The following is a 49519-nucleotide window of genomic DNA, read 5'->3' on the forward strand; positions in this document are numbered from 1 at the left end:
GCCGGCCACGTATTGCGAGGCCAGCGCGTCGGCGAGGTCGGGGCGGCTGTAGTCCATCGCGTGATCAGGCCGCGCCCGCCATCGTCGTCTCGTCGCGCTGCGCGGCGCGTTCGAGGCAGGTCTTCAGCGACATCAGCGCACGCCGCACCCAGCTCTTCACCGTGCCCAGCGGCTCGCGCAGCTGCTCGGCCACTTCGGCATGCGACAGGCCGTCGAAGAAGGCCAGCGCCACGCTCTGCCGCTGCTGCGCCGACAGGCCCTGCATGCAGTGCGAGAGCTGGCGCGCATCGCTGGCGCGCTCCAGCAGCTCGGCCGGGCCGGGGCCTTCATCGGCCATGCGCTGGTCGAGGTCGGGGCGCTCGTCGTCCTCGTCGGCGGCATGCACGCTCTCCAGCCGCGGCTGCGCCTGGGCACGGCGCAGGCTGTCGATGGCCTTGTTGCGGGCGATGTGCGTCAGCCAGGTCAGCGGCTGGGCCTGGTGCGCGTCGAAGTTGCCGGCGGCCTTCCAGGCGCTGACGTACACCTCCTGCAGCAGGTCTTCGGCGATCGCACGGTCGCGCTGGATGCGCAGCAGCACCGCGAACAGGTGGCCGCTGGTCAGCTCGTACAGCTGCTTGAAGGCCTGGCGGTCGCCCAGGGCGCTGCGCGACAGCAGCTGCGCCAGGTCGCGGCTGCGCTGGCTCCAGTCTTCGGGCACGGTCTTCATCGGGCGCTCATTCTCGGTCGATACCGGCTCCAGGGGCCGTCCCTACAATCACCGGCTTATGCCGCGCGAACAAGAATTCATCCTCACGCTGTCCTGCCGCGACCAGACCGGCATCGTCTACGCCGTCTCGGGCCTGCTGTACCAGGCCGGCTGCAACATCATCGATTCGCAGCAGTTCGGCGATGTCGACGGCGAGCATGCCACCGGGCTGTTCTTCATGCGGGTGCATTTCGCGGCGCCGCCCAACCTGGCCGAGGTGGCGATGCTGGAGAACCTGTTCGCCCATGTGCGCGGCCAGTTCCGGATGGAAGCGCACATCCACGCGCTGGCGCAGCGGCCGCGGCTGCTGATGATGGTCAGCCAGCATGGCCACTGCCTGAACGACCTGCTGTTCCGCGTCAAGAGCGGCCAGCTCGACGTCGACGTGCGCGCTATCGTCTCGAACCACGCCACCTACGCGTCGCTGGCGCAGAGCTACGGCATCGACTTCCATCACCTGCCGCTGCCCGCCGGCAGCGACGCGGCGACCAAGCGCGCGCAGGAGCAGCAGGTCGAGGCGCTGGTCGAGCGCGAGCGCATCGACCTGGTGGTGCTGGCGCGCTACATGCAGATCCTGAGCCCCGAGTTCTGCGCCGCGCTGAAGGGCCGCGCGATCAACATCCACCACAGCTTCCTGCCCAGCTTCAAGGGTGCGAAGCCCTACTACCAGGCCCACGCACGCGGCGTGAAGCTGATCGGCGCGACCGCCCACTACGTCACCGCCGACCTCGACGAAGGGCCGATCATCGAGCAGGACGTCGAGCGGGTGGACCACTCGCTGTCGGCCGAGGCGATGACCGCAGTGGGCCGCGATGTCGAATGCGTGGTGCTGGCGCGCGCGGTGCGCTGGCATGTCGAGCACCGTGTGCTGATGAACGGCCACAAGACCGTGGTGTTCCGCTAGGCCCGACCGATGCCGCGCAGCAAGCCGCCGCCCGCCCACCTGCTGGCCTCGCCCGACGATGTCGAGGCCCAGTTCTACGACGCGCTGCGCGAGGGCGACATCGACAAGCTGATGGCGCTGTGGTCCGACGAGGACGACATCGTCTGCGTGCACCCGGGTGGTCCGCGCATCGTCGGGCCGCGGGCGGTGCGCGCGGCCTTCGAGGCGTTGTTCGCGGCCGGCCGCATCCATGCCCAGCCGCAGCACGTGAAGCGCGTGCAACTGATCGACGCGGCGATGCACAACGTGCTGGAACGCATCGACGTCAGCACCACCGAAGGACCGCGTACCGCGTACGTCGTCGCAACCAACGTCTATCACAAGACCGCGCTCGGCTGGCGCCTGGTGGCGCACCATGCCAGCCCCGGCACCAGCGGCAACGAGCTGCCCGAAGTGGCCGAGGCGCCCGGCACCCTGCACTGATGGACCGCTTCTCGGCGCCGTGGTGGCTGCCCGGCGGCAACACGCAGACGATCTGGCCGGCGCTGTTCTCACGGCGCTTCCCCACCGCGCCCGCGCCCTTGCGCCGCGAGCGCTGGACCACGCCGGACGGCGACTTCGTCGATGTCGACTTCGGTGCCGAGGCGCGGCCCGGCGCGCCGCTGCTGGTGCTGTTCCATGGGCTCGAAGGCTCGTCGGCCAGCCACTATTCGCAGGCCTTCGCGCATCTCGCGCGCGAGCAGGGCTGGGGCTTCGCGCTGCCGCATTTCCGCGGCTGCTCGGGCGAGCTGAACCGCGCGCCGCGGGCCTACCACTCGGGTGATTTCGAAGAGATCGGCTGGGTGCTGGGCCGCCTGCGCGAGCGCAGCCCGCAGGCGCTGCGCGCGGCCGGTGTCTCGCTGGGCGGCAACGCGCTGCTGCGCTGGGCCGAGGAGGCCGGCGCCTCGGCCGCCGCCACGGCCGCTGCGGTGGCCGCGGTGTGCTCGCCGGTCGACCTGGCCGCCGGCGGCGCGGCGATCGACAGCGGCTTCAACCGCCTGGTCTATGCCCGCATGTTCCTGCGCACGATGAAGCCCAAGGCGATGGCCAAGCTGGCGCAGCACCCGGGCCTGTTCGACCGCGACAAGGTGCTGGCCGCGCGCACGATCCGCGCGTTCGACGATGCCTTCACCGCGCCGCTGCATGGCTTTCGCGGTGTCGACGACTACTGGTCGCGCGCCTCGGCCAAGCCGGCGCTGGCCGACATCCGCATCCCAGCGCTGGTGCTCAATGCCCGCAACGACCCCTTCGTGCCGGCGGCCAGTCTGCCGCGCGAGGGCAGCGTCGGCCGGCATGTCACGTTGTGGCAGCCGCCGCATGGCGGGCATGTCGGCTTTCCGGCCGGGCGCTTTCCCGGCCAGGTGCTGGCGATGCCCGAGGCCGTGCTGGGCTGGATGCGCGCAGTGGCTTGAGCCCGTCGCGGCGGCCGATGCGCTAAGGTGCCCGGCATGGACGACATCGTGCTGGCGGCGCTGAAGAAATGGCCGAACGTGCCGCATTGCCATGGCTGGCTGGCACTCGATGCCCGCGGCGACTGGTACCTGCGCGACGAATCGACGCAGCGGGCCGGTGCGTTCCCGCGCATCAAGGGCAGCCGCATCGAACACCGCGGGCTGATCGACTTCATCGGCCGCAACTACGCGGCCGATGCCGCCGGCGCCTGGTTCTTCCAGAACGGGCCGCAGCGGGTGTATGTGCAGCTCGAAGTGGCACCGTGGATCTGGCGCGTGCGGCAGCGGGCCGGCGGCACCGAGCCGCAGGTGCACAGCCACACCGGCGTCGAGACCGAGGTGTGCGATTGCTGGCTCGACGAGACCGGGCGGCTGTACCTCGGCACCGCGCTGGGTTTTGGCCTGGTCCACACGCAGGATGTCGGCGAGGCCGCCGAGGCCATCGAGGCCGGGTTCTGGTCGCCGGCCGCGCTGGCACTGGCGCTGGCGCCCGAACGCTTCGGCTATCAGTTGAATCCGCAACCCGGCTCCTAGACGGGGCAGCGGGCCCCTGTCTTCGTCTACGCGCCGCGGCGGACTTCGGATGCAGGCATGAAAAAGCCGGCCTCGCGGGCCGGCTGGATGCGGGAGCGGACGGCTCCGCGGCGGCTCAGTTCGCCGCGCTGGCGGCGCTGGCGGCCGCGGCGGGGGCCTTCGGCTCTTCGAGCTTGCCGCCGCCCTTGTTGGCCATGTACACCACGGCGCGGCCGATCTCCAGGTCGCTGAAGTCGCCGCCGCCCTGCGGGCTCATGTTGCCCTTGCCCTTCAGGGCCGAGGTCAGCAAGGCCTCGTAGCCGGTCTTGATGCGGGGGGCCCAGGCGGCTTCGTCACCCAGCTTGGGCGCGCCCACGGCACCGGAGGTGTGGCAGGCCGTGCACTGGGCCTGGAACACCTGCTCGCCGGTCTTCAGCGAGGAGGCATCGCTGGCGTCCTTGATCTCGATCGAGCCGATCGGCTGGATGCGGCGGGCCACGGCTTCGGCGCTCATGCCGTCGCTGCCGGCACCGGCCTTCTGGCCGAAGTCGACGAAATTGGTGAGCATGATGATCACCACCACCGGCACGACGAACGCCGCCACCACCGCGGTGATCAGTTGCTTGGGGGTCTTGATCGGACCTTCGTGGACTTCGTGTTCGGTGTGCTGAGCGTCGCTCATGGATTCCTCTTATGCACCTCGTGCGGTCTGGTCGAAGCCCGGGGTGACCCCAAGCAAAACCTGTCGATTATAGCGATCGACCCGCGGGGCCTCGCAGCCACGGCCGGCGCGACGGGCGCTTGGACTAGAATGCCGCTCAGCCTGCGCCAGGCGACCGTGGTGAAGTGGATATCATTGGGCCCTCCGAAGGCCTAGTCGCAAGTTCGATTCTTGCCGGTCGCGCCAACACCCCTGCTGCGTTTGCTGCGTTCGGCCGCGGGCCTTGCGGCCTTGCTCGCGCTGTTGTCGGCCTGCGGCACCCGCCCGCCGGCACCCACCCCCCAGACTTCGCGCCCGGGCGCCCTTGCGCCGGCAGTGCCCGGCGACCGCGATGGCCCCGAGGCCAATCCGCCCCCTGAGCTGCTGCGCGTGCCCGACGCCGAGCCGCGCGTGGAGCCCGTGCGTAGCGGCGGGCCGAACAAGCCCTACGAGGTGCTGGGCCAGGCCTACGTACCGGTGCTGGGCGATCCGCCGATCGTCGAGCGCGGACTGGCCTCCTGGTACGGCCGCAAGTTCCACGGTCGCGCTACCGCCAGCGGCGAGACCTACAACATGTATGCGATGACGGCCGCGCACCGCACCATGCCGATTCCGAGTTATGCCCGGGTGCGCAATCCGGCCAACGGCCGCGAGGTGGTGGTCCGCATCAACGACCGCGGCCCGTTCCATTCCGATCGCGTCATCGACCTGAGCTACACCGCGGCGCTGAAGCTGGGCCTGCTGGGCGGCGTCGCGCCGGTCGAGCTCGAACGCATCACCTACGAGGCCATCCGCACCGGCAGCTGGCGCCGGCCGGCCGAGGACACGCGGCTGGCGGCCGCGCCGCTGCCGGGCGAGGGCGGCGAGGCCGACCCGGTGGGCGAGATCGCGCGCCGGGTTGCCGGCGAACCGCCGCTGCTGCCACCCCCCGCGGCGAGCCCGCCGCCCGCCGAGCGCGGGGCCGTGGCCGCGGCGCCGGTGTCGCCGCAGCGCGGCTTCTGGCTGCAACTGGGCGCCTTCCGCCAGCGCGAGGGCGCCACCGACCTGCAGCGCCGCCTGCAGCGCGAGGCCGACTGGCTGGGCCCGCTGCTGGCCATCTTCCACGAACGCAGCGTGCACCGCCTGCAGGCCGGGCCCTACGCCAGCCGCGACGATGCCGGTGCCGCGGCCGAGCGCCTGCGTGCGCTGCTGTCGGCGGCGCCGATGGTCGTCGAGCGCCGCTGAAGTGCGTGCCGGACTGTAAGGAAGCTGCCGCTTCACGCGACTCAGCGTCTCAGGTGCCCCTGCGCGCCTGAAGGGTCGCGCGGCCTCGTGCTTGCGCATGTCACGGCTTGCATGCATGCTGGGCTGCCACGGGAGGGGTGTTCGAGGATGCGGTCCACGGCCAACGACGATCTGAACCGGCAGGCGGTGCGCCAAGGCTTCGAGGCCGTGCGGGCACGCTCGGAAGCGCTGGTCGAGGGCCTGAGCGCCGAGGACATGGCGCTGCAGTCGATGCCCGATGCCAGCCCGGCCAAGTGGCACCTGGCGCACACCAGCTGGTTCTTCGAGGCGCTGGTGCTGCGTGCGCACGAGCCCGGCTACGAGGCTTTCGACGAGCGCTTCTTCTACCTCTTCAACTCGTACTACGAGGCGCTCGGCCCACGCCATCCGCGGCCGCAGCGCGGGCTGCTCAGCCGCCCGGGCGTGGACGAGGTGCGGCGCTACCGCCACCATGTGGACGGTGCGGTGCAGCGCTTCATCGCCGGTGCCGGCAGCGCGGCCTGGGCCGCCGCGGCGCCGCTGCTGCGCCTGGGCCTGCACCACGAGCAGCAGCACCAGGAACTGCTGCTCACCGACATCAAGCACGCGTTCTCGCTGAACCCGCTGCAGCCGGCCTGGCGTGCGGCTGGAGACCGGTGCCGCAGCGAGCGCCTGCCCTTGCAGTGGCGCGGCCACGCAGGCGGGCTGGTCGAGATCGGTCATGCCGGCGAGGCCTTCGCGTTCGACAACGAGACGCCACGCCATCGCGTGTTCCTCTCGCCCTACGAGCTCGCCTCGCGACCGGTCAGCTGCGGCGAGTACCTCGACTTCATCCGCGACGGCGGCTACCGCCAGCCGATGCTCTGGTTGAGCGACGGCTGGGCCGCGGTGCAATCGCAGGGCTGGCTCGCGCCGGCCTACTGGGCGCTGGCGGCCGATGGCACGCCCACCGGCGAGCTGTTCACCTTGCATGGCCCGCAGCCGCTGGACCCGGCCGCGCCGGCGTGCCACCTGTCGGCCTACGAGGCTGCGGCTTTCGCGGCCTGGGCCGGTGCGCGGCTGCCCACCGAGTTCGAGCTCGAACATGCTGCGGCTGCCGAGCCCACGGCCGCCGTGCGCGACGACTTCGGCTGGATGCAGCCGCTGCAGGCCGCAGGCACGGCAGTTGCCCCCGAGGTGTGGCAGTGGACCAGTTCGTCCTATGCCCCGTACCCCGGCTTCCGGCCGCTGGCAGGTCCCGCGGCCGAATACAACGGCAAGTTCATGATCAACCAGCTGGTGCTGCGCGGCGGCAGCTGCGCCACGCCGCCGGGCCACTGGCGCAGCAGCTATCGCAACTTCTTCCCGCCGGCCGCGCGCTGGCAATTCACCGGCCTGCGACTCGCAAGGGATGCCCGATGATCGAATACGCCTGGGCCCACCGGCTCGCCAACCCGCTGGCCGTGGCCCTGCTCGAAGGCCTGCGCCACAAGCCCCGCGCGATTGCGCCGAAGTTCTTCTACGACGCCCGCGGCTCGGCGCTGTTCGACCAGATCTGCGATCTGCCCGAGTACTACCCGACGCGCACCGAGCTGGGCCTGCTGCAGCGCCATGCGCGCGAGATGGCCGAGTGCATCGGCCCGGCCGCCGACGTGGTCGAGTTCGGTGCCGGCTCGCAGCGCAAGATCCGCCTGCTGCTGCAGGCCTTGCAGCGGCCGGCGCGTTATGTGCCGGTGGACATCTCGACCGAGCACCTGCGCGAGCATGCGCGCGCGCTGCAGGCCGAACAGCCCGGCCTGCCGGTGCAGGCGCTGGCCGCCGACTTCAGTGCCGACATCGTGCTGCCGCCGCTGCCGGCCGAGGCGCGCCGCCGCGTCGGCTTCTTCCCGGGGTCGTCGATCGGCAATTTCACGCCGGCCGAGGCGCTGCAGTTCCTGCGCCGCAGCGCGGCGTGGCTGCGCGGCGGCGGGCTGCTGATCGGCGTCGACCTGGTGAAGGACCCGGCCGTGCTGCATGCGGCCTACAACGACGCGGCCGGCGTCACCGCGGCCTTCAACAAGAACCTGCTGCTGCGCGCGAACCGCGAGCTGGGCACCGACTTCGATGCCGAGGCCTTCCACCACCACGCGTTCTACGACCCGCGGGCGCAGCGCATCGAGATGCACCTGATCAGCGCGCGGCGGCAGACGGTCCGCGTGTTCGGCGAGCGCTTCCTGTTCGACGAAGGCGAATCGCTGCACACCGAGAACTCCTGCAAGTACACGGTGGAGGGCTTCCAGCACCTGGCGCGCGAAGCGGGCTATGCGCCGCAGGCGGTGTGGTGCGACGCGCAGCGCTTGTTCAGCGTGCACTGGCTGGCCGCGCCGGCCGACTGAGCGTCCAACCGAGCGCCCGACCGGGCCGCAGCCCCCGGGGACGGGCGGGCACAATCCGCCACGCCGTTCACAAGGCGTTTACCCGCCGTGCGCATGCTGCCGCGGCCATGACGACCATGCCCCTCCTGCCTGCCCGGCCATTGCTGCTGCTGGGACTGTCCTGCTGTGTGCCGGCGTCACGGGCCGCCGATGCGCCACCGCCTCCTGCCGCCGCCTCGGCGCCGGTACGTGCTGCCTCCGCCGCGGCCCCGGCGCGCCCCGCCTCCGCGCCAGCGGCCAGGCCGCAGCAGGTGGAGATCATCGGCAACACCCAGCCCGAGAGCAATGCCGAGCGCCGGCGCTCGACCGCCTCGCGCATCATCGTCGGCCGCGAAGAGCTGGACCGCATGGGCGACGGCACCCTGGGCGAAGTGCTCAAGCGCCTGCCCGGCGTCACGATGGGCGGACCGCCTGGCCGCGGCAGCGCGCCGCGCATGCGCGGCCTCGGTGGCGGCTACACGCAGATCCTGATCGACGGCCAGCGCATGCCCTTCGGCTTCTCGCTCGACTCGATCGCGCCGGAGCAGATCGAGCGCATCGAGATCATGCGCGCGCCGGTGGCCGAGCACGGGGCGCGCGCGATTGCCGGCACCATCAACGTGATCATGCGCGAGGACTTCAAGCGCATGGCCAACGAGTTCAAGTTCGGCGGCGGTCTCGAACAGTCGCGCCGGCCGCAGGCGGGCCTGAACTGGATCTACAGCGGCCAGACCGAGCGCCTGGGCTACAACCTCACCGCCACCGTGTTCCGCCAGGACCTGGGCAACGAGGTGTCCACGCATGTGCATGGCGCCGACGCGCAGGGCAACACCACGCTCGAGCAGTTCACGCGCAGCCGCGGCGACGACCGGCGCGAGAGCCTGTTCCTCAGCTCGCGCCTGCAATTCCGCCTCGGGCCCGGCCACACGCTGGACCTGCAGCCCTTCCTCAGCAGCACCCGCGTGCGCGGCCTGCGTGACAGCACGCTCGACCAGCCGATCAACCTCGGCCGCGATGGCGATGCACCCTACGACCACGCGCACAGCCGCAGCGAAACGCAGACGCGGATGGCGCGCTTGAACGGCACCTGGATCGTGCCCACCGGCAGCGGTGGCCGCTTCCAGCTGCGCTTCGGCAGCATGCTGGCCTTCAACGACAGCGTGACGCGCCGGCTCGAATTCAACCAGGCCGACGAGGTGATCCGCACGCGGCACGACGATGGCTCGCAGCGTGACCTGTCCATCGACACCAGCGGCAAGTTCTCGCAGCTGCTGGGGGAATCGCACAGCGTCTCGGCTGGCTGGGAGCTGCAGCGCGGCCAGCGCAACGACCAGCGCCGCAGCCTGACAAACGGCGTGCCCATCCTCACCGACTTCGGCGACAACCTCGAAGCCACCACCCTGCGCGTGGCCGCCTATGCGCAGGACGAGTGGGAGTGGAGCAAGCGCTTCTCGTTCTATGCCGGCCTGCGCTGGGAAGGCATCCAGACCCGCAGCGACTCGATGGACGAGCCGGTGCGCAACAAGAGCAGCGTACTCACGCCGCTGCTGCACGCGGTGTGGCGCCTGCCCGATGCGCCGCGCGACCAGCTGCGCTTCAGCCTGACGCGCAGCTACCGCGCACCCAACACCTCGCAGCTGATCGCGCGGCCTTCGATCTCGACGCTGTACCCCGACCTGGCCAAGGGCAACCAGCCCACCAGCCCCGACCGCGCCGGCAATCCCGACCTGAAGCCCGAGCTGGCCTGGGGCACCGACCTGGCGTTCGAGCACTACCTCGAAGCCGGTGGCCTGCTCAGCGCCAACCTGTTCGCACGGCGCATCGACAACCTGATCCGCACCGTGCGCGCGCTGGAGACGGTGGGCTATGCCACGGCGCCGCGCTGGGTGGCACGGCCGCAGAACATCGGCGGCGCCACCGCGGCCGGCCTGGAGCTGGAGGCCAAGCTGCGCGCGGCCGACCTCTGGACCACCGACTTGCCGCTCACTTTGCGTACCAATGCCAGCCTGCTGTGGTCCCGCGTGGACGGCGTGCCAGGCCCGAACAACCGGCTCGACCAGCAGCCGCGCTACACGCTGAACCTGGGTGCGGACTGGCCCGTCCGGGGCACGCCGCTGACGATCGGCGGCAACCTCAATTTCACCCCCTCGTTCGTGATCCAGCAGATCGATTCGCAGGTCTACCGCCAGGGCGTCAAGCGCCAGCTCGATGCCTATGCCTTGTGGCGCTTCGGCACCATGGCCAGCCTGCGGCTGTCGATCACCAACCTCTCGGCGCGCGACTTCGACTCGGCCAGCACCACCTTCCTGGCCGACGGCAGCAGCCAGACGCAGGACACGCTGACGCGCAGCTACACCGTGGCCAACCTGCGCTGCGAGCTGAGGTTCTGAACCCCGGCGGCGGCCAGGCTGCCGGCCACCACCTCGGCCAGTGGTGTCTGCGGCGGCGGCCCGATCAGCGCGCGAAGACGGCTATCGTCCAAACGGTGCGGCCGCTGCCACAGGTAGCGCATGCCCAGCACCGCGCGCACGATCGGCATGACCGGCGCCACCAGCTGCCACTGCCACCAGGCGAAGGGCCGGCGTTGCAGCCGGCGGCCGACCGCGGCGTCGATCGCGTCCATCAGCTCGGTGCCGGTCAGCGTGAGCCCGGCGTAGTGCAGCGACGCGTGCGGTGGCAGCTGCGCGCGCTGCGCGGCCACGCGCACGAACACCTCCGCCAGGTCCGGCAGCCAGGCCCAGGCGTGCGGCAGGTCCACCGGGCCCGGATAGCTGACGCGGCCGCGCGGCACCGACCTGGCGATCGCCAGGTCCATCCACGTGCCGCGCTCGCCGAGGAAATCGCCGGCGCGGATCACGATGCTGCGCACGCCGCTGCCGGCCAGCGCTTCTTCGAGCGCGATGCGCTGCGCGGCTTTCTCGGTGTTGGCGACGAAAGGGGTCGACTCCGTCAGCACCGGCGGCAACGCTCGGCCGAAGTTGTAGACGTTGCCCGGCAGCATCACCGTGGCCCCGGTGGCGCGGGCGATGGCGATCACGGAATCGGTGATCGGCGGCAGCAGCGTGGCCCAGCGCGCGTAGTGCGGGTTCACGGCGTGCACGATCAGCGCGGCGCGCGGCACGGCGCGCACGATGGCCGCGTGGTCCAGCACGTCGGCCTGCAGCCACTGCACGCCGGCCGGCAGGGGTTCGCGCGCTGGCTGGCGCGCCTGCGCCACCACCTGCCAGCCGGCGCGGGCGAAGGCCTGCACCGCGGCCGCGCCCAGGCGGCCGTTGGCGCCGAGCACCAGCACGGTGGCGGGCGTGTTGTTCGGGGAGTCGGGGGTGATGGTCATGGCGGTACGCGTGGCTCAGGGGTGACCCATCGTGCCCGGCCCTTGCCATCATGAGAAGGTGCATGCGAGCATGGTTGACATTCAAATATGAATGACCATGGCCGCCGCCTTCGACCCCCACACCATTGACTGGAACCTGCTGCGCGCGCTGGTCGCGGTGCTCGAGCACGGCTCGCTGACGCGCGCGGCCGAGCGGCTGGGCACCAGCCAGCCCACGCTGAGCCGGCAGATCGCCGCGCTGGAGCAGCAGGTTGGCGCGCCGCTGTTCGAGCGCGCCGCGCGCCGGCTCAAGCCCACGCCGCAGGCCCAGGCGCTGGCCGAGCCGGCGCAGCGCATGCTGGCCGCCGCGCAGGCCATGTCGCATGCCGCGCAGCAGGCCTCGGGCCAGCTCGCCGGCAGCGTGCGGCTCACCGCCAGCGAGGTGGTCTCGGCCTACGTGCTGCCGCCGATGCTGGCGCGCCTGGCCACGCGCCACCCCGAGATCCAGGTGGAACTGGTGGCCAGCAACCGGCTGGACAACCTGCTGGAGCGCGAGGCCGACATCGCGGTGCGCATGCTGCGGCCGACGCAGGGCACGCTGATCGCGCGGCACATCGCCGACTGGCCGCTGGGCGTCTTCGCGCACCGGCGCCTGCTGCCGCGCAAGCGCCTGCCGTCACTGGCGCAGGCGATGCAGATGCGCTGGCTGGGCTATGACCAGTCGATGCAGATGATCGAGGGCTTTCGCGCCGCGGGCTTCGACATCGACCGCCGCTTCTTCGCCTTCCGCTGCGACAACCAGATCGTGCACTTCGAGTCGTTGCGCGCCGGGCTGGGCACCGGCATCGCGATCGTCGCGCTGGCCGAACAGCAGCCCGACCTGCAGCGCCTGGTGCCCGAGCTGCCGTTGCCGCTGTTGCCGGTGTGGCTCACCGCGCACCGCGAGCTGCGCGCGAGCCGCCGGCTGCGCCTGGTGTTCGACTTCCTGGCCGACGAGCTGACGGCCTGGGGCAGCGCTTGATCAGCGACCCCCACTGACGTCCAGGATCGCGCCGGTGGTGTAGCTGGCGTCGTCGGACAGCAGCCACGCGATGGCGGCCGCGACTTCCTCTGCCCGGCCGGGTCGCTGCATCGGGATCACGCCGGCCGACTGGCGGGCGCGATCGGGCTCGCCGCTGTCGGCATGGATGTCGGTCTCGATGATGCCGGGCCGCACCGCGTTCACGCGCACGCCTTCGGCCGCCAGCTCGCGCGCCAGGCCGATCGTGAACGAATCGATCGCGCCCTTGCTGGCCGCGTAGTCGACGTACATGCCGGGCGAGCCCAGCGTGGCGGCCACGCTGGAGAGGTTGACGATGGCGCCGCCGCGGCCGCCATGGCGCGTGCTCATGCGCCGCAGCGCCAGCTGCGAACACAACAGCGTGCCGATGACATTGGTGTCGAGCACGCGGCGCCAGCGCGCCACGTCCATCTCGTCCAGCCGCGCCTTCATCGCGACGATGCCGGCGTTGTTGACCAGGCCCGCCAGCGGCCCGAGCTCGGCGTCGACGCGGTCGAACATCGCGCGCACGGCGGCCTCGTCGGCCACGTCGGCGGCGATCGTCACCGCGCGGCGGCCCAGGGCGCGCACGCGCGCGGCCAGCGCCTCGGCCGCCGCTGCGTCGCGCCGGTAGTTCAGCGCCAGGTCGTGGCCGCGCCCGGCCAGCAGCAGCGCGGTGGCGGCGCCGATGCCACGGCTGGCGCCAGTGATCAGCACGGTGGATTTGCTCATGCGGGCATTCTGCCGCTTGGGTACAGTCTGCGCTCCCTGTCCGCCTGAGCTGCACCACCATGAGCCTTCGCCGCCGCACCTTCATCGCCACCGCCTCGTCGCTGCTCGCGGCGCCCACGTTCGCGCAGGCGCCTGCGCTCGAGAAGCCCAAGCTCACGCTGGCGGTCGGCGGCAAGAACCTGCTGTACTACCTGCCACTGACGATTGCCGAGCAGCTGGGCTACTTCAAGGCCGAAGGGCTCGATCTCTCGATCGTCGACTTCGCCGGCGGCTCGCAGGCGCTGCGCGCGCTGGTCGGCGGCAGTGCCGACGTGGTGTCCGGCGCCTTCGAGCACACCGTCAACATGCAGGTCAAGGGGCAGCGCCTGCGCGCCGTCGTGCTGATGGGCCGCGCGCCGCAGATCGTGCTGGGCGTCAACCCGAAGACGATGCCCAATTTCAAGTCGGTGGCCGACCTGAAGGGCAAGAAGATCGGCGTTACCGCGCCGGGCAGCTCGACCAACGTGATGACGAACTTCGTGCTCGCGAAGGCGGGCCTGAAGCCCAGCGACGTCAGCATCATCGGCGTGGGCGCCGGCAATGGCGCGGTGGCGGCGATGCGGGCCGGGCAGATCGACGCGATCTCGAACCTGGACCCGGTGATCTCGCTGCTGCTGCGCTCGAACGACCTGAAGATCGTGTCGGACACGCGCGTCGTCGCCGAAGCCGACAAGGTGTTCGGCGGCCCCATGCCGGCCGCCTGCCTGTACCTGCCGCAGGCCTTCATCGACAAGCATCCGAAGACGGTGCAGGCGCTGGTCAATGCGATCGTGCGGGCCGACAAGTGGATCCAGGCGGCCGGCCCGGGCGACATCATCAAGACAGTGCCGGAGAGCTACCTGCTCGGCGACCGCGCCGTGTACATCGATGCCTTCCTGGCCGCCAAGGGCGCGCTGTCGCCCGACGGCATGTTCCCCGAGGCCGGCGCCGAGACCGCGCGCCGCGCACTGGCCAGCATCGATGCCGAGATCGCCAAGGCGTCGATCGACCTCAAGGCCGTCTACACCAACGACTTCGTCAAGGTCGCCAACGCCAAGTACGCGAAACCCTGAGCGCTACAGCCCTTTCGGGCAGGGTTGCCCGGCGGTCGTGCTGGCGCAGGTGTGGAAATCGGCCAGCATCACCAGCCCGGCGCTGTTGCGCCCGGTCAGCGACATCAGCTTGAAGTCGGCCGGCACCACCGGGTCGCGGCGGTTCTTCAGCGTCAGGGTGGTGACGCTGGCATTGCGCGCTAGCGCGCGTTCGCCGATGCGACCGTTGTCACCCTCGGCGCAATGCGCGTCGTCCACGCACAGCATCGCCGATTCGGGGCGGAAGCCGGCGGCGGTGCCGGTCCAGGCGCTCTTCAGCGTCGCGCTGGCCAGGCTGTTCAGGCCCAGGCGGCGCAGGTCGAGTGCGGCCGCGCCGGTCAGCTGGGGCCAGGGTTGCGCGGCCAGCGTGGCGGTGAGCGGCGGCAGGCCGTCGACCGTGACATCGAACTCGTTGCTCGTCGCGCCGCCGGCCGCGCCGGCCCAGGGCGTGCTGCAGCCCGCATCGGCGAACAGCGCGACACGCACGCTGCCGCTGTCGCGCACCAGGTTGTTGACGATGGCGTCGCCGGCGCTGCCGTCGGGCAGCGCGAGGTAGACATCGTCGACGATGCGCAGGTCGCCGTTCGATGCAGTCATCGAACGCGGCGCGTCGGCGCTGGCGCTGGTGCGCCACAGCGACAGGCGCTGCACGCCCAGGCCGTCGTAGGGCTTGAAGATCGCCAGCGTGCTGCGCTGGCCGGCGGCATCGGTCTGCGTCACGCGGGCGCAGGCCAGACCCCTGGCCGCGGGAATCGCCAGCACCAGGCCGCGCTGGTAGCGGTCGACGGTGATGCCGCTGTCGAGCCGGCGCTCGCGCTGCGCGCTGGCAAAGGCATTGATGTTCAGGGGGTCGACGTGGCCCAGCAGCTTCCAGCCGCTGCTCTCACGCGTGACCGCGAGCTGGCGGCCCAGGCGGCGCGTCGTGCCGTCGCTGGCCAGCAGGTCGACGTTGACGCGGCAGCTGGCCACGCCTTCGCGCTGGCTGCAGCGGGTGGGCGTCGCGGGGTTCAGCGTCACTCCCCAGAGCCTGTCGTCGGCGGCCCAGGCGCACAACGCGGCGGCCACCGGGGCGGCGCCGTTGAAGCTGGTGCTCGGCGTGTCGAGGTGGGCTTGGGTGGCCATGGCAGCGGCCATGCCGCCGGGGCCGGCGCACGCGGCGGCGCTCGCGAAGGCGCTGCTGATCTGCTTGAACAGGGTGTCGATGCCGCTGGTGTCGATGGTGCTCGTCGTCGCGGCAGCGGCCTGGATCGTCATGCGAGGGGCTGCGGCGCTGACGGACAGGACCGGGGCCGGGCTGAGCGTGGTACTGGCCGGCGCCGGCTCATCGGTGCTGCCGCCACCGCAGGCGGCCAGCATCAGGCTGGCGGCAAGGCTGAGGGCCAGGGCCGGCAGCGCGCGGCGGGGCGCGGGGCAGTTCGGGGAACGAAAACAGCGGGCGGGCATGCGAGGGTCTTCTCGGGCGCGGGCGGCGCCTGCTGTGTGTTCAACTCGGCGCCCCCGGGGCAGACTTGAGCCGGCCTGCCGGCACCCGCGCCCCCGCTGGCACACTGTGTGCAATGCATCACGATTCCGCTGCTGCCCCTTCCGCTGCTGCCCCTTCCGCGCTGGCGCTCGACGACGTCAGCTGCACCTTCGCCGCGCGCGACCAGCCGGGCCGCCGCTACACCGCGGTGGCCGACGTCAGCCTGCGCGTGGCGGCGGGCGAATTCGTCTCGGTGGTCGGTCCCACCGGCTGTGGCAAGAGCACCTTGCTGAACGTCGGCGCCGGGCTGCTGGCGCCCAGCACCGGTACGGTCACGGTGTTCGGCGAGCCGCTGGCGGGCATCAACCGCCGCGCCGGCTACATGTTCCAGGCCGAGAGCCTGATGCCCTGGCGCAGCGCGTTGGCCAACGTGATGGCCGGGCTGGAGTTCCGCGGCGTGCCGGCCGCGCAGGCCCGTGCCCAGGCCGAAGACTGGCTGCGCCGCGTGGGCCTGGGCGCCTTCGGCGACCGCTACCCGCACCAGATGTCCGGCGGCATGCGCAAGCGCGCCAGCCTGGCCCAGGTGCTGGTGCTGGACCCCGACATCATCCTGATGGACGAACCGTTCTCGGCGCTGGACATCCAGACCCGGCAGCTGATGGAGAACGAGGTGCTGGCCTTGTGGCAGTCGAAGAAGAAGGCAGTGTTGTTCATCACCCACGACCTCGACGAGGCCATCGCGATGAGCGACCGCGTGGTGGTGATGAGCGCAGGCCCCGCGTCGCGGCCGATCGGCGAATTCACGATCGACCTCGAGCGCCCGCGCGACGTGGCCGAGGTGCGCACCACGCCGCGCTTCATCGAGCTGCACAACGCCATCTGGCAGGTGCTGCGCGACGAGGTGCTCAAGGGCTACCAGCAGCAGCTGCAGGTGAAGGCGGGCTGATGGCGATGCTGGACAAGCTCAAGCCCAACGCCCGCAATCTGCGCGTCTGGCAGCTGGTGCTGCTGCTCGGCGTGTTCGGCCTGTGGTACCTGCTGACCGAGCCGGGCCTGCTGCCGCCGATCTTCTTCGCCGACGACCGCCAGGCGGCCTTCTTCTTCGGCGAGCCGCTGAAGGTGCTGGCGCGCATCTGGCGCTGGTTCGTGGCCGATGCGGACATCTACCAGCACCTGGGCGTGACCTTGATCGAGACGGTGCTGGCCTTTGCCTTTGGCGCGCTCAGCGGCCTGGGCGCCGGGCTCTGGCTGGCTCTGCAGCCGATGGCCTCGGCGCTGCTGGAGCCCTACATCAAGGCGCTGAACGCGATGCCACGCATCATCCTCGCGCCCATCTTCTCGGTGTGGTTCGGGCTGGGCATCGGCAGCAAGGTGGCGCTGGGCGTCACGCTGGTGTTCTTCATCGTGTTCTTCAACGTCTACCAAGGCGTGCGCGAGGTCAGCCCGGTGGTGCTGGCCAATGCGCGCATGCTGGGCGCCAGCCAGCGCCAGCTGCTGCGCCGGGTGTACCTGCCCTCGGCCACCAGCTGGGTCTTCAGCTCGCTGCACACCAGCGTGGGCCTGGCCTTCGTCGGCGCGGTGGTGGGCGAATACCTGGGCTCGGCCAGCGGCGTGGGCTACCTGATCCACCAGGCCGAAGGCGTGTTCGACATCAACACCGTGATGGCCGGTATCGTCGTGCTCACCGCCTTCGCGCTGGCCCTCGATGCCGCGGTCGGCTTCATCGAACGGCGTCTGCTGACCTGGCAGCCGAAGGCGGGAGAGACCGAGAAGCTGTAGCCGGCTGGGGCCCGGCGAACAGGCTGGGCCAGCGCCGGTTGCGCCAGGCCATGAACGGCGCCTCCACCAGGCGCTGCAGCAGCGCGCTCAGCGCGATGCTGGCCAGCGCGATCAGCGCGAACTGCGCCCAGGCCGGCGGCGCCAGCGGCGCGAGCTGGGCCTTCAGCACCACGCCCAGCGGCTTGTGCGACAGGTAGATCGCATACGACCAGAGCGCCAATTGATAAGCGCCCGGCACGCGCAGCCGGTGCAGCCAGCTCTGCGGACTGAGCGCCGCGGCCACCAGCAGGCCGAAGGCCATCGCCATCAGCGAATAGCCGAAGGCGCTCATCGCGAAGCCATAGCCGTAGCCGTCGATGTAGTAGCGCTCGTGCAGGCCCCAGAACATCAGCCCGGTGGCGACGAGGCCGGCCAGCAGCAGCGCCTGGCCATGCCGCATCAGCCTCGCCCAGGCCGCGGGGTGGGCGTTCTTCAGCACGGCCAGCGCCACGCCGGGCAAAAATTCGTCGAAGCGGGTCGGCGTGCCGTAGTAGACCCAGGCGTAGTAGCGATCGAGCTGGTCGTCGGCCTCGCGGCCGAAGCGCAGCCACAGCCAGCAGCGCGTGGCGATGCCCAGCAGCAGCAACGCGGCCATCAGCGCCCAGCCGGCGCGCGCGCCCAGGCGCCAGCGCTGGCCGGCCACCAGCAGCAGCGGGAGCACCAGGTAGAACTGCTCCTCGATGCACAGCGACCAGGCATGCGAGAACGCGGTGCCCGGCTGCAGCCCGATGTTCTGCGTGAAGCTGAGGAAGCGCCACAGCGGCGGCGGCGTGCGCCCGCCCATCTCGCCGGGCCAGCAGAAGTAGGCCGCCAGCACCACCCAGTACACCGGCAGCGTGCGCAGCGCCCGTCGGGCAAAGAACGATCGCAGCGAGAGCGTTCGGCCGCGCACCAGGCCGGTCAGCAGCTGGTTGGCGATCAGGTAGCCGCTGAGCACGAAGAACAGGTCCACGCCGGTCCAGCCGATCACCGCCAGCCAGCCCAGGTCGGGCGCGCGGCTGACGAAGATGCGGTAGTGGTAGACGAACACCAGCACGATGGCGAGCGCGCGCAGCGTGTCGAGGCCGTCGGTGCGCGTGCGCTGCGCAACGGCCGGGTCGGAAAGGGTCATGGGAAGGGGTCGGGCGGGCAGGGCGGCAGGGACGAGGACATTGTGCGGCAGTGCCGGGCGCCGCGAAGCGCGACAAACCCGGGTCCCTGGCCGATGGCAGATCGGGCGAATCGCATTACGATCTCCGACGTGACCCACACGCGTTGCCGTCGGATGCTGGTGCTGGCCGGCGTCGCCGGCGTTGTGCTGCTGGGCGGCGTGGCCGGCCAGCGCTGGTGGGTGCAGCGCGGTGATGGTTCGCTCGAACGCGTGCGTGCGGCCGGTCGGCTGCGGATCGGCTACGCGGTCGAAGCGCCCTACGCGATGCTCGATGCCCGTGGCCAGGTCACCGGCGAATCGCCCGAGACCGCGCGTCGGATCGCGGCGCGGCTGGCGCTGCCGCCGATCGAGTGGGTGCAGGTGCCGTTCGCCGAGCTGATCCCCAGCCTGCTGGAGCGGCGCTTCGACCTTGTCGCGGCCGGCCTGTTCGTCACCGGCCCGCGTGCCCGGCAGGTGCGGTTTTCCGATCCCACCGTGCGCGTGCTGCCCGGGCTGCTGGTGCGCCGCGGCAACCCGAAGCACCTGGGCGGCTACCGCGCGCTGGCCGGCCGCGCCGATGCACGGGTGGCGGTGCTCGAGGGCTCGGTCGAGCAGCAGCGCCTGCGCGGTTTCGGCGTGGCGCCCGAGGCCTTGCTGGCGGTGCCCGACCTGCAGGCCGGCCGGGCGGCCGTGGCCACCGGTGCCGCCGATGCGCTGGCGCTGTCGCTGCCGACGGTGCGCGGCGTGGCCGGCGCGGCGCCCGAGCGCTTCGAGGCGCTGGCCGACGAGGTGGCGCCGGGTGCGTCGCGCGAGCTCGACTTCGTCGCCTTCGCCTTCCACCGCGACGACGCGCAGCTGCAGCAGGCCTGGAACGCGGCGCAGGTCGGCTGGATCGGCAGTGCCGAGCACGCCCGCACGGTGGCGCCGTTCGGCTTTGGCCCGGCTGAGCTGGCGGCCGGCGTGCGGCTCGAGGACGTGCTGGCGCCGTGAGCCCTTCGCCCACCTGGTTCGCGCCCGCCCGCCGGCAGCGCTGGCGGTGGGTGACGCTGGGCTCGGCGCTGCTGGTCTGCGCGTGGGTCGCGGGCCTGAGCCTCTACCAGCAGCAACGCTTCAACGAGGCCACTGCGCTGGCGCGCGAGCTGGGCCGCGCCGGCGACGACCTGTCCAGCGGCTTCCTGCACCTGACCCTGGGCCAGCAGCCGGACTCGGCCTGGCAACGCGAGCAGGGCCTGGCGCTGCTGCAGCAGGCGTTGCAAAGCTATCGCCGCAGCGCCGAAGCCCTGGGTCCGGCAGGCCTGGAGACGCCGGACCTGCGCCAGCAGCTCGACAGCTTCCATGTGCTGCTGGGCCAGTCGATCGCCGCGGGGCCGGCGCCTGCGCCCGGGCAGGCCCTGGCCCTGCGGCTGGCGATGCGCCGCCTGACCGACAGCGCCGTGCAGATGGACCGCGCCCTGCGCGACGAGATGGAGCGCCTGCAGCAGCGCCAGGGCCGCGCTTTTGCCTGGGGCGTGGGCCTGGCGCTGCTGCTGCTGCTGGCCGTGGCCGGTGGCGTCTACCAGGCCGACCGCCAGCGCGCCGCGGCCGATGCGCAGATGCGCAGCACGCTCGACGCCCTGGGCGAAGGCGTGCTGCTGTTCGACGCCGAGGGCTGGCTGCAGGGCGGCAACCGTGCCGCCGAGCGCATCCTGGGCGTGGACCTGGCGCAGCTCGGCCGCGTGCGCGACGCTGTGATCGGCGAGCGGCTGAAGGCCGACGGCAGCCCCTTCAGCGCCGACGAGCGGCCGCTGCAGCGCACACTCAGCACCGGCCAGGCACAGCGGGGGGTGGTGATGGGCCTGCGCCAGCGCGACGGCCGTATCGTCTGGCTGCTGCTGAACGTCGACCCCGTGCCCGCGCCGCAGGGCCGCGGGCTGGCCGGCGCGGTGATCTCGTTCACCGACATCACCGAACGCAAGCGCCTGGACGAGGAACTGGCCAGTTATCGCGATCGGCTGGAAGACCTGGTGGCGCAGCGCACCCAGGCGCTGCAGCAGGCCGAGCTGCTGCAGCGCACGATCGCCGACATCGTGCCCGGCCGCCTCTCGTACTGGGATGCCGGCCAGCACTGCCGCTTCGCCAACAAGGCCTTCTTCGAGTGGTTCGACCAGCAGCCCGAGCAGGTGATCGGCCGCCGGCACGCGGACCTGCTGGGGCCCGATGCCGACGCGGCGCTCGCGGCCCAGGTGGCGGCGGCGCTGGCCGGCGAGGCCACCCGCACCGAACGCGAAGGCCTGCGGCCGCACAGCCAGGAACCCGTGGCCACGCGCATCGACTGCGTGCCCGACCTGCAGGACGGCCACGTGCGCGGCTACCTGCTGCTGGCCACCGACATCACCGAGGTGCGCCGCGCCGGCCGGCGCCTGCAGCGGCTGAACGAAGAGCTGACGCAGGCGCGCGACCGTGCCGAGCAGGCCAGCCGCGCCAAGAGCGCCTTCGTCGCCAACATGAGCCACGAGATCCGCACGCCGATGAACGCGATCATCGGGCTCACGCACCTTCTGCAGCGCGAGCAGCCGCGGCCCGACCAGCAGGAGCGGCTGCACAAGGTGTCCGATGCCGCGCGGCACCTGCTGGCGCTGATCAACGACGTGCTCGACCTGTCGAAGATCGAGGCCGGCAAGCTAGAACTCGAAGCGGTGAGCTTCGAGCCGCAGGCGATGATCGCGCGCAGCGTCGCGCTGGTGGCCGATCGGGCGCGCGACAAGGGGCTTCGCCTGCAGGTGCAGGCCGAAGCGCTGCCCGGTCGCTTGCGCGGCGACCCCACGCGGCTGCAGCAGGCGCTGGTGAACCTGCTGTCGAACGCGGTGAAGTTCACCGAGCAGGGCGAGGTCCGGCTGCTGGCCCACTGGCTGGCGCCGGGCCCCGGCGAGGCGCTGCAACGCCTGCGCCTGGAGGTGCAGGACAGCGGCATCGGCATCGCGCCCGAACGCATCGGCAGCCTGTTCGGTGCCTTCGAGCAGGCCGACAGCACGACCACGCGGCGCTACGGCGGCACCGGGCTCGGTCTGGCCATCACGCGGCGGCTGGTGCAGCTGATGGGCGGCGAGGTCGGCGTCGAGAGCCGGCCGGGCCTCGGCAGCCGCTTCTGGTTCACGGTGCCGTCGGTGCTGGCCGAAGGGCCGGAACCCGGCGTGGCCACGGTGCCTGCGGGCGTGCCCCAGGGGCGGGCCGAGCAGCTGCTGCGCCAGCGCCATGCCGGCCGGCGGGTGCTGCTGGCCGAGGACAACCCGGTGAACCAGGAGGTTGCCCGCGCGCTGCTGTGCGAAGCCGGCCTCGCGGTGGACGTGGCCGCCGATGGGCGCGAGGCGCTGGCCATGGCCAGCCGCACGGACTACGCGCTGGTGCTGATGGACATGCAGATGCCGCAGCTGGACGGACTGGCCGCCACCCGGGCGATCCGCGCGCTGCCGCAGCGGGCCGAGCTGCCGATCATCGCGATGACCGCCAACGCCTTCGGCGAGGACCGCGCCGCCTGCCTGCGCGCCGGCATGAACGACCACCTGGCCAAGCCGGTGGATCCCGATGCGCTCTACGACTGCCTGCTGCGCTGGCTCGATGGCCGTTCAGGTTAGGCGATAGACGTCCAGCTTCACCAGCGCCGCCTCGCGCTCGCCGACGGCCAGCGCCAGCACCTTGTTCAGGTGCAGCCAGTGGGCCGCGCCGGTGGTGAAGCGCATCACGGTGCGGAAGAAATACAGCTCGCGCGGCACCGGCTCGCCGCGCGCCAGCCGCGCCATCACCTCGGGCGGGCCGTGCCGCAGGCCGTCGCTGCGCACCTCGATCAGCCCGCCGTCGTCGGCGCGGATCACGTAGTGCGCGGCAATCTCCAGCACGCCATCGGCACGCTGCAGCTGCCAGTCGATGCCGCCCTCGACCAGCGTGCCGCTGAGCTCCGGCCCGCTCACGGTGCCTCCGCCCAGCGGCACATAGCGCCGCTCGCCCTGCGGCGCCGGGCCCAGGCTTACCAGCGGGGCCACCGTGCAGCGGATCTGCATCATCGGCAGCAGGGACGGGGGCGGGGGGTGCATCGGGCGGCGGGCAAGGGGCTGGGGTCAGTCGGGATGGACGGCGGTGGCGCGCATCGACATCATGCCGGCGCAGACCCCGCATCGGCTGCGCCGTGCTGTCATCCCAGAAGACGACAGCGCAGCGCGCCGGCCTCGCCGTCGATGAAACACTGGCCGCTCACTTCAGACACCAGCCCCTGCGGACCAGCCGCCGGCGGCCTGCTGCCGGCCATCGGGGCGATCGGCGCGGCCGGCTTTGCCGACGCCGCCCTGCGCGGGCTCAACGCGGGCGGGCTGCGGGCCGCCTCGTGGTCGGTCTACCAGCTGCGACCGGGCTGCGCGCCCGTGCTGCACCTCTCGGCCAGCCTTGGCGTGGCCGATCGCACCGGCGAGTGCTTCCGCGCCTACCACCAGGGCCTGTACCGGCGCGACTGCAGCTTCGACGCCATCACGCCCGGCCGCTGCGGCCTGCTGCGCATGCATGCCGACGAGGCGCCGAACGCTGCCCACCGCGAGGCCATCTACCGACGCCACCAGGTGCTGGAGCGGCTGTCGGTCGCGCAGCGCACCGAAGACGACGGGCTGTTCGCGGTGAACCTCTATCACCACGAGCACCAGGGCCCGTTCGGCGATGCCGAGGTGGCCGGCTTTGCCGCGCTGGCGCCGCTGCTGCTGGCGGCGGTGCAGCGGCATGTCGCGCTGCAGGCGCCGGCCGCGCCGGCCGACCTGCGCGGGGCCCTGCAGGCCCGCTGCCCGGCGCTCACCGCGCGGGAGCTCGACGTGTGCGAGCGGCTGCTGCGCGGCTGGAGCTACGACGGCATCGCCGCCGACATGGGCCTGTCGGTCGCGACGGTCAAGACCTACCGTGCGCGGGCCTTCGAGCGCCTGGGCCTGCATTTCAAGAGCGAGCTGTTCGCTGCCTTCATGCCGGCGGCCGCCGCGCACTGAAGCGCCGCTGTCCACCTCTGGGATGACAGGCGCCGCAGCGTGGGCGCCCCACACTGCAGGCCCCGCGTCTGCCCGCTGCCTGCCATGCGCTCACGTCGTCCCGTCGTTCTTGCCCTTGCCACCGCGCTGCTGGCGCTGGCACCGCTCGCGGCCCAAGCCCAGGCCTGGCCCGACAAGCCGGTGAAGCTGGTGGTCGGCTTCCCGCCCGGCAGCGGGCCGGACGTGGTGGCGCGCACGCTGGGGCAGAAGCTCGGCGAGCTGGCCGGCCAGCCGCTGGTCGTCGACAACAAGGCCGGGGCCGGCGGGCAGATTGCCGCACAGTCGGTGGCCAAGGGCGCGGCCGATGGCACGACGCTGCTGCTGGCCGAGGTCGGCTCGATCAGCATCGCGCCGGCCGCCTACCGCAAGCTGCCCTACGACCCGGCCAAGGAATTTGCCGGCGTCAGCGAAGTCGTGCGCTCGGACTTCGTGCTGGTGGTGCCGCTCACTTCGCCGCACAGGACGGTGGCCGAATTCGTCGCCCATGCGCGTGCGCAGAAGGACAAGCTGAACTTCGTGACCTTCGGCGCCGGCACGCCGGGGCACTTCGGCGCCGAGGTGTTCGGCGAACTCGCCGGCTTCAAGGTCGAGCCGCTGCACTACCGCTCCACCGGCGATGCGGTGACGGCCATCATCGCCGGCGATGCGCAGGGGGCCTTCGTCAGCACCGCGCTGGCGATGGCGCAGGTCAAGGGCGGGAAGCTGCGCGCGCTGGCCATCACCGCGCCACAGCGTTCGCCGCTGCTGCCCGAGGTGCCGACCTTCACCGAGGCCGGCTACCCCAAGGCCGACTTCTCGGCCTGGTTCGCGGTGCTGGTGCCCGCGGCCACGCCACCGGCGATGCTGGAGGCGATGAACCTGAAGGTGGTTGCCGCGGTGAAGTCGCCCGAGGTGAAGCAGAAGCTGCAGGAAGCCGGCTTCAGCGTGCTCGGCACCAGCCGCGCCGACACCGAGCGCATGCTGAAGGCCGAGCAGGCTCGCTGGGCACAGGTCGTCAAGAGCTCCGGCTTCACCGGAGACTGAAGCCGCTTACTTCGAGGTGGGGAAACCGAACTCGGCGCCCTTCGCAATGCTCTCGGGCCAGCGCTGCATCACGCTCTTCTGCTTGGTGTAGAAGCGCACGCCTTCCTCGCCGTAGGCATGCATGTCGCCGAACAGGCTGCGCTTCCAGCCGCCGAAGCCGTGCCAGGCCATCGGCACCGGGATCGGCACGTTGATGCCGACCATGCCCACCTGCACGCGGCGCGCGAACTCGCGCGCGATGCCGCCGTCGCTGGTGAAGCAGGCCACGCCGTTGCCGTACTCGTGGTCGTTCACCAGCTGCACGGCCTCGGCGAAGTCCTTCGCGCGCACGCAGCTGAGCACCGGGCCGAAGATCTCTTCCTTGTAGATGCGCATCGTCGGCTTGACGTGGTCGAACAGCGTGCCGCCGGTGAAGAAGCCGCCCTCGAGGCCGGCCACCGTGTGGCCGCGGCCATCGACCACCAGCTGCGCGCCTTCCTCGACGCCGACACCGATGTAGCCCTCGATGCGCTCCTTGGCCTCCCGGGTGACGATCGGGCCCATCTCGGCGGCCAGGTCCATCGGGTTCAGGATCTTCAGCGCACGGGCGCGCTCGGCCAGCTTCGGCACGATCTTGTCGCCGATGTCGCCCACCAGCACCGCCACCGAGATGGCCATGCAGCGCTCGCCGGCTGAGCCGTAGGCCGCGCCGATCAGCGCGTCGACCGCCTGCTCGATGTCGGCATCGGGCATCACCACCATGTGGTTCTTCGCGCCGCCCAGCGCCTGCACCCGCTTGCCATGGCGCGCGCCGGTTTCGTAGATGTACTGCGCGATCGGCGTCGAGCCGACGAAGCTGAGCGCCTTCACGTCCGGATGCGTCAGCAGCGCGTCGACCGCCACCTTGTCGCCCTGCACGACGTTGAACACGCCGTCCGGCAGGCCGGCCTGCTTCAGCAGCTCGGCCATGAAGAGCGACGGCGAGGGATCGCGCTCGCTGGGCTTGAGCACGAAGGCATTGCCGCAGGCCAGTGCCACCGGGAACATCCACAGCGGCACCATGCACGGGAAGTTGAACGGCGTGATGCCGGCCACCACGCCCAGCGGCTGGCGCAGGGTCCAGTTGTCGATGGCGGTGGAGACCTGCTCGGTGTAGTCGCCCTTCAGCAGCTGCGGCGCGCCGCAGGCGAACTCGACGATGTCGATGCCGCGCGTGACCTCGCCCTGGGCGTCGGTGAACACCTTGCCGTGCTCGGCGCTGATCATCGCGGCCAGCGTGTCGCGGTGCTGGTTCAGCAGCTGCAGGAAGTTGTTCAGCACGCGGGCGCGGCGGATCGGCGGCGTCTCGGCCCAGGCCGGGAAGGCAGCCTTGGCGCTGGCCACCGCGGCCGCCACTTCGTCCACCGAGGCCAGCGCCAGCTGGCGCGCGACGCGGCCGGTGCTGGGGTTGTACACGGCCTGCTGGCGACCGCTGGTGCCGGCAACGACACGGCCGCCGATGAAGTGGCCCACGTCCTGCGTGGCGGTGAAGGCTTCGGGTGCGCCCATGGCGGTCTCCTGGCAAGTCGAGGGAGGAATGACGGGGGAAGGAACGAGAGGGGCAGTCTAGGACCGCGATCCCGCCGCGCCTAGCCACCCGCCGGTGGATTCATTGTTCGGTTTGGCGAACAATCCCGCAACGAATCACGGAACAGCGCCCATGGACAGCCGCCGCGTCGAAACCCTCTGGGCCCATGTGCACTGGCTCACCGTGCTGGGCCAGCTCGGCAGCTTCACCGCGGCGGCGCAGCGCTTGTCGGTCAGCAAGGCGGCGATGAGTGCGCGCATTGCCGAACTCGAGCGTGCGGCTGGCGTGCCGCTGGTGCACCGTACCACCCGCAGCGTGCGGCTCACCGAGGCCGGCCAGCAGCTGGCCGATGCCACCGGCGGCGCGTTCGAGGCCATCGCCACGGCCTTTGCCGGCATCAAGGACCTGGCCGCGGCGCCGCGCGGGCTGCTGCGCATCACCGCGCCGGTGGCGCTGGCGCGGCAGCAGCTGGTGCCGCGGCTGCCCGCGTTCCTGCGCGCGCACCCGGAGGTGCGCATCGAGCTCGACCTGTCGGACCGGCTGGTGCCGCTGGCGCAGGAAGGCTTCGACCTGGCGATCCGCCACACGCCGGCGCCGCCCGAGACGCATGTGGCCTGGACCCTGTGCGCCACCGAATCGGTGCTGGTGGCCAGCCGCAGCTACCTGCGCCGGCGCGGCACGCCGCACACCCCGGCCGAACTGGCGGAGCACGAGTGCCTGCACTACCTGCGGCCGGGCGACACGCCCACCTGGCAGCTGCTGCCCCGCAGCGGGCCGGCAGCGAAGGTCACCGTGCCGGTGGCCGGCTGCTTCGTCGCCAACAACAGCGAGGCGCTGCGCGAGGCGGCATTGGGCGGCCTGGGCATCGCGCTGCTGCCCGACTTCAGCGCCCAGGCCGCGCTCGCCGCGGGCAAGCTGCAGCGCGTGCTGCCGGCGTGGCGGCCGGTGGGCAGCTTCGGCGAGCACCTCTATGCCATCCGGCCCTACACGCCGTATGTGCCGCGCGCGGTCCAGGCCTTCATCGGCTTCGTGCGCGAGGCGTTCAAGCCCGGTTTCGGGGTGGCTCGGGTCCGGGTCAAAAAAAAGCCCACCGATTGCTCGGCGGGCTCTGGAAGTCCTCAATGAAAGGACGTCGTTGGGACTGCTGCAGCGCCGTGGGAGCCAGGCTCACCGGGGGCGGTGCCTGCCGAGGGCAACAGCCCGAACAGGGCCGCGTCTCGACAACCGGGCAGACTGTGCCGAAGCGTCCCGGCAGCGGCCATCCCTAGAAAGAAGTCCACAAAGCCTCAGGCTTGTGCTTCAACTGCGACGCAGCGCGCGGCCGCCAGGTCCCACAGCGCCGAGCCGCAGCTCTTGAACAGCACCGGCCCGCCATCCTGCCGGGCCGGGCGCTCGGCCAGTGTCTGCACCGCGGAAAGATCGATGCCGGCGGCCAACAGGTCGCCGCCTTCGTGGCGGGCGGCGCTGCTGTCGATCACCACCTGGCCGCGCTGCGCCATGTCACGCGTGAGGGCCGGGTCGAGCTCCACCATCTGCGCGGTGAACGCACCGATCGCGGCCACGAAGGCGTCGTCGCGCACCGTGCCCTGCAGGCAGACGGCCTGCGCCGGCGTGGCGGTGACGATCAAGGGGCAGCGCTGCAGGGCTTCGTTCAAGTCAGTGGCCACTTCGGCGTAGATGCCGCGCTGGTGAAGGGTCTGCGCGAAGGCCAGGCCGGAGGCCGCGGTCCGTCCGCGGACCCAGACCTCGTCGATGCCCAGCGCCTCGGTGAAGGCGGTCACGTGGGTCAGGGCCTGCACGCCGGTGCCGATCACCAGCAGCGGGCCCACCGGGCGCGGCGCCAGCTGGCGCGCCGCATGCAGCGTGACGGCGGCGGTGCGGCGGGCGGTGACCGTGGGGCCATCCAGCAGCGCCAGGCGTTCCCCGGTGCTGGCGCGCAGCACCAGCACGTCGCCCAGGATCGCGGGCAGACCGCGTTCGGGGTTGTCGGCGGCGTAGGTGATGAGCTTCATCGCAGCCAGGTCGCCTGCGGCCGCACTCAGCCAGGCTGGCATCACGAACCAGTGGGTCGCCGGCGCCAGCGGCAGCACCCAGCGCTCGGGCAGCTGCACGCGGCCGGCCGCCAGATCGGTCAGGGTCTGGTCGATGGCCCGCACCAACGGGCCCCAGGGCAGCGCCTCGGCGGTGGCGGTGGCGTCGTAGATCTTCATCGAGGTCTCGGGCCGATCGGGGCCGCAATGCGAGCGATGGGCCGATGATAGGCAGGCGACAATGCCCCGATGACCCCTCCCGTGCCGCCCGGCCCTGTTTCACGGCCCCTGAGCGAAGCCGAGCTCGACGAGCTGCAGGGCCTGCTGGACAGCCTGCCGCCCGGCCACGAGGCGCTGGACGTGGTGATGCTCGATGGTTACCTGTGCGGCGTGCTGCTGCAGCCCCGGCCGGTGCCGGAAGCGCAATGGCTGGCGCATGTGTGCGACGTGGACGGCAAGGCGCCGCCGGCGGGTTTCCCGATCGAGCGCGTGCGCGCGCTGGCACGGCGCCGGCATGCCGAGCTGAACCGTGCCATCGAGCGACGCGACTGGTTCGATCCCTGGGTCTACCAGCTCGACGACGCGGCCAGCCCGTCGGAGACCGTGCTGCCCTGGGTGGCCGGTTTCGCGACCGCGATGGACGTGTTCACGCTGCTGATGGACCGCCACGAGGCCGCGATCCTCGAGCCCCTGGCCACGCTGTACCGCCATTTCGATCCCGACGACCTGGAAGACGCCGACGCGCTGCTGGCCGAGATCGAGACGCTGGAATTGCCGGCCGATCTGCCCGAGGCGGTGGAGGACCTGGTGCGCAGCGTGCTGCTGATCGCCGACGTATCGCGGCCGCGTGCCGCCGGGGCGGCGGGCGCTCGGCCCGCAGCCCGGGGGCCGCGGCGGCCCCCGCCCCGGCGTTGAGCGTTCGCTGATCAGGCCCCGCCGAAGACCCGCGCCGCGTGCACGCCCAGGCCTTGCGCGACGCTGGCGAAGCGGTCGCCGCGCATCGGCCGGGCCGCCGGAAAGCGGGCCGCGATGCGGTCGGCCAGCGGCTTGAAGCCGGTCGAGCCGCCGGTGAAGTACAGCGCATCGACACGGTCGGGCGCCAAGCCGGCCTGCGTCACCGTGTCCGTCGCGGCGTCGACGATGCGCGCCAGGTCGGCCTCCAGCGCCTGCACCGCGGCGCTCTCGTCGATGCCGGCCTTCAGGCCCGGTTCGATCAGCGAGAGGTCGATCTCGCTGTGGCCACCTTCGGCCACCGCGATCTTGGCCGCCTCCGCGCGGCCGATCAGTGCATGGCCCAGGCGGGCGTCGATCACCGCCATCAGCCGCTGGTGCTGGCGCAGTTCGGCGTAGAAGCTCTTCATGCGCCGCAGCTCGCTGACGCGGGCTGGCGCGTAGACGGTGTTGATCAGGTGCCAGGTGGCCAGGTCGAAGTACACCTTGCTCGGCACCTCGCGCCCGGTGGGGCCGAGCCCGCGGTAGCCGCAGGCCGGCAGGATGCGGGCGAGCTCGATGTGGCGGTCGAAGTCGGTGCCGGCAATGTGCACGCCGTGGTTGGCCAGGATGTCCTGCTTGCGCTCGACGTGACGACGCCGTTCGGGCCCGACGCGCACCAGCGAGAAGTCGGACGTGCCGCCGCCGATGTCGGCCACCAGCACCAGCTGCTCCTGCGAGATGGTCGTCTCGTAGTCCAGCGCCGCGGCGATCGGCTCGAACTGGAAGCTGATGTCGCCGAAGCCCACCTCGCGCGCCGCGCGCTCCAGCGCGGCCTGCGCAGCGGCGTCGCGCCCCGGGTCGTCGTCGACGAAGAACACCGGCCGGCCCAGCACCACGCGTTCCAGCCGCTGGCCGGCCTGGTGTTCGGCCAGCGTCTTCAGGTGCCGCAGGTAGCCCGCGACGACGTCGAGGTAACGCACCGAGCGGCCGGCCCCGACCTCGGTGGCCTGCTCGGCCAGCGTCGAGCCCAGGATGCTTTTCATCGAGCGCATCAGCCGGCCTTCCTGGCCCTCGATGTACGCGGCCACCGCGGCACGGCCGTAGTGGCGGTGCGGGTCCTCGTGCGGCTCCAGTCCTTCGACCGCGTAGAACACCGCGGTGGGCATGGTGCGGTAGCCGGGCTCCAGCTCGACGAGTTCGACGCCGGCCGCAGCCGGCAGCGCGATGGCGGAGTTCGAGGTGCCGAAATCGATGGCGCAGACGTGAGGCAGGGCGCGGGACATGGCACGAAGGCGACCGCCCGGCAGGGGCGGTGCCGGAAGGTCGGGGCTGGGGTTGCGGGGGGCGGGATTCTAGGGTGTCCGCGTCGATGGCCACCCTGGCGCTCAACGCCCCGCATGCAACGAGGTCCCGACGCCACGGGCCCGGCGCAGCACTATTGCACGGCGCCGGCCGCGGCGGGTGGCGCCGGCAACAGGTGCATCACTTAGTATCGCCCGCGTGAAAAACCGTCCTCTCTTGAAACCCGCCGCCCGGCGGGCTGGAAGCGTGCTGCCCCGCGCCTGGCTGGCAGCCTCCCTGTTGGTGTTCGCGGTGACCCCATCGCTGGCGGCCAGCGACGCCAAAGCCGCCAAGTTCTACGAGGACGCGCTCACGCGCTACGAGAAGAAGGACATCGCGGGTGCCATCGTCCAGCTCAAGAACGCGCTGCAGATCGACAGTTCGATGCTGTCGGTGCATGTGCTGCTGGGCAAGGCCCTGCTCGCCGATGGCGACGCTGGCGCGGCCGAAGTGGCCTTCACCGAGGCGCTGCGCCTGGGCGTCAACCGCGCCGAGGTGGTGGTGCCGCTGGCCAGGTCCATCATTGCGCAGGGCAAGCAACAGCAACTCATCGACCAGCAGCGCTTCGGCCTGGGCGCACTGCCACCGGGCACCCAGCTGAGTGTGCTGCTGCTGCGCGCAGCGGCCTATGCGGACCTGGGCGACACGCGCTCCGCGCTGAAGGCGATCGACGATGCGCGCGCCTTGAACCCCTCGTCGGCGGATGCCTGGCTCGCCGAGGTGCCCGTTCGCATCCGTGCGCGTCAGTTCCGCGAGGCGCAGGCGGCCGCCGACAAGGCGCTGTCGCTCGAGCCGCAGTCCGCCGAAGTGCTGTACCAGCGCGGCACGATCGCCCATGTGCAGGGCGACCAGGCCCGCGCGATGGCCGACTACAACAAGGCGCTCGATCTCAGTCCGACCCACATCGAGGCGCTCATCGCGCGTGCGGGCCTGTGGATCGACCAGGGCAAGGCTGCCGAGGCCCGGCGCGACGTCGAGGCGGCCCTGCGGAGCTCGCCACGCGACCCGCGTGGCGCCTACCTCAAGTCGCTGCTGGATGAACGCGAGGGCAATGCCGCGGCGGCGCGGGAGGCGCTCGGCAGGGTCACGGCACTGCTGGACCCGGTACCGTTGGAGCACTTCCGCTATCGGCCGCAGGCCTTGATGCTCGGGGGACTGGCGCACTATGCGTTGAACGAGCGCGAGAAGGCCAAGCCCTATCTGGAAGCCGTGCAGCGGCAGCAGCCCAACGGGCCGGTGTCCAAGCTGCTGGCCCAGATCTACCTGGGCGAGAACAACATCGACCGGGCGATCGAATCGCTCGACGCCTACCTGAAGGGCCGGCCCGACGACGCGCAGGCCGTGCTGCTGCTGGCATCGGCGCACTTCTCGCAAGGGCGTCACACGCGTGCGGCGCAGCTGATGCAGGACGCGTTGAAGACGCAGGATGTCCCGGCGATGCGAACGATGCTGGGCCTAAGCCTGGTCGGCAGCGGCAAATTCGCCGACGCCGCGAAGGAACTGGAGGCGGCATTTGCCAAGGACCCGGGCCAGTTGCAGGCGGGCATGGCACTCACCTCGCTGTACATGCAGAGTTCGCAGGCAGCCAAGGCCGTGGTCATTGCCAGGCAGCTGGCGCAAAAGAACCCGGGCAATGCCGGTGTGCAGAACCTGCTGGGGACGGCGCTGGCCCGCAATGGTGACGCGGCCGCGGCCAAGACGGCATTCGAGGCGGCGCTGAAGCTGGATGCCGCCTTCCTGCCGGCGCAGGTGAACCTGGCCCGCCTCGATTTCCGCGCTGGCGCGCTGGATGCCGCGGTCGGTCGGCTGAACAAGGTCCTGACGGTCGACGGCAAGAACATCGATGCCTTGATGGAGCTGGCGGCCTTGCAGGAAAGGCGAGGACAAGCCGCCGATGCGCAGCGCTCACTCGAGAAGGCGGCCGACGTCAGTGGTCAGAACGAGTTGTCGCCGGCATTGGCCCTGATCGATTTCCATCTGCGCAACGGCCATCCGGAACTGGCGCGCGAGGCCACCGGTCGTGTCACCTCGAAAGCGCCTGATGCGATGCTGGTGCTGCTGGCGCTGGCCCGGGTGAATCTGGCCAACGGCGACCAGGAGGCGGCGCGCACGGCGTTGACGCGGGCGGCTCGTCTGGCGAATTACGACGCACCGGTCCTGCTGCAGATCGCCAGCCTGCAGATGGCCGCCGGCAGCCTGCCCGGCGCCGCCTACAGCCTGGACAAGGCCTTGTCCGAGCGGCCTGACTTCCTGCCCGCGCAAGCCCTCATGACGGAAGTCGAGTTGCGCCAGGGCGAGGTGGCCAAGGCCGAAGCCCGCGCGCGCCAGATGGTGGCCAAGTTTCCGAAATCCGGCGCTGGCCATGCGCTGCTGGGCGACATCGCCGCCTCCCGCGGGCAGACGGCGGCGGCGATCGATGCCTATCGGCGGGCGCATCAGCTGGAACAAAGCAGCGAGAGCCTGTTGCGGGTCTTCCGCGTGCTGGCGGTGAGTGACCCGCAAGCGTCGATCCAGTGGGCCGAGCAATGGCTCAAGGGGCATCCGCGCGACAAGGCCGTACGTCGGGCGGTGGCCGATGCGCAGGCCCGGGCGGGCAACCTGGCGGCGGCGCGCAGCGCTTACGAGGCGATCGTCAAGGCTGATCCCGACGATGCCGACGTGCTCAACAACCTGGCCAACGTGATGCTGATGCAGCAGGACCCCGGCGCGCTGAAGGTGGCCGAGCAGGCGCTGCAGAAGCGCCCGGGCGCGCCGCAGATCATCGGCACCAATGGCTGGGCGGCTTTCCGCGCCGGCCAGACCGATCGCGCGCTGCAGTTGCTGCGCGATGCGAGACTGCGCGACCCGAACAACCCGGATACGCGGTACTTCCTCGGCGCGGTGCTGGCCAGCATGGGCCGCAAGGCCGAGGCCCGCGACGAGCTCGAGGGCGCCCTCCGGGGTGGCCGCAACTTTGCCAGCGCCAAGGAAGCCGAGAAGTTGCTGGCCACCCTCAAGTAGGCGGTGCAAGAGCTCGTCGGAGATCCTTACACTTGGTTCCACGATTTCGCGTAGTGCCGCTGTAAGCCGTTGTCTGAATTGAAGAAAGTATTTGAGGCACGACGGTTGCTTACTGTCTCTCGAGCGTCGACAGAGTCGGCTGCGAACGATCAAAAAAGGGATCTGCCCATGAAGAACGCGTTTCTGAGCCTGGTGGCAACCGCAGCGGCGGTGCTGGGCGCCGCCGTCCCGGGGGCTGCTTCGGCCCAGTCGACCTGGAACCTGTACAACAACAGCACCGATGGCTGCACGCAGAATGCCGGCAACTCCGGCAACTTCGGCAACAGCTGGCTGTGCAACAAGGGTACGGGCAATGCCGGCACCTCGCTGACCGCGAGCGCTTGGTCGTCTCAGGTCGGCTCGGGCGGTACGCTGCAGAACATCAGCGGCAGCTACTACGCCAATGCCTACATGTCGGACTGGGGTAACAGCGGCTTCGGCGCCGCGAACCGCACCGAGGGCTTGGGCGCTTCGTCGCCGAATCATGCGGTGGACAACATCCCGACAGGCCAGTTCGACGGCATCCTGCTGAATTTTGGCAACGCGAATACCGTCTTGCAGAAGATCGGCATCGGCTGGGGTGACAACGATGGTTCTGGCCAGCAACCCGTCGACATCACGGTGCTCCGCTGGACTGGGTCGGGCAGCCCGACCAGTGCGAACAGCACGGTGACCACCGGCAGCAATGCGACCTTGGCCATGTCGGGTTGGTCGCTGGTGGGCAGCTATGCCAATGTGTCGTCCGACAGCACGACGCCTTTCGGCGGGGCTGCTCTGACGACCGCTGCCGCGAACACGTCCACCTCGAGCTGGTGGCTGATCACGGCCTTCAACAAGGCGCTCAACGGCGGAACGAGCTCCTGCCTGACGGTAGGGGGTGCCACCGGTGCCACCTGCGACGAGGGCGACGACGCGTTCAAGCTGAACTATGTTCAGGCCAAGATCGGTGGGTCGTCGGGTGGCGGCGGCTCCGCTCCGGAGCCTGCATCGATCGCGCTGGTGGCCTTGGGCTTGGCCGGTGCGCTGGCTGCGCGGCGCCGTCGCACCGCTGCCTGATACAGCGCTCTGCGCAAATGGAAGAAGCCGGCGTCAGCCGGCTTTCTTTTTTGTCTGTTCTCCTGCCGGTGAACTGATCGGCAAAAGCGCCACTTTTCGCCAGACGCGCATAGCCTGCTTCCTCGACACTGCCGATAACGAGGTGTTACAGGAGCAGGACCATGCCGGAAGCTCGGAATCCGCTGTTGTTGATGCGGCTGGCGCGCGCCCGGCGTGCGCCGCGCTCGCCGGACCCCGCCGACATGGGGACAGCCTTCGGGCTGGATTTCATTCTGGACGAGGCGGCCGCCGATGGGTCGAGTGACCCCGTATCGGATGCCAGCCCTGCCGCCGAGTGGTTCCGCCGTTGGCTCCCGGCCAAGCCCGCGCGCTGAGTCCGGACCGCCGCCGTCAGAAATCCGCCAACTGCCCGGTCGCACGGCGACTGACTTGAGCATTGCCGCGTTGGCGCCGCCTAGAATGCTGCGGTGTCACGCCTGAGCTTCCGTACCAAAGTCCTGCAAGCCCGCGAAGAGGCCATCGTCGAGGCAGTCAAGCGCCTGCTGGCCACGAAGGGCTTCGACCTGATGACGGTCGACGAAGTGGCCGCCGAGGTGGGCATCGCCAAGGCCAGCCTCTACAAGCATTTCCCCTCCAAGGAGGCGCTCGCGGCCGCGGCGATGGTGGAGACGCTCGACCGCGCGCTGCAGCATGTGGCTGACGTGCGGGAGCGACCGGGGCTGGACAGTCTGCAGCGCTTGCAGGCCGTCGCACGCTGGACCCTGCAGGTGCAACTGGCGGGCGAGATGCCGACCCTGCCGTCGCAGAACTCCGCGCTGCGCCAGGCATTGATCACCGATCGCGGCTACATGGACCGGCTGATGCAGCTGAGCGACCAGCTCGGCGAGTGGATCACGCAGGCGCAGGCCGAGCAGCGCCTCGACACGCGCTTGCCGCCGGAAGCCGTGCTGTACACCCTGTTTGCTCGCGCCTGCGACCCGGTACTGGGTTTCCTGAAGGCCGGTGGCCAGTACAGCGATGAGCAGATCGTCGACTGGGTGATGGCGACCTGTTTCGACGGCTTGACCGCGCGCGCCTAGCCGGCCGCGCGTTCGTCGGGCAGTTCGATCAATTTCAGAGGATCGAAGCCGCGCGCCTCGCCCTTGCGGGCCAGCCCGGTGGCCTGGCACACCACGCGCGAAGGCGGCCGGCCGGGTCGCTCAACCTCGTAATCATGGCGGCAGTGCAGGTGCCCATGCAGCCAGAGGTCCGCCAGCGGAATCAGGTCGTCGTCTGCATTGCAGAAGCTGGCGGTCCCCGCCTGGGCCCCGAAGCGGGGATCCGCACTGCGGAAGCTGGGCGCAAAGTGCGTGATCACCACGGTGGCGTCCCAGCGTCCGGCGGGTGCCTCCTGCAGCGCCGAGGCCAGCCAACGGCGGCACGCCAGGGCCTCGTCGCGTACGGCGTCAGCATTGAAGGGCAGTCCATGCCGGGTGGCGGCCATCACGCGCTGGAAGTAGCTGCCAGCACGTATCGACTGCGCCTGCCGGGCGGGTCCGAACAGGTCGAAGTCCGACCAGCGGATCGTGCCGAGAAAGCGCACGCGCCGGCCTGTGGCTGACGTCAGTATCCGCGCCTCACACTCGAGCAGGTGGATGCCCAGGCCGGCGCAATGCGCGCGCAACGCGGGCCAGGCCTCGTCCAGTTCGCGGCGATCGAATTCGTGGTTGCCGGCGACCATCAGCACCGGCACGGGCCAGTCGGCGAAGCGCGCCAGGCCTTGCCAGCTGGCATCGATGTCGCCGGCCAGCACCAGCAGCTCGGCGCCCGGGACCGGCCGGGGCTCGAAGCTTTCGGTCTCCAGGTGGACGTCGGAAATCAGTTGCAGCCGCATCAGCGGCTGCAGTCTACGGCAGGGCCGGGTGGCCCCCAGTCCTCAGGCAGTGAGCTGCTGCGCCAGCCGCGCCTTGATGCCGCGCAGGGTCGCCGGCAGGCGGTCGCCGATCAGCGCGAACAGCTCCTCGTGCAGCTTCAGCTCCTGCTGCCAGTCGGCATGGGACAGGTGGGTCACCGTCGCGAATTGCTCGCGGCTGAAGTCCAGTCCGGCCCAGCTCAGGTCTTCGTAGCGAGGGCTGATGCCGAACAGCGTGTCCGTGCCGTTGGCCTGACCTTCGGCGCGCTCGACGATCCACTTGAGCACGCGCATGTTTTCGCCGTAGCCCGGCCAGACGAACTTGCCGTCAGCGCCCTTGCGGAACCAGTTGACGCAGTAGATGCGCGGCAGCGGCGTGCCAGCGGCGGCCAGCTTGTCACCCAGGCCAAGCCAATGGGCGAAGTGGTCGCCCATGTGGTAGCCCATGAAGGGCAGCATCGCGAACGGGTCGCGGCGCACCGCACCATTGCCGCCGGCCATCGCGGCGGTGGTTTCCGATCCCATGGTCGCGGCCATGTAGACGCCTTCGGCCCAGCTGCGCGCCTCGGTCACCAGCGGCACGGTGGTGGAGCGGCGGCCGCCGAAGACCAGCGCGTCCAGCGCCACGCCGGTCGTCGAATCCCAGTCCACGTCGAGCGCCGGGTTGTTGGTCGAGGCGACCGTGAAGCGCGAGTTCGGGTGCGCGGCCTTGGCGCCGGTCTGCTTGGCGATCTCGGGCGTCCAGTCCTTGCCCTGCCAGTCGATCAGGTGCGCCGGCGGCTCGTCGGTCATGCCTTCCCACCAGACATCGCCATCGTCGGTGAGCGCCACGTTCGTGAAGATGGTGTCGCGCTTGAGCGACTCCATGCAGTTGGGGTTGGTCTTGTAATTGGTGCCGGGGGCCACGCCGAAGTAGCCGGCCTCCGGGTTGATGGCGTGCAGTCGTCCGTCCTTGCCGGGCTTGATCCAGGCAATGTCATCGCCGATGGTGGTGACCTTCCAGTCCGCCAGCGCCTTGGGCGGCACCAGCATCGAGAAGTTGGTCTTGCCACAGGCGCTGGGGAAGGCAGCCGCCACGTGGTACTTCTTGCCGGCCGGCGAGGTGACGCCGAGGATCAGCATGTGCTCGGCCAGCCAGCCCTGGTCGCGGCCCATGATCGAGGCGATGCGCAGCGCGAAGCACTTCTTGCCCAACAGTGCATTGCCGCCGTAGCCCGAGCCGTAGCTCCAGATTTCCTGGGTCTCGGGGTAGTGGACGATGTACTTGGTCTGATTGCACGGCCAGGCCACGTCCTTCTGGCCCGGCTGCAGCGGCGCGCCGACGCTGTGCACGCAGGGCACGAAGTGACCGTCTTCGCCCAGCAGGTCGAAGACCGCGCGGCCCATGCGGGTCATGATGCGCATGTTGACGGCGACGTAGGGGCTGTCGCTCAGCTCCACGCCCAGGTGCGAGATGTGCGAACCCAGCGGCCCCATCGAGAACGGCACCACGTACATCGTGCGGCCGCGCATGCAACCGCGGAACAACGCCTGCTCGCCGGTCTGCAGCAGCGCACGCATCTCGGCGGGGGCCATCCAGTTGTTGGTCGGGCCGGCGTCGTCACGCTTTTCACTGCAGATGAAGGTACGGTCTTCGACCCGCGCCACGTCGCTGGGGTCGCTCAGCGCCAGGTAGCTGTTGGGCCGCAGCGCCGGATTCAGCCGCTTCATCGAGCCGGCGTCCACCAGGCGCTGGCACAGGCGGTCGTACTCGGCTTCGGAGCCGTCGCACCAGTAGATGTCACTGGCTTCGGTCAGCGCGGCCATTTCGGCCACCCAGGCCACCAGGCGGGCATGTTTGACATAGGCCGGCACATTCAGGCGCAGGCCTTCCATCACGGGCTGGTTCATCGCAACTCCAATCATCAAGGGATGCCAAGAAACGGGATTGGTTCAGCCTCGCGGGTCGCGCGCATTGCGCCGGCGCAAGAGGAGGGGCTGGACCAATGCCGCCACGGGGATGGATCGGGTGGGCGTGAAACGGGGGTGGCCGGGGTGCGGCGCGGGCCGGAGCAACCGTCGTACGGTTTCGGCGGGTTACGGCGCAGCCGGTGGGCGGGGTCTCCTTGCCAGCGGGAAGCGCATTGTCGAATCAGTGTAATGGGGTCGTAACCACCGGGAGATGGGGGGTCATGCGCATTTCGCATGACTTGATGCACATATTCGGCCGCGTTTCGGGGTCGCGTAGCATCGTGACCCCGACCCGTTGCCGGCGCTGCCGCCGGCCCCAGCCATGCGTGCCGTTCCCCATGTCGTCAGCGTCAATGTCGCGCTGGCCAGCCCCCTGCTGATCGACGGCCAGTCGGTGCTGACCGGCATCCGCAAACAACCCGTGGCGATGCCGGTGGCGGTGCAGCCGATGGGGTTGGCCGGCGACGAGCAGGCCGACCTCAGCGTGCATGGGGGGCTCACCAAGGCGGTGTACGCCTATCCGCTGGCGCATTACCCGTTCTGGCAGACGGTGCGCGCCCAGGCCCGCGTGGCGGCGCCCGATGCGGTGCTGCCACCCGGCGCCATGGGCGAGAACCTGACCATTGCCGGCCTGCTCGAAGACCAGCTGTGGATCGGCGACCGCCTGCGCCTGCCAGGCTGCGAGCTGGCGGTGAGCGAACCCCGCTTTCCCTGCTTCAAGTTCAACGCCGTGATGGGCTTCAACCAGGCGGCCAAGCTGATGACCCAGTCGGGCTACTGCGGCAGCTACCTGGCGGTGATGCAGCCTGGCCAGGTGCAGGCGGGCGACGAGATCGAGCTGATCCCGGGCCCGCGCGAGGTCAACATCCGCGAGCTGTTCCGTGCGCGGATGGGCCGCAAGGCCTCGGCCTGAGCGAACGGCGGGTCAGGCGACCGCGAGCGCCGGGTAGTCGGTGTAGCCCTCGGCGCCGCCGCCGTAGAGCCTGCCCGCATCCAGCGCGTTCAGCGGCGCGTCCTCGCGCAGCCGGCGCACCAGGTCCGGGTTGCTGATGAAGGCCTTGCCAAAGGCCACCAGGTCGGCCGCTCCCGAGGCCACCGCGTCCAGCGCCATCGCCCGGCTGTAGCCGTTGTTCACCATCCAGGCGCCGTTGAAGTGGCGTCGCAAGGCGGCATAGTCGAATGGCGCCACGCCCTGCTCGCGCAGGTCGCGCGGGCCACCGGTCTGGCCTTCGATCAGGTGCAGGTAAGCCAGCCGCAGCGGTGCCAGGGATTCCACGGCGTGCTCGAACAGCGCCTGCGCATCGCTGTCCTGGTCCGCATCGTTGACAGGCGTGATCGGACTCAGGCGCAAACCGGTGCGGCCGCCGCCGATCTCGCCCGTGACCGCCGCGGCCACCTCGCGCAGCAGCCGGGTGCGGTTGGCGATCGACCCGCCGTAGGCATCGTCGCGATCGTTGATGCTGTCGCGCAGGAACTGCTCGAGCAGGTAGCCATTCGCCCCATGCAGTTCGACGCCGTCGAAGCCGGCGGCGAGCGCATTTCGGGCTGCCACCCGGTAGGCGTCGATCACGCCGGGGATTTCGTCGGTGCGCAGCGCGCGCGGTGTCGAGGTGGGCACGAAGCCCTCGCGCGTGAAGGTCTTGGCCTTTGCTGCACGCGAGGTCGACGACACCGGCGCGGCGCCGCCCGGCTGCAGGCTGACATGCGAGATACGTCCCACGTGCCACAGCTGGATCACGACGCGCCCGCCAGCTTCATGCACCGCTTCCGTCACGTGGCGCCAGGCGGCCACCTGCTCGGCCGAGTGGATGCCGGGCGTGTCCAGGTAGCCCTGGCCCTGCGGACAGACCTGGCTGGCCTCGGTGATGATCAGACCTGCCGACGCGCGCTGGCGGTAGTACTCGGTCATCAGCGCGTTGGGCAGCTGGCCCGGCGCGCGGTTGCGCGTCAGCGGGGCCATCACGATGCGGTTGGCGAGCGGAATGTCGCCGACGAGAAGGGGGTCGAAAAGGGTGCTCATGGCGCGAAGCGTAAGCCGGGTCCTCGATGGCCTGACTTGCCGTGGCGCAACCCGTTCTGTGATAACGAGCCGGCGCTACAGTGCGCCCCCATGGATGCGCCCAACGCCCCGCCCGGTCCGCTGGCCGGCCTGAAAGTGATCGAGCTCGGCCAGCTGATCGCCGGCCCCTTCGCCGGCAAGACCCTGGCCGACTTCGGCGCCGACGTCATCAAGGTCGAGCCACCCGGCGACGGCGATCCGCTGCGCAAGTGGCGGATGCTGCACAACGGCACCAGCGTCTGGTGGCAGGTGCAGAGCCGCAACAAGCGCAGCGTGGTGCTGGACCTGCGCACCGACGAGGGCCGGGCCGATGTGCGCCGGCTGGCCGCCGAGGCCGACGTGCTGATCGAGAACTTCAAGCCCGGCACGCTGGAGAAATGGGGCCTCGGCTACGACGCGCTGGCCGCCGACAACCCCGGGCTGATCATGCTGCGCATCAGCGGCTACGGCCAGAGCGGCCCCTACCGCGACCTGCCCGGCTTCGCGGTGGTGGCCGAAGCGATGGGCGGGCTGCGCCACCTGATGGGCGAGCCCGGCCGGCCGCCGGTGCGCGCCGGCGTGAGCCTGGGCGACACGCTGGCCGCCCTGCATGGCGTGATCGGCGTGCTGCTGGCGCTGCAGGCGCGCCAGCAGAGCGTCTCGCCGCTAGCGCCGAAAGGACGCGGCCAGGTGATCGATGTCGCGCTGTACGAGGCGGTGTTCAACTGCATGGAAAGCCTGCTGCCCGAGTACAGCGCGTTCGGCGCGGTGCGCCAGCCAGCGGGCTCGGCCTTGCCCGGCATCGCGCCGAGCAACGCCTACCGTTGCGCCGACGGGCAGGTGGTGATCGGCGGCAATGGCGATTCGATCTTCAAGCGCCTGATGCAGGCCATCGGCCGCGACGACCTCGGCCAGGACCCGGGCCTGGCCGACAACAGCCGGCGCGCCGCGCGGGCCGACGAGCTCGATGCTGCGATCACCGCCTGGACCGTGCAGCGGCCGGTGGATGAAGTCGTGCGCGTGTTGCAAGCCGTCAGCGTGCCGGCCGGGCGCATCTACACGGTGGCCGACATTGCGGCCGACCCGCACTACCGCGCTCGGCAGATGATCGAACGCATCACCACGCAGGACGGCCTGGCGCTCGAGGTGCCGGGCATCTGCCCGAAACTCTCGGCCACGCCCGGTGCGATCCGCACGCTGGCGCCTGCGCTGGGCGAGCACACCGCCGAGGTGCTGGGCCGGCCCGCACCTTCAGCCTGAGACGCGCGGGGGCCTTCAGCGCCCGCCGGCGCGGCTGGCGATCGAGGGCACCGGCGAGTCCGGGTCGCGCTTGAGTGCGCGGAACGCGCCGAACAGCCACGAGCGCATGCCGATGATCAGCGTGTACTGGCGCTTCTGCTCGGGGGGCAGCTTCTGGTCGGCCAGGTGCTGCTGTGCAAAGTCAGCGGCCACGCGCTGCAGCCGCTCGTTGAACAGGTTGGCCAGGCTGCGGCCGATCTGGCCGTGCACCAGCATCAGCATCTCGCCTTCGCCGTCGAAGCCGCCGTCGAAATAGTCACCCACCACCTTGCCGCGGAAGTACTGCATCACCGGCCCGTCCGGGTGCCAGCGGAAGGTCTTGGCCAGCCGCAGGCGGTAGCGGTTCATCGGCCGCAGCTCCAGGATGCCCAGCCGGTCCAGCTGCACGAAGCGGGCGATGCATTCGGGCTCGCTGATCGTGTAGGTGGCGATGATCTGGTCGAAGGTCCACTGGCTCATCGCGCAGATCGCGCACAGCAGCAGCTTGGGGTCCGCAACCACCGCGGCCTCCTGCTCCAGCGTCAGCTCGCGGCGCAGCGCCTGCGTGTCGGCCACCTGGCGCGAGAGCTCGGCGAAGTCGGTCTTCAGCACGCGGCAGATCTCGTCGATGCGCGACAACGGCATCTCGCCCTTGGCGAACATCCGCTTGACGCTGGACTCGGCCAGTTTCAACTCGCGCGCCAGGCTGGCGTAGGTCAGGCCGGCAGCCTTCAATTCGGCCTTCAGGATGGTGATCAGCGACTGCGTGGTGGACATCGGCTCAGGCTCCTCCTCGCGGAGTGTGGCACCGCGACCGTCCTGGCTCGGTATCGGCGGGCGCACCTTTCGGTTGCATTGGTTGCGCCGTCTGCAAGCAGCGCTGGCCATGGCGGATCGCTCGCCGTCGCGTGGTGATGATGTGCTGCGCCGCCGCGCTTGGCGGTTGGCTCGCCGGCCAGGCCGAGGCCGCCGAGTCGCCTGTCGCTTCCGCAGCACCTCTGCCCGCCGAAGCTGCTGCGCTGCTGGGCGCCACCTGGCAGGGCCTGGACCCCGAAGCGTTGTGGGACGCCCATGCCCACCTGCTGGGCACCGGTGACGCGGGCAGCGGCTGCCGCGTGCACCCGCACCTGCAGCAATGGTGGCATCCGGTCGAGTCGCTGCGTCGCCGCGTGATCATGGGCGCGGCGGGCGTACCGGCCGATGCGCCCTCGGTCGACCGCGCCTACGTCGCGCGGCTGCAGGCGTTGGCCGGCGATTTCCCGACCGGCGCGCGCTGGCTGCTGTATGCGTTCGATAGCGCTCATGATGAGCGTGGCAACGTGCGGCCGGGCTGGAGCACTTTCCATGTGCCGAACGCCTACGCGGCGCAGGTGGCCGCGGCCGACCCGCAGCGCTTCGCCTGGGTGGCCTCGATCCATCCGTACGGCGAAGACGCGCTGGCCCAGCTGGATGCCGCCATCGCCGGTGGTGCCTTGGCGATCAAGTGGCTGCCCAGCGCCATGAACATCGACCTGCAGGCACCGCGGCTGCGGCCGTTCTACGACCGGCTGGCCGCGGCCAACCTGCCCTTGATCGTGCACGGCGGCGAGGAGAAGGCCGTGCCCGGTGCCGAACGCGACGCCCTCGGCAACCCGCTGCTGTTCGATCTCGCGCTGAAGCGGCGCGTCAGCGACGGTGGCGCGCGGCTGTCCGCCAGCGTGTTCGACACGCGGGCCCAGCTCGCCCGTCCCGGCGTATCAACGGTATCGCCCAGCGCTACCGTTTGATTCATTGGCTGCAACCGCGGCGCTTTCGATTGCACTGGCGCGCCCCACTCGCCACCATGCGCGCCATGTTCAACCACCGGCCCGTCCTCTGAACCGAAAAGCGGCGGCCCGACCATGATCCCTTCCAACATGCCCATCATCCGCCGCGACACCTCGGCCTGGCGCCTGCAGGTGTGGGTCTCCTTCATCGTCGCCATCTCGCTGTGCGGCATCGGCCTGGCCTACCTGCCGGGCGAGGACATCCACCGCGCGTTCATGGTGATGGGCTATGTGTTCTGCCTCTCGACGGCCTTCGCGCTGGCCAAGTTCGTGCGGGACAACGAACAGCGCCCGGTCGACACGCCGATGTGGAAGATGGTCGTCTGGGGCGGCTTCTTCACCGCCATGGCACTCACCGGCTGGGGCCTGTGGGACCTGGGCGTGCAACCGGTGTGGAAGTCCTACCTGCTGGTGAGCTGGCTGTTCCTGATCTCGAGCGTGTTCACGCTGGCCAAGACGCTGCGCGATGCCCATGAGGCCGACCTGCTCGAAGCCCGCCTGAACGGCCGCCGCGAACGCGCCGAAGCCGCCACCGAATGAATCCGCTGTCATCCGAAGGAGCGAAGACCATGAACCACAAGACCTTCCGTCCGACCTGGCGCACGCTGGGCGCCGCACTGGCCGCCGCCTGCGTGCTGGCGAGCGCACCGTTGCCCGCCGCCGCGCATCGCGACGCGGCTTCCGAGCTCAGCGCGATGTCGATGCTGCCGGTGGCCTCGCTCGTCGCCGCGCCGGTGATGATCCTGTCCGGCGGCGCGATGTTGACCGTGGTGGCCGTCGAGGCCTCGGCAGAGGGCACGGTGTGGGTGCTCGAGCGTGCGTCCGATGGGGCCCGCGCCTCGCTGCGCCTGGCCGGCAATGCCGCGCTGTCGATCGGCACCGGCGTGGTCGTCACGTCGATGGCCGCGGGCTGGGTGCTGTCGGCCGCGGGCCAGGCGATCGCCTTCATCCCGAACGAGATCGGCGCCTCGCTGCTGTACAACGAACGGGTGACGCGATGAGACCGCTGATGCGCTGGCTGGCCGCCACGGCGTTGGCCCTGGCCGCGGCTGCCGCTCAGGCCGGGCGCTCCTGCGAGGAGAAGCCGGCCGAGCCCGCGGCCGTCGAGCAGGGCATGGCCCTCGCGGTGGCCACGGTGAAGCAGCTCGACGCCAGCGGTGCGCAGGTGCTGATGCTGGCGCGCGCCGGCCAGGACCTGGGCAAGTACGGGCTGCGCTACTCGCACCTGGGCTTCGTCTACCGCGACAGCGGACCGAACGGCAAGCCGGTGTGGCGCGTGATGCACAAGCTCAACCACTGCGGCACCGCCGAATCCGCGCTGTACCGCCAGGGCGTCGGCGAATTCTTCCTCGACCGGCCCTACCGCTATGAAGCCGCTTTCGTCGTGCTCGAGCCCGCATTGCAGGCCAGGCTGCTGCCCATCCTGCGCGACAACCAGCGCGTCGCCCGCATGAACGAGCGCCACTACAGCATGGTGGCCTACCCCTGGTCGACGACCTACCAGCAGAGCAACCAGTGGGCGCTGGAAACGCTGGCGATGGCCGCCGGCGATGCCCAGGACCGCCGCCAGGCCCAGGCCTGGCTGCAGCGCCAGGGCTACGTGCCGACGACGCTGAAGCTGGGTGCCTTCACCCGCCTGGGGGCGCGCGTCACGGCCGCGAACGTCGCCTTCGACGACCATCCGAACGAGAAGCGCTTTTCCGATCGCATCGAGACTGCGACCGTCGATTCGATCTTCGACTGGCTGCCGCGCGCGGGCTTCGGCGCCACACCGGTCACGGTGCGCTGAACCCCGTCGCGCCGCGGCCGGAATCTGTCGCTACAGTCGGGCCCGGGCTGAACCGGGCCGTTCCCGGAGGGAGTCGTTCTTGAGCGCCAACCACGAGCATCCGAACCAGTTCGCGCTGCTGAGCCAGCGCCGCTTCGCGCCGTTCTTCTGGACCCAGTTCCTCGGTGCGGGCAACGACAACCTGTTCAAGTTCGCGTTCACCGTGCTGGTGACCTTCCAGCTCAGTGTCGACTGGCTTCCGCCGGCGAAGGCCGGGCTGGTGATCGGCGCGGTGTTCATCCTGCCCTTCCTGCTCTTCTCGGCCACCAGCGGCCAGCTGACCGACAAGCACGACAAGACCGCGGTGATCCGCTTCGTCAAGAACCTCGAGATCGGCATCATGCTGCTCGCCGCACTCGGGTTCATAACGCACAATGTGGGCGTGCTTTTGGGTTGCGTGTTCCTGATGGGCCTGCACTCCACGCTGTTCGGCCCGGTGAAGTTCGCCTACCTGCCGCAGCACCTGAACGAGCGCGAGCTCACCGGCGGCAACGGCATGGTCGAGATGGGCACCTTCGTCGCCATCCTGCTCGGCAACGTGGCCGGCGGGCTGCTGATCGCACTGCCCGAGGTCGGCTCGCGCTTCGTCGCGATCGGTTGTGTCGGCGCGGCGATCCTGGGCCGCATCAGCGCGCAGTTCATCCCGGCCACGCCGGCCACCGACCCGAACCTGAAGATCAACTGGAATCCGGTCAGCGAGACCTGGCGCAACCTGAAGCTGGCGCACGGCAACGTCGTGGTGTTCCGCTCGCTGCTGGGCATCAGCTGGATGTGGTTCTTCGGCGCGGTGTTCCTCAGCAACTTCCCGGTGTTCGCGAAGGACGTGCTGCACGGCGACGAGCATGTCGCCTCGCTGCTGCTGGTGGTGTTCTCGATCGGCATCGGCATCGGCTCGCTGCTGTGCGAGGTGCTGTCCAAGCGCCATGTCGAAATCGGCCTGGTGCCCGCCGGCGCCATCGGCATGAGCGTCTTCGCGATCGACCTGTACTTCGCCTCGCGTGCGCTGCCGCCGGTGGCGGCGCAGACGGTGGGACAGTTCATGGGCGTGGCCGCGCAGTGGCGGGTGATGGCCGACCTGGGCCTGCTGAGCCTGTTCGCGGGCCTGTACAGCGTGCCGATGTACGCGCTGATCCAGCTGCGCAGCGAGCCGACGCACCGCGCCCGGGTGATCGCCGCCAACAACATCCTCAATGCGCTGTTCATGATCGTCAGCTCGGTGGCCGCCGGCGCGATGCTGAGCACCGGCTTCAGCGTGCCCGAGGTGTTCCTGGCCACCGGCGTGGCCAATGCCATCGTCGCCGGCTACATCTTCCTGCTGGTGCCGGAGTACCTGCTGCGCTTCATCGCGTTCGTCACCACGCGCTGCATCTACCGCTTCCGCGTGCGCGGCGACGACAACATCCCGGCCGAGGGCGCAGCGATCCTGGTGTGCAACCACGTAAGCTTCGTCGACGCCATCGTGCTGATGGCGGCCAGCCCGCGGCCGATCCGCTTCATCATGGACCACCGCATCTTCAAGCTGCCGGTGCTGGGCACGCTGTTCAGGCTGGCCAAGGCGATCCCGATCGCCTCGCAGAAGGAAGACCCGCAGGCCTATGCGCGCGCCTTCGCCGCGGCCGACCAGGTGCTGGCCGAAGGCGACCTGCTGTGCATCTTCCCCGAAGGCGGCATCACGCGCGACGGGCAGTTGCAGGAATTCAAGGGCGGCATCATGAAGATCCTCGAACGCCGCCCGGTGCCGGTGGTGCCGGTGGCGCTGCAGAACCTGTGGGGCTCGTACTTCTCGCGCATCGAGAACGGCACCGCGATGGTTCGGCCGTTCCGCCGCGGTCTGTTCAGCCCGGTGGGCCTGGTGGCCGGTGAAGCGGTGCCCGCGGCGCAGGTGAACCCCGAGCACCTGCGCAGCCGCGTGGCCGCGCTGCTGCAGGCCTAGGCCGGGCCATGGTCTGGCGAGCCCTGCTCCTCATCGTGCTCGGCCTTGGCGTGGCGGGCTTCGGCCTGTGCTCGCTGTGCAGCGGGATCTACGGCCTGTCGAGCAAGAGCGCCCGCGAATTCCTCGGGCTCTCGCTGTTGACGGCCATGCTCACCGTGCTGTGCTGGGTGGGCCTGCGCAAGGTGCACCGGCGGATGGTGAAGCCGACGGCCGACAAGCCTTCGGCGCTCCCGCCGCCGCCCCCACCAGCGCCGCCGTCCGCCGCATGATCGCCGATCCTGCGCTCGCAGCGCCGGTGCACGCGCTGTTCGAGTACGCCGGCATCGCCCTCGGTGCCGCAGCCTACCGGCATGGCCGCGCCCGCAGCGGCGAGGGCGGGCTGACGCAGCCGGGCAACTTCGCGGTCATCGTCGGGCTGCTCGCGGGGGCGGCCATCGGCAACAAGCTGGTCTTCCTGATCGAGCGCCCCGATGTCTGGCAGCGCCTGCTGGCCGGCGAGGCGGCATGGCCCGGGCAGTCGATCGTCGGCGGCCTGATCGGCGGCCTGCTGGGCGTCGAACTGGCGAAGTGGCTGACCGGGCAGACCCGGTCGACCGGCGACGCGATGGTCTGGCCGCTGGCCACCGGCCTGGTGATCGGCCGCATCGGGTGCTTCCTGGCCGGCCTGCACGACGACACCTATGGCAACCCGACGACGCTGCCCTGGGGCCTGGACTTAGGCGACGGGCTGCGCCGCCATCCGACACCCTTGTATGAGATGGTCTTCGCCATCGCGCTGGCCTGGGTCCTGCATCGGGCGCGGCCGCGGCTGGACGCGGTGCCGGGCTTGCGCTTCAAGCTGTTCCTCGCCGCCTACCTGGCCTGGCGCCTGCTGATCGACGGCCTGAAGCCGGTGCGCGTGCCCTATGCCGGCGGCCTCAGCGGCATCCAGTGGGTGTGCGGCCTGGCGCTGCTGGCCTACCTGCCGTTCGTGCACCGCGCCTGGCGCCGCGTCGAGGCGGCGGTTCGCCCTGTGGGAGCGTGACGATGGCCGAGCGCAGGACCCGCCCCTATCTCTTCTACGACACCACGCAATCGGTCTGCACCACCTGCCTGCGCCAGGTCGAGGCCAAGATCCTGTTCAAGGACGGCCAGGTGTTCATGGACAAGTGGTGCCCGGTGCATGGCGCCGAACGGGTGCTGGTCAGCGACGACGAGGCCTACTACCGGCTGGGCCGCGAGGTTTTCGTCAAGCCGCCGGAACTGCCCGGCCACTTCGCGACCCCGATGCGCCATGGCTGCCCCTACGACTGCGGCCTGTGCCCCGACCACATGCAGCATGCCTGCCTGGCCATCGTCGAGATCACCGACCACTGCAACTTGCGCTGCCCCACGTGTTACGCGGCCAGCGGGCCGGAGCGGCTGACGCACCGCACGCTCGACGAGGTGCGCGCCATGCTCGACGCAGTGATCCGCAGCGAGGGCGAGGCCGACGTGGTGCAGCTCTCCGGCGGCGAGCCGACGCTGCACCCGCAGTTCTTCGAGATCCTGGCCGAGGCGCGCGCGCGGCCGATCCGCCACCTGATGCTCAACACCAACGGCATCCGCATCGCACAGGAGCCGGGCTTTGCCGAACGGCTGGCCGAGGCAGCCGGCACGCGCGGCTTCGAGGTCTACCTGCAGTTCGACTCACTCGAGCGCGCGCCGCTAATGGACCTGCGCGGCGCCGACCTGCGGCGCATCCGCGAACAGGCGCTGGAACGGCTGAACGCGCTGGACATCTCGACCACGCTGGTGATGACCGTCAAGCGCGGGCTGAACGACCACGAGATCGGCGACGTGATCCGCCATGCCGCGGCCCAGCCCTGCGTGCGCGGGGTCACGCTGCAGCCGGTGCAGGACGCCGGCCGTGTCGAGGGCTACGACCCGCGCCGGCACCGGCTGACGGTGAGCGAGCTGCGCCGCCGCATCGTCGAGCAGACGCAGCTCTTCCAGCCCGAGGACGTGGTGCCGGTGCCCTGCAACCCCGACAGCCTGGCGATGGCCTATGCGCTGAAATCAGCGTCCGGACTGCAGCCGCTGACGCGCTACCTCGACCCGCGCACGCTGGTCGAAGGCAGCCGCAACACCATCGTCTTCGAGCGCGACGAGAGCCTGAGGCAGCAGGTCTTCAAGCTGTTCTCGACCAACCACTCGCCGGAATCGCAGGCCGGCTGCCTGAGCGCGCTGATGTGCTGCCTGCCGCAGGTGGCCGCGCCCGAAGGGCTCG

General features: G+C 70.6%; 47 protein-coding genes and 1 tRNA gene (1 of these 48 running past the window's edge). 33 read left to right on the forward strand and 15 right to left on the reverse strand.

From position 1 onward, the window contains the following. Nucleotides 1-57, reverse strand: partial view of an anti-sigma factor domain-containing protein gene (locus ACILR4_RS08790; protein ID WP_395700472.1) — the 5' portion only. Its footprint begins 663 nt before the window's first position; 57 of the gene's 720 nt are visible here — the first part of the coding sequence; it begins with the start codon at nucleotides 55-57; its stop codon lies off the left edge, out of view. Between the two features lie 7 nt (nucleotides 58-64). Continuing rightward, nucleotides 65-706, reverse strand: coding sequence for a sigma-70 family RNA polymerase sigma factor (locus ACILR4_RS08795; RefSeq protein WP_395700473.1), 642 nt, complete (start codon nucleotides 704-706; stop codon nucleotides 65-67). A gap of 58 nt (nucleotides 707-764) precedes the next feature. Here ACILR4_RS08795 and purU point away from each other — a divergent pair, with 58 nt between their 5' ends. Genes purU through ACILR4_RS08815 form a run of 4 tightly spaced genes read left to right on the forward strand, consistent with a single transcriptional unit; the run spans nucleotide 765 to nucleotide 3652 of the window. Continuing rightward, on the forward strand, nucleotides 765-1649 hold the full coding sequence (gene purU, locus ACILR4_RS08800; RefSeq protein ID WP_395700474.1) for a formyltetrahydrofolate deformylase: 885 nt from the start codon (nucleotides 765-767) through the stop codon (nucleotides 1647-1649). A gap of 9 nt (nucleotides 1650-1658) precedes the next feature. Beyond that, nucleotides 1659-2111 (forward strand): YybH family protein, encoded by a 453-nt coding sequence (locus ACILR4_RS08805; RefSeq protein ID WP_395700475.1) that lies wholly within the window; start codon nucleotides 1659-1661, stop codon nucleotides 2109-2111. Further along, nucleotides 2111-3079: a YheT family hydrolase gene (locus tag ACILR4_RS08810; protein ID WP_395700476.1), complete on the forward strand. Its 969-nt coding sequence runs from the start codon at nucleotides 2111-2113 to the stop codon at nucleotides 3077-3079. The genes ACILR4_RS08805 and ACILR4_RS08810 overlap by 1 nt, the downstream gene beginning before the upstream one ends. 36 nt (nucleotides 3080-3115) lie before the next feature. Beyond that, on the forward strand, nucleotides 3116-3652 hold the full coding sequence (locus ACILR4_RS08815; protein WP_395700477.1) for a DUF2946 family protein: 537 nt from the start codon (nucleotides 3116-3118) through the stop codon (nucleotides 3650-3652). A gap of 115 nt (nucleotides 3653-3767) precedes the next feature. Here ACILR4_RS08815 and ACILR4_RS08820 read toward each other — a convergent pair whose 3' ends face one another. Then, on the reverse strand, nucleotides 3768-4313 hold the full coding sequence (locus ACILR4_RS08820) for a c-type cytochrome (protein ID WP_395700478.1): 546 nt from the start codon (nucleotides 4311-4313) through the stop codon (nucleotides 3768-3770). Nucleotides 4314-4463: 150 nt separating this feature from the next. Between ACILR4_RS08820 and ACILR4_RS08825 the strand changes: the two genes are divergently transcribed. The 5 genes from ACILR4_RS08825 (at nucleotide 4464) to ACILR4_RS08845 (ending at nucleotide 10335) form a co-directional block, all read left to right on the forward strand. Beyond that, a tRNA-Arg gene (locus ACILR4_RS08825) sits at nucleotides 4464-4538 on the forward strand. A gap of 129 nt (nucleotides 4539-4667) precedes the next feature. Further along, nucleotides 4668-5555, forward strand: coding sequence for a septal ring lytic transglycosylase RlpA family protein (locus tag ACILR4_RS08830; protein WP_395700479.1), 888 nt, complete (start codon nucleotides 4668-4670; stop codon nucleotides 5553-5555). 147 nt (nucleotides 5556-5702) lie between these two features. After that, entirely contained in the window at nucleotides 5703-6974 is a 1272-nt protein-coding gene (gene egtB, locus ACILR4_RS08835; RefSeq protein WP_395700480.1) for an ergothioneine biosynthesis protein EgtB, read from the forward strand. Next, entirely contained in the window at nucleotides 6971-7927 is a 957-nt protein-coding gene (gene egtD, locus ACILR4_RS08840) for an L-histidine N(alpha)-methyltransferase (RefSeq protein WP_395700481.1), read from the forward strand. The genes egtB and egtD overlap by 4 nt, the downstream gene beginning before the upstream one ends. Nucleotides 7928-8043: 116 nt before the next feature. Beyond that, entirely contained in the window at nucleotides 8044-10335 is a 2292-nt protein-coding gene (locus ACILR4_RS08845) for a TonB-dependent receptor plug domain-containing protein (protein WP_395700482.1), read from the forward strand. Here the strand turns inward: ACILR4_RS08845 and ACILR4_RS08850 are convergent. Next, nucleotides 10296-11279 carry an NAD(P)H-binding protein gene (locus ACILR4_RS08850; RefSeq protein WP_395700483.1) on the reverse strand — a complete coding sequence of 328 codons (984 nt, stop codon included), beginning with the start codon at nucleotides 11277-11279 and terminating at the stop codon, nucleotides 10296-10298. The two genes, ACILR4_RS08845 and ACILR4_RS08850, sit on opposite strands and share 40 nt — an antisense overlap. A 97-nt stretch (nucleotides 11280-11376) precedes the next feature. Between ACILR4_RS08850 and ACILR4_RS08855 the strand changes: the two genes are divergently transcribed. Beyond that, nucleotides 11377-12279, forward strand: a complete 903-nt coding sequence (locus tag ACILR4_RS08855) for a LysR substrate-binding domain-containing protein (RefSeq protein WP_395700484.1) — start codon at nucleotides 11377-11379, stop codon at nucleotides 12277-12279. Here ACILR4_RS08855 and ACILR4_RS08860 read toward each other — a convergent pair whose 3' ends face one another. Next, on the reverse strand, nucleotides 12280-13029 hold the full coding sequence (locus ACILR4_RS08860; RefSeq protein WP_395700485.1) for an SDR family oxidoreductase: 750 nt from the start codon (nucleotides 13027-13029) through the stop codon (nucleotides 12280-12282). It abuts the gene before it with no gap. 59 nt (nucleotides 13030-13088) lie between these two features. Here ACILR4_RS08860 and ACILR4_RS08865 point away from each other — a divergent pair, with 59 nt between their 5' ends. Next, nucleotides 13089-14120, forward strand: a complete 1032-nt coding sequence (locus ACILR4_RS08865; RefSeq protein ID WP_395700486.1) for an ABC transporter substrate-binding protein — start codon at nucleotides 13089-13091, stop codon at nucleotides 14118-14120. A gap of 3 nt (nucleotides 14121-14123) precedes the next feature. On the opposite strand, the gene ACILR4_RS08870 is transcribed toward ACILR4_RS08865, so the two are convergent. Continuing rightward, nucleotides 14124-15581 (reverse strand): hypothetical protein, encoded by a 1458-nt coding sequence (locus ACILR4_RS08870; RefSeq protein WP_395700487.1) that lies wholly within the window; start codon nucleotides 15579-15581, stop codon nucleotides 14124-14126. Nucleotides 15582-15694: 113 nt separating this feature from the next. On the opposite strand from ACILR4_RS08870, the gene ACILR4_RS08875 reads away from it, so the two are divergent. Then, nucleotides 15695-16546, forward strand: a complete 852-nt coding sequence (locus ACILR4_RS08875) for an ABC transporter ATP-binding protein (RefSeq protein ID WP_395700488.1) — start codon at nucleotides 15695-15697, stop codon at nucleotides 16544-16546. A 5-nt stretch (nucleotides 16547-16551) separates the two neighbouring features. After that, the gene (locus tag ACILR4_RS08880) at nucleotides 16552-17379 is read left to right on the forward strand and encodes an ABC transporter permease (protein WP_395700518.1); all 828 of its coding nucleotides are present in this window, start codon (nucleotides 16552-16554) and stop codon (nucleotides 17377-17379) included. Here the strand turns inward: ACILR4_RS08880 and ACILR4_RS08885 are convergent. Next, the gene (locus ACILR4_RS08885; protein WP_395700489.1) at nucleotides 17321-18529 is read right to left on the reverse strand and encodes an acyltransferase family protein; all 1209 of its coding nucleotides are present in this window, start codon (nucleotides 18527-18529) and stop codon (nucleotides 17321-17323) included. The genes ACILR4_RS08880 and ACILR4_RS08885 overlap by 59 nt on opposite strands. A gap of 129 nt (nucleotides 18530-18658) precedes the next feature. Here ACILR4_RS08885 and ACILR4_RS08890 point away from each other — a divergent pair, with 129 nt between their 5' ends. Then, on the forward strand, nucleotides 18659-19537 hold the full coding sequence (locus tag ACILR4_RS08890) for a transporter substrate-binding domain-containing protein (protein ID WP_395700490.1): 879 nt from the start codon (nucleotides 18659-18661) through the stop codon (nucleotides 19535-19537). Next, entirely contained in the window at nucleotides 19534-22158 is a 2625-nt protein-coding gene (locus ACILR4_RS08895; protein WP_395700491.1) for an ATP-binding protein, read from the forward strand. The genes ACILR4_RS08890 and ACILR4_RS08895 overlap by 4 nt, the downstream gene beginning before the upstream one ends. Here ACILR4_RS08895 and ACILR4_RS08900 read toward each other — a convergent pair. After that, a complete protein-coding gene (locus tag ACILR4_RS08900; RefSeq protein WP_395700492.1) occupies nucleotides 22150-22614 on the reverse strand; it encodes a DUF3237 family protein in 465 nt (154 codons plus the stop codon). The two genes, ACILR4_RS08895 and ACILR4_RS08900, sit on opposite strands and share 9 nt — an antisense overlap. A gap of 141 nt (nucleotides 22615-22755) precedes the next feature. Here ACILR4_RS08900 and ACILR4_RS08905 point away from each other — a divergent pair, with 141 nt between their 5' ends. Together ACILR4_RS08905 and ACILR4_RS08910 are read left to right on the forward strand one after the other, a co-directional pair. Then, a complete protein-coding gene (locus tag ACILR4_RS08905; protein WP_395700493.1) occupies nucleotides 22756-23541 on the forward strand; it encodes a LuxR C-terminal-related transcriptional regulator in 786 nt (261 codons plus the stop codon). A gap of 84 nt (nucleotides 23542-23625) precedes the next feature. Further along, nucleotides 23626-24603, forward strand: coding sequence for a Bug family tripartite tricarboxylate transporter substrate binding protein (locus ACILR4_RS08910; protein WP_395700494.1), 978 nt, complete (start codon nucleotides 23626-23628; stop codon nucleotides 24601-24603). A gap of 6 nt (nucleotides 24604-24609) precedes the next feature. Here ACILR4_RS08910 and ACILR4_RS08915 read toward each other — a convergent pair whose 3' ends face one another. Continuing rightward, entirely contained in the window at nucleotides 24610-26130 is a 1521-nt protein-coding gene (locus tag ACILR4_RS08915; protein ID WP_395700495.1) for a CoA-acylating methylmalonate-semialdehyde dehydrogenase, read from the reverse strand. A 151-nt stretch (nucleotides 26131-26281) separates the two neighbouring features. On the opposite strand from ACILR4_RS08915, the gene ACILR4_RS08920 reads away from it, so the two are divergent. Continuing rightward, on the forward strand, nucleotides 26282-27274 hold the full coding sequence (locus ACILR4_RS08920; RefSeq protein WP_395700496.1) for a LysR family transcriptional regulator: 993 nt from the start codon (nucleotides 26282-26284) through the stop codon (nucleotides 27272-27274). 161 nt (nucleotides 27275-27435) lie between these two features. Here the strand turns inward: ACILR4_RS08920 and ACILR4_RS08925 are convergent, their stop codons facing one another. Further along, nucleotides 27436-28359: a delta(1)-pyrroline-2-carboxylate reductase family protein gene (locus ACILR4_RS08925; RefSeq protein ID WP_395700497.1), complete on the reverse strand. Its 924-nt coding sequence runs from the start codon at nucleotides 28357-28359 to the stop codon at nucleotides 27436-27438. A gap of 69 nt (nucleotides 28360-28428) precedes the next feature. On the opposite strand from ACILR4_RS08925, the gene ACILR4_RS08930 reads away from it, so the two are divergent. Then, entirely contained in the window at nucleotides 28429-29094 is a 666-nt protein-coding gene (locus tag ACILR4_RS08930) for a YecA family protein (protein WP_395700498.1), read from the forward strand. An 11-nt stretch (nucleotides 29095-29105) separates the two neighbouring features. Here the strand turns inward: ACILR4_RS08930 and ACILR4_RS08935 are convergent, their stop codons facing one another. Then, on the reverse strand, nucleotides 29106-30395 hold the full coding sequence (locus tag ACILR4_RS08935; RefSeq protein WP_395700499.1) for an Hsp70 family protein: 1290 nt from the start codon (nucleotides 30393-30395) through the stop codon (nucleotides 29106-29108). Nucleotides 30396-30660: 265 nt separating this feature from the next. On the opposite strand from ACILR4_RS08935, the gene prsT reads away from it, so the two are divergent. The 4 genes from prsT (at nucleotide 30661) to ACILR4_RS08955 (ending at nucleotide 35627) form a co-directional block, all read left to right on the forward strand. Then, a complete protein-coding gene (gene prsT, locus ACILR4_RS08940; RefSeq protein WP_395700500.1) occupies nucleotides 30661-33453 on the forward strand; it encodes an XrtA/PEP-CTERM system TPR-repeat protein PrsT in 2793 nt (930 codons plus the stop codon). Between the two features lie 168 nt (nucleotides 33454-33621). Then, a complete protein-coding gene (gene xdp1, locus ACILR4_RS08945; RefSeq protein WP_395700501.1) occupies nucleotides 33622-34548 on the forward strand; it encodes an exosortase-dependent surface protein XDP1 in 927 nt (308 codons plus the stop codon). A gap of 161 nt (nucleotides 34549-34709) precedes the next feature. Then, nucleotides 34710-34922, forward strand: a complete 213-nt coding sequence (locus ACILR4_RS08950; protein WP_395700502.1) for a hypothetical protein — start codon at nucleotides 34710-34712, stop codon at nucleotides 34920-34922. Between the two features lie 93 nt (nucleotides 34923-35015). Next, nucleotides 35016-35627 (forward strand): TetR/AcrR family transcriptional regulator, encoded by a 612-nt coding sequence (locus tag ACILR4_RS08955; RefSeq protein ID WP_395700503.1) that lies wholly within the window; start codon nucleotides 35016-35018, stop codon nucleotides 35625-35627. Here the strand turns inward: ACILR4_RS08955 and ACILR4_RS08960 are convergent. Further along, complete coding sequence (locus tag ACILR4_RS08960; protein ID WP_395700504.1) at nucleotides 35624-36421, reverse strand: metallophosphoesterase; 798 nt, start codon at nucleotides 36419-36421, stop codon at nucleotides 35624-35626. The genes ACILR4_RS08955 and ACILR4_RS08960 overlap by 4 nt on opposite strands. Before the next feature lie 42 nt (nucleotides 36422-36463). Next, the gene (locus ACILR4_RS08965; protein WP_395700505.1) at nucleotides 36464-38329 is read right to left on the reverse strand and encodes a phosphoenolpyruvate carboxykinase (GTP); all 1866 of its coding nucleotides are present in this window, start codon (nucleotides 38327-38329) and stop codon (nucleotides 36464-36466) included. 382 nt (nucleotides 38330-38711) lie between these two features. Between ACILR4_RS08965 and ACILR4_RS08970 the strand changes: the two genes are divergently transcribed. Next, on the forward strand, nucleotides 38712-39302 hold the full coding sequence (locus ACILR4_RS08970) for an MOSC domain-containing protein (protein ID WP_395700506.1): 591 nt from the start codon (nucleotides 38712-38714) through the stop codon (nucleotides 39300-39302). Nucleotides 39303-39314: 12 nt separating this feature from the next. Here the strand turns inward: ACILR4_RS08970 and ACILR4_RS08975 are convergent, their stop codons facing one another. After that, nucleotides 39315-40409, reverse strand: a complete 1095-nt coding sequence (locus ACILR4_RS08975) for an alkene reductase (RefSeq protein WP_395700507.1) — start codon at nucleotides 40407-40409, stop codon at nucleotides 39315-39317. A 90-nt stretch (nucleotides 40410-40499) separates the two neighbouring features. Between ACILR4_RS08975 and ACILR4_RS08980 the strand changes: the two genes are divergently transcribed. Next, nucleotides 40500-41687, forward strand: coding sequence for a CaiB/BaiF CoA transferase family protein (locus ACILR4_RS08980; RefSeq protein ID WP_395700508.1), 1188 nt, complete (start codon nucleotides 40500-40502; stop codon nucleotides 41685-41687). A gap of 15 nt (nucleotides 41688-41702) precedes the next feature. On the opposite strand, the gene ACILR4_RS08985 is transcribed toward ACILR4_RS08980, so the two are convergent. Then, nucleotides 41703-42482: a helix-turn-helix domain-containing protein gene (locus ACILR4_RS08985; protein ID WP_395700509.1), complete on the reverse strand. Its 780-nt coding sequence runs from the start codon at nucleotides 42480-42482 to the stop codon at nucleotides 41703-41705. A 137-nt stretch (nucleotides 42483-42619) separates the two neighbouring features. Between ACILR4_RS08985 and ACILR4_RS08990 the strand changes: the two genes are divergently transcribed. The 8 genes from ACILR4_RS08990 to ACILR4_RS09025 all read left to right on the forward strand — a co-directional run. After that, entirely contained in the window at nucleotides 42620-43471 is an 852-nt protein-coding gene (locus ACILR4_RS08990; protein WP_395700510.1) for an amidohydrolase family protein, read from the forward strand. Between the two features lie 129 nt (nucleotides 43472-43600). Next, nucleotides 43601-44050 (forward strand): YiaA/YiaB family inner membrane protein, encoded by a 450-nt coding sequence (locus ACILR4_RS08995; RefSeq protein WP_395700511.1) that lies wholly within the window; start codon nucleotides 43601-43603, stop codon nucleotides 44048-44050. Nucleotides 44051-44079: 29 nt separating this feature from the next. Next, a complete protein-coding gene (locus ACILR4_RS09000; protein ID WP_395700512.1) occupies nucleotides 44080-44511 on the forward strand; it encodes a hypothetical protein in 432 nt (143 codons plus the stop codon). Then, nucleotides 44508-45299 (forward strand): DUF2145 domain-containing protein, encoded by a 792-nt coding sequence (locus tag ACILR4_RS09005; RefSeq protein WP_395700513.1) that lies wholly within the window; start codon nucleotides 44508-44510, stop codon nucleotides 45297-45299. The genes ACILR4_RS09000 and ACILR4_RS09005 overlap by 4 nt, the downstream gene beginning before the upstream one ends. 79 nt (nucleotides 45300-45378) lie before the next feature. Then, nucleotides 45379-47271, forward strand: coding sequence for an MFS transporter (locus tag ACILR4_RS09010; protein WP_395700514.1), 1893 nt, complete (start codon nucleotides 45379-45381; stop codon nucleotides 47269-47271). A gap of 8 nt (nucleotides 47272-47279) precedes the next feature. After that, nucleotides 47280-47540, forward strand: a complete 261-nt coding sequence (locus tag ACILR4_RS09015; protein WP_395700515.1) for a hypothetical protein — start codon at nucleotides 47280-47282, stop codon at nucleotides 47538-47540. Beyond that, complete coding sequence (locus ACILR4_RS09020; RefSeq protein WP_395700516.1) at nucleotides 47537-48295, forward strand: prolipoprotein diacylglyceryl transferase; 759 nt, start codon at nucleotides 47537-47539, stop codon at nucleotides 48293-48295. The genes ACILR4_RS09015 and ACILR4_RS09020 overlap by 4 nt, the downstream gene beginning before the upstream one ends. A 2-nt stretch (nucleotides 48296-48297) precedes the next feature. Next, nucleotides 48298-49519: radical SAM protein (locus ACILR4_RS09025; RefSeq protein ID WP_395700517.1), on the forward strand; the 1222-nt coding region annotated here is incomplete at its 3' end.

This window comes from Aquabacterium sp., assembly GCF_044226965.1.
Taxonomy (GTDB): Bacteria; Pseudomonadota; Gammaproteobacteria; order Burkholderiales; family Burkholderiaceae_C; genus Pseudaquabacterium.

What these genes read in the sequence shown, in the direction of transcription:
- ACILR4_RS08880 (WP_395700518.1), top strand. Translation starts at nt 16,552, where the DNA reads ATGCTGGACAAGCTCAAGCCCAACGCCCGCAATCTGCGCGTCTGGCAG.
- egtD (WP_395700481.1), top strand. Translation starts at nt 6,971, where the DNA reads ATGATCGAATACGCCTGGGCCCACCGGCTCGCCAACCCGCTGGCCGTG.
- ACILR4_RS08850 (WP_395700483.1), bottom strand. Translation starts at nt 11,279, where the DNA reads ATGACCATCACCCCCGACTCCCCGAACAACACGCCCGCCACCGTGCTG.
- ACILR4_RS08985 (WP_395700509.1), bottom strand. Translation starts at nt 42,482, where the DNA reads ATGTCCACCACGCAGTCGCTGATCACCATCCTGAAGGCCGAATTGAAG.
- ACILR4_RS08960 (WP_395700504.1), bottom strand. Translation starts at nt 36,421, where the DNA reads ATGCGGCTGCAACTGATTTCCGACGTCCACCTGGAGACCGAAAGCTTC.
- ACILR4_RS08915 (WP_395700495.1), bottom strand. Translation starts at nt 26,130, where the DNA reads ATGGGCGCACCCGAAGCCTTCACCGCCACGCAGGACGTGGGCCACTTC.
- ACILR4_RS08865 (WP_395700486.1), top strand. Translation starts at nt 13,089, where the DNA reads ATGAGCCTTCGCCGCCGCACCTTCATCGCCACCGCCTCGTCGCTGCTC.
- ACILR4_RS08990 (WP_395700510.1), top strand. Translation starts at nt 42,620, where the DNA reads ATGATGTGCTGCGCCGCCGCGCTTGGCGGTTGGCTCGCCGGCCAGGCC.
- ACILR4_RS08845 (WP_395700482.1), top strand. Translation starts at nt 8,044, where the DNA reads ATGCCCCTCCTGCCTGCCCGGCCATTGCTGCTGCTGGGACTGTCCTGC.
- ACILR4_RS08970 (WP_395700506.1), top strand. Translation starts at nt 38,712, where the DNA reads ATGCGTGCCGTTCCCCATGTCGTCAGCGTCAATGTCGCGCTGGCCAGC.
- ACILR4_RS08805 (WP_395700475.1), top strand. Translation starts at nt 1,659, where the DNA reads ATGCCGCGCAGCAAGCCGCCGCCCGCCCACCTGCTGGCCTCGCCCGAC.
- ACILR4_RS08860 (WP_395700485.1), bottom strand. Translation starts at nt 13,029, where the DNA reads ATGAGCAAATCCACCGTGCTGATCACTGGCGCCAGCCGTGGCATCGGC.
- xdp1 (WP_395700501.1), top strand. Translation starts at nt 33,622, where the DNA reads ATGAAGAACGCGTTTCTGAGCCTGGTGGCAACCGCAGCGGCGGTGCTG.
- ACILR4_RS08885 (WP_395700489.1), bottom strand. Translation starts at nt 18,529, where the DNA reads ATGACCCTTTCCGACCCGGCCGTTGCGCAGCGCACGCGCACCGACGGC.
- ACILR4_RS08920 (WP_395700496.1), top strand. Translation starts at nt 26,282, where the DNA reads ATGGACAGCCGCCGCGTCGAAACCCTCTGGGCCCATGTGCACTGGCTC.
- ACILR4_RS08810 (WP_395700476.1), top strand. Translation starts at nt 2,111, where the DNA reads ATGGACCGCTTCTCGGCGCCGTGGTGGCTGCCCGGCGGCAACACGCAG.
- ACILR4_RS08965 (WP_395700505.1), bottom strand. Translation starts at nt 38,329, where the DNA reads ATGAACCAGCCCGTGATGGAAGGCCTGCGCCTGAATGTGCCGGCCTAT.
- ACILR4_RS08905 (WP_395700493.1), top strand. Translation starts at nt 22,756, where the DNA reads ATGAAACACTGGCCGCTCACTTCAGACACCAGCCCCTGCGGACCAGCC.
- ACILR4_RS09000 (WP_395700512.1), top strand. Translation starts at nt 44,080, where the DNA reads ATGAACCACAAGACCTTCCGTCCGACCTGGCGCACGCTGGGCGCCGCA.
- ACILR4_RS08975 (WP_395700507.1), bottom strand. Translation starts at nt 40,409, where the DNA reads ATGAGCACCCTTTTCGACCCCCTTCTCGTCGGCGACATTCCGCTCGCC.
- ACILR4_RS08815 (WP_395700477.1), top strand. Translation starts at nt 3,116, where the DNA reads ATGGACGACATCGTGCTGGCGGCGCTGAAGAAATGGCCGAACGTGCCG.
- ACILR4_RS08820 (WP_395700478.1), bottom strand. Translation starts at nt 4,313, where the DNA reads ATGAGCGACGCTCAGCACACCGAACACGAAGTCCACGAAGGTCCGATC.
- ACILR4_RS08795 (WP_395700473.1), bottom strand. Translation starts at nt 706, where the DNA reads ATGAAGACCGTGCCCGAAGACTGGAGCCAGCGCAGCCGCGACCTGGCG.
- ACILR4_RS09015 (WP_395700515.1), top strand. Translation starts at nt 47,280, where the DNA reads ATGGTCTGGCGAGCCCTGCTCCTCATCGTGCTCGGCCTTGGCGTGGCG.
- egtB (WP_395700480.1), top strand. Translation starts at nt 5,703, where the DNA reads ATGCGGTCCACGGCCAACGACGATCTGAACCGGCAGGCGGTGCGCCAA.
- purU (WP_395700474.1), top strand. Translation starts at nt 765, where the DNA reads ATGCCGCGCGAACAAGAATTCATCCTCACGCTGTCCTGCCGCGACCAG.
- ACILR4_RS08930 (WP_395700498.1), top strand. Translation starts at nt 28,429, where the DNA reads ATGACCCCTCCCGTGCCGCCCGGCCCTGTTTCACGGCCCCTGAGCGAA.
- ACILR4_RS08950 (WP_395700502.1), top strand. Translation starts at nt 34,710, where the DNA reads ATGCCGGAAGCTCGGAATCCGCTGTTGTTGATGCGGCTGGCGCGCGCC.
- ACILR4_RS08855 (WP_395700484.1), top strand. Translation starts at nt 11,377, where the DNA reads ATGGCCGCCGCCTTCGACCCCCACACCATTGACTGGAACCTGCTGCGC.
- ACILR4_RS08980 (WP_395700508.1), top strand. Translation starts at nt 40,500, where the DNA reads ATGGATGCGCCCAACGCCCCGCCCGGTCCGCTGGCCGGCCTGAAAGTG.
- ACILR4_RS08995 (WP_395700511.1), top strand. Translation starts at nt 43,601, where the DNA reads ATGCCCATCATCCGCCGCGACACCTCGGCCTGGCGCCTGCAGGTGTGG.
- ACILR4_RS08875 (WP_395700488.1), top strand. Translation starts at nt 15,695, where the DNA reads ATGCATCACGATTCCGCTGCTGCCCCTTCCGCTGCTGCCCCTTCCGCG.
- ACILR4_RS09005 (WP_395700513.1), top strand. Translation starts at nt 44,508, where the DNA reads ATGAGACCGCTGATGCGCTGGCTGGCCGCCACGGCGTTGGCCCTGGCC.
- ACILR4_RS08900 (WP_395700492.1), bottom strand. Translation starts at nt 22,614, where the DNA reads ATGCACCCCCCGCCCCCGTCCCTGCTGCCGATGATGCAGATCCGCTGC.
- ACILR4_RS08910 (WP_395700494.1), top strand. Translation starts at nt 23,626, where the DNA reads ATGCGCTCACGTCGTCCCGTCGTTCTTGCCCTTGCCACCGCGCTGCTG.
- ACILR4_RS08935 (WP_395700499.1), bottom strand. Translation starts at nt 30,395, where the DNA reads ATGTCCCGCGCCCTGCCTCACGTCTGCGCCATCGATTTCGGCACCTCG.
- ACILR4_RS08925 (WP_395700497.1), bottom strand. Translation starts at nt 28,359, where the DNA reads ATGAAGATCTACGACGCCACCGCCACCGCCGAGGCGCTGCCCTGGGGC.
- ACILR4_RS08870 (WP_395700487.1), bottom strand. Translation starts at nt 15,581, where the DNA reads ATGCCCGCCCGCTGTTTTCGTTCCCCGAACTGCCCCGCGCCCCGCCGC.
- ACILR4_RS09020 (WP_395700516.1), top strand. Translation starts at nt 47,537, where the DNA reads ATGATCGCCGATCCTGCGCTCGCAGCGCCGGTGCACGCGCTGTTCGAG.